Genomic DNA, 43,023 nt, shown 5'->3' with positions numbered 1-43,023 from the left:
GTCTCCGACTCAGTAGTTCTATGCCGAGTACCACGGACAAGCACGAATCGATCAAGCACGAATCGATCCGGCCGATTAATAATTGTGCGGATCGGATGGCGGTGTTGGCAGCGCTGGAGGCGGTTAGTCTGGTAGTGGAATTTGATGAAGATACGGCGCTGGAAGTGGTGCAAGAAGGCCGGCCCGGCGTGTATGTCAAAGGCGGGGACTACCAAATGGATGCGATTCCTGAGGGGCAGGCGGTATTGGCGTATGGCGGTAAAGTCGTGGCGATTGCTTTTGAACATGATCGGTCGACTAGCAAATTATTGTCTAAGGTCCGTCAGGGTTCTTGATTGGAGGGGCAGAAGTATTGCGGGTTTGCGGGCTGACTATTAAAAAATGGACTAACTGAGTTAGTCCATTTTTGCGTTTGGATGGTTGTTAGTGTTGATGCGGGGCTTCAGACTTGGCTGTTAAGTCATCAACACTAACAGAGACTTCGATTTTCCCCGCTTTTTGAAACGTCAGTGTCATGGGAAATTTGTCGCCCACTTTGAGGGGCTTGGTGAGCCCCATCAGCATGATGTGATAACCGCCGCCGGGTGCCATGACGAGTGTGCTCATCGGATGCAATTCTACTTCTCCGACTTCGCGCATTTTCATGACATTACCTTCCATCTTCATGTCGTGGATCTCGACCGATTTTGCGGCGGGTGAGGTGGCGCTGAGGAGTTTGTCGGTGTCGTTTCCCGTATTTTGTATGCTCAGATAAGCGCCGCCGGCAGGCTGACCGGGAACCGTGGCGCGCGCATATGGATGATCGACTTTAAGTGTACCGATTTTGTAATCGTGAGCATAAGCCGATACGCTAAACGCCAGTGCAAAAAGGGAAGCGGTGATGCGTGGAAACATAATGATCCTTTGATTAAATACGCTTTGAAATACAAAAAATAGAACGCTGAGGAAGCAATAAAGTTTCCGAATTGCAACGTCAACGCCCTAATAGTAGCTCCTCATGTTCCTGTTTGTGCTTATGTTTATCCTTAAGTGCCACCGGCGAAGCCATTTTGACGCCAGGCTTCATAGACCACGACGGCGACGGTGTTGGAGAGATTCAAACTCCGATTGTCGGGGCGCATCGGTAGCCGGATGCGTTGTGTGGTCGGAAATGATTCGCGCAGGACGGGATTGAGGCCGCGGGTTTCGGAGCCGAAAACGAATATGTCGCCGGGCTCAAACGCGATGCTGGCGAATGGCGTACTACCGTGGGTGGTCATTGCGAACATCCGGCTTGGGTTGTAACCGGCTTCATTTTCAATCGACGTTATGAAAGCGGGCCAACTCGGATGCACTTTCATACTGGCGTAGTCGTGATAGTCCAGTCCGGCGCGGCGCATTTTTGCGTCATCCAGCGGGAAGCCGAGCGGCTCAATCAAGTGCAGCTGTGCGCCGGTATTGGCGCACAGGCGAATAATATTACCGGTGTTCGGCGGGATTTCAGGCTCAACTAATACGACGTGAAACAACGTTGTTCTCCTTCTATTTAGGTAATGTCCGTGCAAAGACGAAATTGGTGACGCGCACCGCCCCGAAACGCTTAAGCGTGCGAGCGAGTTCATTGAGTGTTTCAGCGGTGGTCATGACATCGTCAACTACGCCGACATGACGGCCGCGAATATGGGCAATTGCTTGCGGGGGAACAATGAATGCTTTGCGTAAATTCTGGCGACGATCCTGAGGGGATAGTTTTGCTTGTGGCAAGGTGTCGTGCAGGCGCTTGATGAGTGTTGGTTGTAGCGGCACGTTGAGCAGACGCGAGAGCGGTTTGGCGATTTCCAGCGCTTGATTAAAGCCGCGTTCGGCTAGCCGCCGAGGGCCAAGTGGCACGGTCGTCAGTATGTCGGGCAGATTATTGGCCATGGCTGGGCGTTGTAGTACGGCGTCGCGTAGCTTTCGGGCGAATATCGGTGCCAGAGCAAGTTGAGCGCCGAATTTTAATGCCAGTACGAGTTGATCGGCTGGTGGTGCGTAGTCGATGGCGACAATTGAGGCGTCAAAAGCGCGCGCTTGCTTAAGGCAGTCTCCGCATAGGGGAGCGGCTTTGCTTTCAATTGCGGGTAAGGGATTGGCGCACTGCTGGCAACGGACTCTTGTATACGACAGATATTGTTGATCGCATGGAGTGCAAATGGCGTCTCGACCGATATGGCCGCACAGCGCGCAGCAGGATGGAATGCCTGTCAGTAAGCGTGCAGATAGTTGTTGCGACCAGCGCAGTAGGGGGATGCGCATGAATGATAAAGAGAATTGGTATATTGGTTAGGGAGCGCTATGTCAGCATCGCGCATGTGGCAACGGTGTAAACTAGCGGATTATCGCATTTCATTTTGATCGTTTGATTTTAATGCCTATCTTATCCTCATCTTCTCTATCTAATATGCCTTCGTCCGACGTTGCCAGCGACACCCATCTGAGTGCGCCCATAGATTTGCATCGGGTACGTGAATTGTTCGCCCAGCCTGAACGGGTACGTGAATCCGAGTTTTTACGCCGCGAGATTTCGACGCGAATGCATGAGCGTTTAGCACTAGTAAAGATAGCGCCGCAGCGTGTGCTGGATGCAGGGTGTGGGAATGGTCCTGATATATATACATTGCAACAACGTTTTGCGCAGGCACGAATAATGGGACTCGATGCGTCGCATGGGATGTTGTCGGCAGCGCAAGAGCAACAAAATGCGGCGCAGTCCTCGGTGAATCGCTTGCTCAAGAAGTGGATGCCTATTAAGAGTAAGGGACTCGACTCCGATCTGCTCTGCGGCGACTTCGCGGCGCTACCATTGGCGCGGGATGCCGTTGATTTGGTCTGGTCAAATCTGGCATTGCATTGGCATCCGCAACCGGATCGTGTTTTTGCTGAATGGCGGCGTGTATTGCGTGTTGACGGATTATTGATGTTTTCCTGTTTTGGACCGGATACCATCAAGGAGCTTCGCGGCGCTTTTGCTGCAGTCGATGATGCTCCGCATGTATTACCTTTCGTTGATATGCATGATTTTGGCGATATGCTGGTCAACGCAGGCTTTGCAACGCCGGTCATGGACATGGAAACGATTACCGTGACCTACGATACTGTTGAGAAACTACTTGCTGATGCGAAGGCCTGCGGCGGCAATCCTTTAGCTACGCGTAGCCGCGGGTTACTCGGAAGAGCAGCATGGCAACGCTTAGTGGATGCCCTGGAGGCGACACGAAGGACTGATGGAAAATTGCCGCTAACATTTGAAATTATCTATGGCCATGCGTTTCGTCCGCGCCTGAAAAAAGCGGTCAGCGGCGAGTCTGTTGTGCGATGGGATTTGGATAAAAAAAGATAATTCAATTTATATTAAAAACAGCTTGCTAGTGGTTGGATGTGTTGCTATAGTTCGGCCTCTGTTGAAAAGGACGCGAAATAAACGAAACGGCGCAAGCGGTTTTGGTGCGAAATTGGAGGCGGAACGAGATTGTAAAAGTGGGTGTTTTAAGTGGGAAAGTTAGGTTGATTTAGTTTTAGATTGTTAATCAGAAAGTTGATTAAAATGATTTAAAAAGAGGTTGACGCAAAGCTTGAAACGCCACATAATCTCATCTCTCTGCTGCTGACGAACAAAACGCTTTGTCAGTGCTGCGAACACTTCGGTGTAACGCAAAGTAGGGTCAGTTCTTTAACAATTAACAGCCGATAAGTGTGGGCGTTTAATGAAAGTGCAGCGCAGATGACTTCGGTCATGTGCGTATAGCTTAAAACATTAAATGTTCACAAAAGAAGAAAAATAGGATGTTGTTCAGCAATGGATAACAGACTGTCAGTATTTTGAGTGAGCGATAGCAGGACTGTTAAAAGTTCAGCTAGGCAGCAATGCCACAAAACAGAGATTAAACTGAAGAGTTTGATCCTGGCTCAGATTGAACGCTGGCGGCATGCCTTACACATGCAAGTCGAACGGTAACAGGGAGCTTGCTCCGCTGACGAGTGGCGAACGGGTGAGTAATATATCGGAACGTGCCTGGTAATGGGGGACAACTAGTCGAAAGATTAGCTAATACCGCATACGCCCTACGGGGGAAAGAGGGGGATTCGCAAGAACCTCTTGTTATCAGAGCGGCCGATATCTGATTAGCTAGTTGGTGGGGTAAAGGCTCACCAAGGCATCGATCAGTAGCTGGTCTGAGAGGACGACCAGCCACACTGGGACTGAGACACGGCCCAGACTCCTACGGGAGGCAGCAGTGGGGAATTTTGGACAATGGGCGCAAGCCTGATCCAGCAATGCCGCGTGAGTGAAGAAGGCCTTCGGGTTGTAAAGCTCTTTTGTCAGGGAAGAAACGGTTTGGGCTAATACCCTGGGCTAATGACGGTACCTGAAGAATAAGCACCGGCTAACTACGTGCCAGCAGCCGCGGTAATACGTAGGGTGCAAGCGTTAATCGGAATTACTGGGCGTAAAGCGTGCGCAGGCGGTTATGTAAGACAGGTGTGAAATCCCCGGGCTTAACCTGGGAATGGCATTTGTGACTGCATGGCTAGAGTGTGTCAGAGGGGGGTAGAATTCCACGTGTAGCAGTGAAATGCGTAGAGATGTGGAGGAATACCGATGGCGAAGGCAGCCCCCTGGGATAACACTGACGCTCATGCACGAAAGCGTGGGGAGCAAACAGGATTAGATACCCTGGTAGTCCACGCCCTAAACGATGTCTACTAGTTGTCGGGTCTTAATTGACTTGGTAACGCAGCTAACGCGTGAAGTAGACCGCCTGGGGAGTACGGTCGCAAGATTAAAACTCAAAGGAATTGACGGGGACCCGCACAAGCGGTGGATGATGTGGATTAATTCGATGCAACGCGAAAAACCTTACCTACCCTTGACATGGCTGGAATCCTTCAGAGATGAGGGAGTGCTCGAAAGAGAACCAGTACACAGGTGCTGCATGGCTGTCGTCAGCTCGTGTCGTGAGATGTTGGGTTAAGTCCCGCAACGAGCGCAACCCTTGTCATTAGTTGCTACGAAAGGGCACTCTAATGAGACTGCCGGTGACAAACCGGAGGAAGGTGGGGATGACGTCAAGTCCTCATGGCCCTTATGGGTAGGGCTTCACACGTCATACAATGGTACATACAGAGGGCCGCCAACCCGCGAGGGGGAGCTAATCCCAGAAAGTGTATCGTAGTCCGGATTGTAGTCTGCAACTCGACTACATGAAGTTGGAATCGCTAGTAATCGCGGATCAGCATGTCGCGGTGAATACGTTCCCGGGTCTTGTACACACCGCCCGTCACACCATGGGAGCGGGTTTCACCAGAAGTAGGTAGCCTAACCGTAAGGAGGGCGCTTACCACGGTGGGATTCGTGACTGGGGTGAAGTCGTAACAAGGTAGCCGTATCGGAAGGTGCGGCTGGATCACCTCCTTTCTAGAGTTAGTACGGACATTAAGCGTCCACACTTATCGGTATGTTAGTTATAAGAAGAACAGTCATCATTAGGTAGTTGCTAATCAGGACGGGTCTGTAGCTCAGTTGGTTAGAGCACCGTGTTGATAACGCGGGGGTCGTTGGTTCGAGCCCAACCAGACCCACCAGAATCCTACTTGATAACGATACGATTTATAGGGGGGCTTAGCTCAGCTGGGAGAGCACCTGCTTTGCAAGCAGGGGGTCATCGGTTCGATCCCGTTAGCCTCCACCATTTACTTTACTTGGCGCAACGCTGGGTAGATAGGTAAAAAATCAAACCTAAGTCAGTATTTCCGCGGAGTTGTAGCGTGAAATAGAGAAGCGATTTAGGTTTGATCTTTTTAAGATCATTGGCTGTTTGTTCTTTAACAATTTAGAAGAAGTAAAGATTCGTCCGCAATGCGACAGCATTGTGGATGGGTATGATTGTATCAAATCAAAAAGTATTAAAGAGTTCTCAAAAGAGTCTACGAAAGTAGGCAAATGCGAAAACGCTTTGGATACGGCAAACGCTAAAGTAATACTCATTAGTAATATTCTATAACCGGTTTTTAATCGTGAACGCGATTAGAGGCTAACGTTATAGGGACAAGTGAATAAGTGCACATGGTGGATGCCTTGGCGATTACAGGCGATGAAGGACGTAGTAGCTTGCGATAAGCTGCGGGGAGCCAGCAAACAGGCTTTGATCCGCAGATTTCCGAATGGGGAAACCCACCCTTTATGGGTATTGCACACTGAATACATAGGTGTGCAAGGCGAACGTGGCGAACTGAAACATCTAAGTAGCTACAGGAAAAGAAATCAACCGAGATTCCCAGAGTAGTGGCGAGCGAAATGGGAACAGCCTGCACGATTTAGCATCAGCGATAATGGAACACTCTGGAAAGTGTGGCCATAGAGGGTGATAGCCCCTTACATGAAATCGGTGGTGTGGAACTAAGTGTGCGACAAGTAGGGCGGGACACGTGTAATCCTGTCTGAACATGGGGGGACCATCCTCCAAGGCTAAATACTCGTAATCGACCGATAGTGAACCAGTACCGTGAGGGAAAGGCGAAAAGAACCCCGGAAGGGGAGTGAAATAGATCCTGAAACCGTGTGCATACAAACAGTAGGAGCGGACTTGTTCCGTGACTGCGTACCTTTTGTATAATGGGTCAGCGACTTACATTCAGTGGCAAGCTTAACCGTATAGGGAAGGCGTAGAGAAATCGAGTCCGAATAGGGCGTTCAGTCGCTGGGTGTAGACCCGAAACCAAGTGATCTACTCATGGCCAGGATGAAGGTGCGGTAACACGCACTGGAGGTCCGAACCCACTAATGTTGAAAAATTAGGGGATGAGCTGTGGGTAGGGGTGAAAGGCTAAACAAACTTGGAAATAGCTGGTTCTCTCCGAAAACTATTTAGGTAGTGCCTCAAGTATCACCATCGGGGGTAGAGCACTGTTATGGCTAGGGGGTCATTGCGACTTACCAACCCATTGCAAACTCCGAATACCGATGAGTGCGAGCTTGGGAGACAGACGCCGGGTGCTAACGTCCGACGTCAAGAGGGAAACAACCCAGACCGCCAGCTAAGGTCCCAAAGATTGGCTAAGTGGCAAACGAAGTGGGAAGGCTAAAACAGTCAGGAGGTTGGCTTAGAAGCAGCCATCCTTTAAAGAAAGCGTAATAGCTCACTGATCGAGTCGTCCTGCGCGGAAGATGTAACGGGGCTAAGCCAGTCACCGAAGCTGCGGATATCAATTTATTGATATGGTAGGAGAGCGTTCTGTAAGCCTGCGAAGGTGTCTTGTAAAGGATGCTGGAGGTATCAGAAGTGCGAATGCTGACATGAGTAGCGATAATGGGGGTGAAAAGCCTCCACGCCGTAAGCCCAAGGTTTCCTGTTCAACGTTCATCGGAGCAGGGTGAGTCGGCCCCTAAGGCGAGGCAGAGATGCGTAGCTGATGGGAAGCAGGTTAATATTCCTGCACCGTCGTGTGATGCGATGGGGGGACGGATCGCGGAAGGTTGTCCGACTGTTGGAATAGTCGGTTTTTGGCTCAGAGAAGGCTGTTAGGCAAATCCGGCAGCGTAATTCAAGGGGTTGAGACGAGTGAATTTATTCACGAAGCAATTGGAAGTGGTTCCAAGAAAAGCCTCTAAGCTTCAGTCACACGAGACCGTACCGCAAACCGACACAGGTGGGCGAGATGAGTATTCTAAGGCGCTTGAGAGAACTCGGGAGAAGGAACTCGGCAAATTTGTACCGTAACTTCGGGATAAGGTACGCCCCGGTAGCTTGACTGGCTTGCGCCAGAAGGGTGAAAGGGCTGCAATAAAAAGGTGGCTGCGACTGTTTAATAAAAACACAGCACTATGCAAACACGAAAGTGGACGTATATGGTGTGACTCCTGCCCGGTGCTGGAAGATTAAATGATGGGGTGCAAGCTCTTGATTGAAGTCCCAGTAAACGGCGGCCGTAACTATAACGGTCCTAAGGTAGCGAAATTCCTTGTCGGGTAAGTTCCGACCTGCACGAATGGAGTAACGATGGCCACACTGTCTCCTCCCGAGACTCAGCGAAGTTGAAATGTTTGTGATGATGCAATCTACCCGCGGCTAGACGGAAAGACCCCATGAACCTTTACTGTAGCTTTGCATTGAATTTTGAACCAATCTGTGTAGGATAGGTGGGAGGCTTTGAAGCGTGAACGCTAGTTTGCGTGGAGCCAACCTTGAAATACCACCCTGGTTTGTTTGAGATTCTAACCTTGGTCCGTTATCCGGATCGGGGACAGTGCATGGTAGGCAGTTTGACTGGGGCGGTCTCCTCCTAAAGTGTAACGGAGGAGTTCGAAGGTACGCTAGGTACGGTCGGACATCGTGCTAATAGTGCAATGGCATAAGCGTGCTTAACTGCGAGACTGACAAGTCGAGCAGGTACGAAAGTAGGACATAGTGATCCGGTGGTTCTGTATGGAAGGGCCATCGCTCAACGGATAAAAGGTACTCTGGGGATAACAGGCTGATTCCTCCCAAGAGTTCATATCGACGGGGGAGTTTGGCACCTCGATGTCGGCTCATCACATCCTGGGGCTGTAGCCGGTCCCAAGGGTATGGCTGTTCGCCATTTAAAGTGGTACGTGAGCTGGGTTTAAAACGTCGTGAGACAGTTTGGTCCCTATCTGCCGTGGGCGTTGGAAATTTGAAGGGGGCTGCTCCTAGTACGAGAGGACCGGAGTGGACGAACCTCTGGTGTACCGGTTGTCACGCCAGTGGCATTGCCGGGTAGCTAAGTTCGGAAGAGATAACCGCTGAAAGCATCTAAGCGGGAAACTTGCCTTGAGATGATATTTCCCGGGAACTAGATTCCCCTAAAGGGTCGTTCGAGACCAGGACGTTGATAGGCTGGGTGTGGAAGCGTAGTAATACGTTAAGCTAACCAGTACTAATTGCCCGTGCGGCTTGTCCCTATAACCTTAGCAGGTTATAGGTAAGCTAATGAGATATGTGTTTGCCTGAAAAGTGCAATCATACCCAGCAGTGCCTTCCACACCCTTGGGAGGCACTGCAGTAATACAAAACTTTACTTCTTCTAGATTGCGTTTGGTGTTGCCCCATTGGGAACACTCGACACGACAGTTTATGCCTGATGACCATAGCGAGTTGGTACCACCCCTTCCCATCCCGAACAGGACCGTGAAACGACTTTGCGCCGATGATAGTGCTGCAACCAGTGTGAAAGTAGGTCATCGTCAGGCTCTTATTAGAAAACCCTCCCAGAGATATCTGGGAGGGTTTTTGCTTGGCGACCAGCGCTTTGCACGTAGAGAGCGACCATCCTCTTGAATGACCTTGCAGCCATCGTAAGCGTGACTCCAGCGGTCGCGGTAGGGACGGCTGTTACCAGCCGCCCCCGCACAGATCCGTACTTGCAGCATTACCGCATACGGCTCCTACCAAAGGTGTTGACGTAAAATCGCTCTGACGGAAATGGATGTGTGTGGTGGTCAAGTAATTTCGGACACAACAATAGGTTTTTTTTCTGCCATTTTTCGCTCGTAGGCGACGGGCGACAGATTTCCCAATACTGAATTGAATCGCTCGGTGTTATAGAACCCGACAATGTAAGCAGTAATGTCTTTGCTAGCCTCCGCGTGGTTGGCATATTGGCGTTGCCAGACGCGTTCCATCTTGAGATTGAGGAAGAAGCGTTCAGCAACGGCATTGTCCCAGCAGTTTGCACGGCGGCTCATACTGCAAACAAAGCCATGTTCATCGAGAAGGCCCTGGTAGAGCTGGCTGGCATATTGGCTGCCGCGATCGGAATGGACAATTAGCCCGGAGGCTGGTTGTCGTTGCGCAATCGCCATGTTCAGAGCAGCACAAACCAGTTCTGCTGGCATGCTCGGAGCCATCGCCCAACCGACTATTTTGCGTGCGAACAAATCCAGGACGATGGCCAGATACAGCCACCCGGCACCAGTACGGATGTAGGTAATATCAGTGACATACGCCAAGTCTGGTGCAGCAGGATTGAACTGCCGGTTGAGGATATTAGCGGCTACTGGCAAGTTATGTTTGCTGTCTGTTGTGTGGATAAACTTACGTTTCCAAACGGGTTTTAAGCTGGCTCGGCGCATCAGGCTACGTATCTTGTAGCGACCGATCACAAAGCCTTGATTCCTCATTGCGGTGACCAACCGACGACTGCCATAGCTTTGATGGCTGGCCATAAAAGCAGCCTTCAGGTGAACGCTTGTTTTACACAAAACCGGTTTAGCAGCACGATGCTGTGCCTCGTAATAGCCAGAACGACTCACGCTCAGGACGCGGCAGCAGTGTTTTACCGGGAAGGCCTTCTCTTGCAGTTGACGAATGAGTTGATAGCTCATTTCATTTCCCGGGCAAAGAAGGCCGATGCTTTTTTTAAGATATCAACATCCTGGCGAAGTTGGCGATTATCGTTTTCTAATTGTCGTATCCGTTGCTGCTCGGAGGTCAGCGGTAATCCTATCCCCGGCTTGCCGTTCTGCTCAGCGCCGTACTGCGTTACCCAACGACGAATTGCTGTGGTGCCTATGTTCATACTGGCGCTGACATGTTGAATACTCAGGCCTTGTTCTTTGATCATCCGCACGACTTCCAGCTTCAGGCTGCTGTCGTAATTCTTATGTTGCTTTGACATTTATATTTCCTCAGTTGATGGATTATCCACCCATTGAGGTGTCCGGAAAAATTAGACCACAGCAGGTTTCAGTGGTGTGCTGCAGGCGGACGCATTTGCAGGCTACGATAAAATCTTTACCGATGGCCGCGTCAAAGAAGTCGCCTGCATGGCGCATGCCCGGCGAAAGATGCATGATCTGCACGTCCGTAAAGCGACACCGACAACGACCGAAGCGCTGCGCAGAATCGGTGAGCTTTATGCGATTGAAGCGCAGATCCGCGGTCAGCTTCCTGATGAACGACAACGCATACGACAACAACAAAGCCGTCCGCTACTCGATCACTTTGAGAAATGGTTACGCGAACGGCTGTTGACGCTCTCGACCCAGTCAGATACGACCAAGGCGATCAATTACATGCTCAACCAGTGGCAGGCCCTGGTGTATTACTGTGATGATGGCATCGCCGAAATCGACAACAATATCGCCGAGAATGCATTGCGAGGAGGTTGCCTGGGGCGTAAAAACTTCTTATTTCTGGGGGGCGACAGCGGCGGAGAGCGCGCGGCTGCCATGTACTCACTTATCGGATCGGCCCGCATGAACGGACTTGATCCGCAAGCCTATTTACGTCATGTCTTCACCTACATCGCTGATCATCCGATTAATCGGATTGACGAATTGCTGCCGTGGAACGTCGCCCATTTATTGCGCACGCGATCTGAATAAACACGATGTCAGTCAGATACGGCTGTCAAGAACGGTGCTGGAGTCACGCTTACGATGATCACGTTACACGGTAGCTTGGATATATCCATGGTTCTTAAATGTGTATTTCTTTGTAAAATCATTCGTGTTTTAAGTGAGTTACGATAAGCTTAAAGACTATTTAGACTATTTAGACTGTTGATGATTAAAGAGAAACCATATATGAAAAAAATAGTACTTCTATTTGCACTGAGTATGATTTTTCTTAATGCTCAAGCGGCTGACTGGGAGGTTGTTGGTCAGAACGATGCATCTAACTTGAAGTTAGATAAGGATTCAATTAAAGAAATAAATGGTATTAAACAAGTCTGGTCGATGTGGAACTTTCAAGAGCCGCGCAAAAATGCCGGAGATATTGGATTCCCAACGTTTAAATCTTATAAAGACTTGACTGAGTACAATTGTGCGGCGAAAACAATGCGTTTGACAAAAGAAATTTTGTATCAAGGAAATGATGGTGCTGGAGACATGCGCGATCATTCCGATGCACTTAAAAACAGTAAATTTGTGACGCCTATAAAGGATTCTTTGGCCGATGGAATTATGCGAAATTTCATTTGTACTGGTACTTAGCAATGGGGCGGTAAATCCATTGATATGCTAAGAACCAGCCTCGAATTCAAAGAAACAGGTCGGCTAGATTGCGTTGTTTACCCAAGGCCAGCTCGAAGCAGTCCATGCGTTAGAATATTTGATGGACAACATATCAAAGTGAGGCGGACTGTCTCAGGAACTTCCTGAACGCCTTAGCGTTATGACAGCCCGTGTCTGCACATCGTTAAAAGTGTGCTGGACTGTCCCAGTCAATTCGAATCATATTCACGCAGGCTATGGAGAGTCAGCTTGAGAAAACTCTTTTAAGAACGTTTAAAAGTGATAAGCGGCGCGTATCACGGCAAAATTGGCGCCACTATTTGGTTTTTTGATGCTGCCGTTCGAAAAGTGCTGCAATTTCAGTCCGATATCGATACCGTTACTAAACACATAACCAGCACCCAGATGATCGCCGAACTCGAACGCGGTTGAAAAACGTCGGCTATTGTTATTGTATAAATGAGACATTAAATGGATGCCTATCCCTGCCTCCGCGTAGAGTCCTTTTTTATCGTCGCTCTGAAAGCGAAATACGGGAGTGAAACCAATATCAGTCAAAGTCTGATGCCGGTTAACTATGTTTTCATATTGATTCTCTCGAAACTGCGCCAAACTCAAGTCCCAATAACCGCCGATGTGCGTGCCGTTTGATTGCCACCATTTACTTCCCCAATCCCACTGGGCAGCCACGCGTACTAGTTGGCTTTTATTGCCCGTCCCCAATTCTAAAGAAGCTGAGTCTGGTGCGTAATTGATCGCATGGGCTGTATGTGCGCTAGCTAATAAATATCCGATTGCCAGTACTTTAAAACCCATTTGTTTTTTGTGCATAAAGACTTTCGACGAAAAAAGACAAGAATAGTTAAGAAAGCTAAAGAAGTAATCAAGTCAGACTCCAGACATACTGTCATGGATAGCCATTGGTCCCTTCGGGCAATGCTGACAACCGAATCATTCCACCATAAGCCACAATAGCACTACGCATAGCGTGTAAAAACACTTTACTATTATGCATCGAACTTACCGGGTTTTAAATCCAAGTCACGATTAAAATTCTTTGAGCTCCACAATAACTATTCGGCCTATTTTAAATACGCTTCCGCCAAATTTACCCAATAACTGCCACCAATCGGCAGTAACGCATCATTAAAGTCATAGCTGGCATTGTGCAGGTTGCAAGGACCTATGCCATGACCACCATCACGATGGTCGCCAGTGCCGTTCCCCAAAAATACGTAGCAGCCGGGTTTATGTTGCAGCATAAAAGAGAAATCTTCTGCGCCCATTGTCGGCTCAACCGTCGCGTCCACATTGTCAGTACCTGACATCGCCAGCATCACCGAAACGGCAAAAGCAGTTTCTTTGGGATGATTGATCAGCGGTGGATAATTTCGATGAAAACGAAAATCAACTTCCGCCCCAAATGCTGCCACAGTGTGTTGCGCAATCTCGCGCATACGCTGCTCAATGAGATCGAGCACGGCGACAGAAAATGTACGGACAGTCCCGATTAATGTTGCCTCATCAGGAATAACGTTGGTGGCACTGCCTGAATGAATCTGGGTGATAGACAGGACCGCGGAGTCATTGGGATTGACATTACGGGCGACGATCGTTTGCCAGCTTTGGGCTAGTTGCACGGCGACCATGACTGGATCGATGCTTTTGTGGGGCTGGGCTGCATGTGAGCCTTTACCTTTGATAATGACTTCAAACTCATTGCTGGATGCCATCATCGGTCCCGGCGTGACACCGAATTTACCTGTGGGCATGCCTGGCCAGTTATGCATGCCGAATACAGCTTCCATCGGGCATTGTTCAAATAATCCGTCATCGATCATGCGTTGGGCACCCGCACCGCCTTCTTCAGCCGGTTGAAAAATCAGATAAACCGTGCCGTCAAAATCGCCGTGCAGAGATAAATGATGCGCAGCGCCAAGTAGCATGGCGGTGTGACCATCATGTCCGCAAGCGTGCATCTTGCCGGTATGCTGAGATGCATGGGTGAAGGTATTTATTTCTTGTACTGGCAGCGCGTCCATATCAGCACGCAGGCCAATGGCACGATCACTGTTACCTTTTTTGATGATGCCAACGACGCCTGTGACGCCTATTCCGCGGATCACCGGAATATGCCATTCGGCCAATTTCCCTGCGACGACGTCGGCGGTTCGTTGCTCTTGATAGCAAAGCTCGGGATGCGCGTGCAAGTCGTGGCGGATTGCCTGAATTTCAGTATGGAACTGAATAATCGGGTCGATCAATTTCATCATTTTCTCCTGAATCATTAGCTGTCATCGGGCGCAAAATCGGACATTAGTTACGCCTGTGAATTGTGTATCTTACCTTTACTCCGGCACGCAGTGTTCCAGTATCAGATCGGACATTCAATGCACTCCGAAATAACGCCAAAGCAGGGCGGTAATATAGGCTCAGGTTTGTTAAAGTAATGCTCTCCCGTTTTTACTACGCCAGCCTTAATCAGGATCATCATGACCACCACCATTATCCGCGCGGCTTGCCCGCACGACTGCCCCGATACCTGCGCGCTATTGGTTACCGTCAAAGACGGCGTTGCAACAGAAGTGCGCGGCGATCCTGATCATCCAAGTACCGCTGGCGTGCTTTGTACCAAAGTGTCGCGTTATACCGAGCGGACTTATCACAAAGACCGTCTGCTCCATCCGCAGAAACGCGTTGGGGCCAAAGGCGAAGGGAAATTCGTGCGCATTAGTTGGGATGAGGCGCTCGATACGATAGCGACCCGGCTGGGCGCGATTGCCGCGCGCGATCCACAGGCAATATTGCCCTACAGCTATGCTGGCACGATGGGGCTGGTGCAGAGCGAATCAATGTCGATGCGCTTCTTCAACCGGCTCGGTGCTTCGCTGCTGGACCGTACGATTTGCGCATCCGCTGGCGGTACCGGCTACAAATATACAGTCGGGGCAAGGGTGGGGACGGATCTCGAACAATTTCAGAACGCTAAACTGATCCTAATCTGGGGCGGCAATCCAATCGCGTCTAACCTGCATCTATGGATGCGCGTGCAAGAAGCTAAACGCAACGGTGCGAAATTGATTGCGATTGATCCGTATCGCTCCCTGACAGCGGAAAAATGCCATCAACATATTGCTCTGCTGCCCGGCACGGATGCTGCATTGGCACTGGGCATGATGCACGTTTTGATTGCCGAGAATCTGTTGGACCACGACTACATTGCCAAACATACGTTCGGCTTCGATCCGTTACAAAAACGCGTACTGGAATGGCCACCAGAGCGCGTCGCCGAAGTTTGTGGAATTAATGCGCAGCAAGTCATCCAGTTAGCCCGCGATTATGGTGCTGCTGCGCTTGCCGGAGATGGCGTCGCTATCCGCATTAATTATGGTTTGCAACGGGTCCGTGGCGGCGGCATGGCGGTGCGTAATATTGCCTGCTTGCCAGCGCTGGTGGGCGCATGGCGACATCCTGCAGGTGGGGTGCAATTATCGGTCTCAGACAGCTTTCCTAAAAATTTCCAGGCCCTACAGCGTCCCGATTTGCTGAGTCGTCACGATGTGCCACCGCGCACAATCAACATGAGCACAATTGGAGACGATTTACACCGCGAAACGTCCGCCGATTTCGGACCAAAAATTGACGCACTCATTGTCTATAATTCCAACCCCGTGGCCGTCGCGCCAGAATCGCGGACCGTCGCCCAAGGCTTCGCCCGAGAAGATTTATTTACCGTTGTGTTAGAGCATTTCCAGACCGATACTGCCGATTACGCCGATATCCTGCTGCCAGCGACGACGCAACTTGAGCATGTTGATGCCCATTCCGCCTATGGTCATCTCTATATGTTGGCGAATAATCCGGCGATTACGCCGTTAGGCGAGGCCAAGCCGAATACCGAAATATTTCGTTTGCTGGCCGCACGCATGGGGTTCGATGAAGACTGTTTTAAAGAAAGCGATGACGCGATTGCCGCGCAAGCTTTTGATCGCCGTAATGAGCGTGCGATTCATTTTGATTGGGATGTCTTAAAACAAAAGGGCTGGCAGAAGTTAAATGTGCCTGATGCACCATTTGCGCACGGCGGTTTTGCCACCCCGTCAGGTAAGTGTGAGTTCTTCAGCGCCACTATGCAAGCCGATGGCCTAGACCCATTGCCAACGTATATAGCGCCGTATGAATCGGTCGCCAGCAATCCGACATTGGCGGTCAAATATCCTTTGGCGATGATTTCTCCACCAGCGCGAAATTTTCTTAATTCGAGTTTTGTCAACGTCCAAAGTCTGCGCGATACCGAAGGTGAACCGCGACTCGATATGCATCCTACTGACGCTCTGGAACGCGGGATTGTTGCAGGCGAAATGGTACGTATTTTTAATGATCGCGGCACTTTTAACGCCAAAGTCAGGATCACCGATAAGGCCCGTCCCGGCTTGGTCGTGGGGCTGTCAATTTGGTGGAAAAAATTTGCGACAGACGGTAAAAACGTCAACGAACTCACTAGCCAACGGTTAACCGATATGGGCCGTGCGCCAACGTTTTATGACGTCTTGGTTGAGGTCGAGGCGATGCGGTAAAAAAACGGTAAATATTCATCGCGGTAATGAGCGGCTGCGCCCAATTGTATGACTATGCTTAAGCCGAATGTTTATGCGTAATGACAACGCCCACCCAAGTGTGCATGTTGGTTGCTCAAAAGTAAGTGACCTCTTATTAAGAAATTTCTGAAAAAATTACGTCAAAATGCTTGCTCGCGAGGGCTATGCCCGATAGCATCTCGGTAGAATAAAACAATCGTGCTTTTTTATCCGATTATCATCTCTTGTCAGGTCTTGACCGACTTCGAGAATCATTCCATCACAAGATGCATCAATAACAACTAGAGGCTAAAGGCAAAACATGGATAAATTTTGGCTTACATCGTATCCCGAGGGCGTTCCCGCCGAGATTGATTGCACCCAGTATCGTTCTTTGGTGCATTTGATGGAGGAGGCTTTTCAAAAGTATTCGACCCGCAACGCCTACGTCTGCATGGGCAAATATCTGACCTACGCAGAGGTTGACCAGTTGTCGAAGAAAGTTGGCGCATGGTTGCAAAATAAAGGCCTGCAAAAAGGTGCCCGGGTCGCCGTGATGATGCCTAACGTTTTGCAATACCCGATTGTGATCGCGGCCATTTTGCGCGCTGGGTATACCGTGGTTAACGTCAATCCTTTATATACGCCGCGTGAGTTGGAGCATCAGTTAAACGACTCCGGTGCAGAAGCGATTTTCATTCTCGAAAATTTCGCTACAACGCTGCAGCAAGTCGTGGCGCGGACCAAGATCAAACACATCGTCGTTGCCAGCATGGGTGACTTGATGGGAGCGAAAGGTTTGCTCGTCAATCTGGTGGTGCGGCATGTCAAAAAAATGGTGCCTGTCTTTTCGCTGCCAGGATCAACGCCGTTCAATACCATGCTGTCAGACGCGTCGTCGCTCTCTTTGAAGCCGGTTGACATGACGCAAAACGACGTTGCTTTTTTGCAATATACGGGTGGCACGACTGGTGTATCCAAGGGGGCGACGTTATCGCATCGGAATCTGATTGCGAATGTATTGCAAGCTGAAGCCTGGTTGTCTCCAGGCCTCAATCAAGGTCCTAAGATCGATCAACTGGTTTTTGTCTGCGCCTTACCGCTGTATCACATCTTTGCTTTGACGGTTTGTTGCATATTCGGTATGCGCGCTGGTGCGCTCAATTTGTTAATCCCTAATCCCCGCGATATTTCTGGTCTGATTAAGGAGTTATCCAAGTATCAAATTAATACATTCCCGGCGGTTAATACGCTCTATAACGCGCTACTGAATCATCCCGACTTTTCCAAGCTCGATTTCTCCGGTTATCGGAACTGTATGGGCGGCGGTATGGCCGTCCAAAAGGCGGTTGCCGAGAAGTGGATGAAGGTCACCGGTTCCCCGATTATCGAAGGTTACGGACTGTCCGAAACGTCGCCGATTGCCTGCGCCAATCCCGCTATTATCAAGGCCTACACCGGCACAATCGGTCTGCCCATACCATCGACCGATATCATGATATTGGATGATGCAGGCATGCCGGTGGCGTTAGGTCAGCCCGGTGAAATTGCCATTCGTGGGCCGCAGGTAATGGTGGGGTACTGGAATCGTCCAGATGACACGGCACTCGTGATGACGCCGGATGGCTTTTTCAAATCCGGCGATATTGGCGTCATGGACGAGCGTGGTTACATCAAGATTGTCGATCGTAAGAAAGACATGATTCTGGTTTCTGGCTTTAATGTTTACCCGAACGAAGTCGAAGGCGTGGTGGCAGAGCATGCTGGCGTGCTCGAAGTGGCTTGCATTGGTGTGCCGGACGAGCATGCTGGCGAAGCGGTGAAAATTTTCGTCGTGCGCAAAGATCCGGCGTTGACGGCGGATCAATTGATGACTTATTGCCGGGAACAATTGACCGGCTATAAGCGACCTAAATATATTGAGTTCCGCAATGAGCTACCGAAAACCAACGTCGGCAAGATTTTGCGTCGTGAGTTGCGCGATGAAAAAGTTGTGCAAAAACAGGTGGCGTAATCTCCTTGTTTTTGTCCTGAGGCTATCTCATAAAAAATCCCTGATCTGCGTGCAGCATGATCAGGGATTTTTTTATGGCCTGCGGCGTTACCTGGACGGCATCACCATTCGGCAAAACTGCCATCTTTGTGACGCCAGATCGGATTGCGCCAGCGGTGTCCAAGCGCGGCGCGCTCTTTCACATATTCCTCATTGATTTCGATTCCCAGCCCCGGTCCTTGCGGAATCGTAACAAAGCCCTCGTTGTACGCAAATACTGAAGGATCGACGACATAGTCGAGCAAGTCATTACTCTCGTTGTAATGGATGCCCAAACTTTGTTCCTGAATGAAAGCGTTGTAGGAAACCGCGTCCACTTGCAGGCAAGCCGCCAGTGCGATGGGGCCTAGTGGACAATGCAGAGCCACGGCAACGTCGTAGGCCTCGGCCATGGTAGCGATCTTGCGGGTTTCAGTAATACCACCAGCGTGCGAGACATCGGGCTGGATGATATCGACATAGCCTTCGCTGAGTATGCGTTTGAAATCCCAGCGAGAATACAAGCGTTCGCCCAGTGCAATCGGCGTGCTGGTCAGATGCGCTAATTCTTTGAGTGCCTCGTAGTTTTCACTCAGAACAGGCTCTTCAATGAACATCAGTTTGTACTGTTCAAGTTCCTTGATCAGAATTTTTGCCATCGGCTTATGGACCCGGCCGTGGAAGTCCACGCCGATGCCGATATGCGGACCGACCGCTGCCCGCACCGCGGCGACATTGGCGAGCATCAGTTCGACTTTTTCATACGAATCGACAAACTGTAATTCTTCCGTGCCATTCATTTTGACAGCGCTAAAACCGCGTACAACCGCATCCTTAGCCGCTGCTGCCGTGTCGGCTGGCCGGTCGCCGCCGATCCAGGAGTAGACCTTGATACTGTCGCGTACCGGGCCGCCCAGCAGTTGGCTCACCGACACGCCAAGCGCTTTACCTTTGATATCCCATAACGCCTGATCGATACCAGCCAACGCGCTCATGTGGATTGCACCGCCGCGATAAAAACCGCCGCGATACAACACGGTCCAGTGATCTTCAATATTGCGCGGATCTTTACCGATCAGATAATCGGATAATTCTTCCACGGCTGCGGCCACACTGTGAGCGCGGCCTTCCACCACCGGCTCGCCCCATCCGACGATGCCTTCGTCGGTTTCTATTTTCAGAAAGCACCAGCGTGGCGGGACAATATAGGTCGTCAGTTTTGTGATTTTCATGCGTGCATCTCCTTATTTTTTGGTATTTTGATTACGCTATGGCACGCCATGCGGCGATGAATTTTTCTGCGTTCTGGCCGACCTCTTCGGCCGACATACCTGGCTTATACAAGGCTGATCCGAGCCCGAATCCAGATGCGCCCGCCGCGATAAATGCGGCCATGCCTTCTGGCGTAATGCCGCCGACCGGAACTAGCGCAACACTGGCCGGAATCACGGCACGCCATGCTTTCACGACCGATGCGCCGAGCTGCTCTGCAGGGAACATTTTGAGGATGTCGGCACCAGCGGCCAATGCTGCGAAGGCTTCCGTCACAGTCGCCACGCCGGGCGCGCAAGCTAGTCCAGCCTGCTTCGCCGCGCCGATGACGGCAGCGTCGCTGTGCGGCATGACGATGATTTCACCGCCCACACTTTTGACTTCAGCCACCATCGCCGCAGTGAGGACGGTCCCCGCGCCAACGACGCAATCGACAGGCAGAGTGGCGCGCAATATGCGGATGCTCTCAAACGGTTCAGGCGAATTTAATGGCACTTCGATGATGCGGAATCCTGCGTTGTACAGCGCCAAGCCGATAGCGGCGACTTCACCCGGTAGCACGCCGCGCAAAATCGCGATCATGCCGCAGGATCTCATTGCATTTTTTAACATGGGAATTCTTTCTGAATAGGTTGATGTATCGGTTATTCGGTCGGCGAAGAGGTCGCAGTCATTAATCCGGCTTGCATCGCCAGCATCCACAAACCGCGTTCAGTCGCTTGCGTGACGACTTCGGCGTGCGCGATTTCATACACGTCCAACGCCTGCATGTAGCGCGCGCACAAGGTTGCCTCACCGACCAGGATGATTTGTCGGGGCGGATGCGCTTGCTCTTCAAGGGACGCACGTAAGACTGCGATTTCATGGCCGATTAATAGTCCGGACAGATATTCGCGCTGCCCTGCGCCATTGAGCACGCCAGTCAATCCCAGCGTACGCGTGCTAAAAATGGTGGAGAGCACGCCAGCCCGTCCTTCTACCGTTTGCGCGACTTCCAGACCGCGTAAAAACGCTGCATTGGTCGCATCAGCGCCGGACTCCGCGTCACCGCTCATCTGCATCGTGCGACCTAAAATAGTATGCGCACACAGCGCGGCATACACCTCGCCAGTCATGAAAGTGTCGAAATGCAGAATGCGTGGTTCGGTACTGTGTTGATGCACGCGCACCCATTTGGAGTGCGTGCCGGGCAAGCCGACCAAGACATCGTCGACTTGCTTTTGATGTTGTTCGGCGCTGATGGATAATGCCCCGATGACCTGCGTTTCTTCTCCGCGCATCACGTTGGGCAGGACTGAATGTTGTATCAAGCCCGGCACAATATGGAGCGTGAATCCATCGGCTGTTTGTACGGCTTGCAAGGTGTTGCCGATGTTGTTGATGGCGATGGGGGTGGGCAAGTAGGGTGCTTCGCACCAACCTTGCATGCTGCCGACCATGCCACAGGCGATGATCGGTGCTTGTGGCGTGGTAGCCAACCAGTCGCCGCACGCTAGCCTGAATGCCAGTTCGAAGCCAGCCTTGTCGCCAAGCGCAAGCTGATCATCGGCACTGACGAGCGGCAAATGCATGATGCCCCAAGGCAGTGAGCGCAGCTCCAATACCTCGCCATTGTTCCCGAGGCGATAGGCGCGCAAGGACGAGGTGCCCCAGTCGAGCGCAATTAATTGCGTAGGACTTACGCAAAACTGCTCCAGCGGCGTTATCCCACCTGGCCGTACTAAAGTGCTGTCTTCGTCGGTCTGCCTTGTTGGAACAATTTTGCGTAAGTCCTTTTGGATCATGGTTGTCTTCATTGTTATTCAGTTATCGCACTCTAGACCTTCATATTTGGATTGTCAATATATGGAATTGAATACCAATATATGGGATTAAATCTAATTTTGTGTAGAATACGTACTACTGATTTATCAATATGGATCTGAACAATGATTAAACCGCTAACCGCAGTTGACGGGATACAAAATGGACCAACCCCCACCGGCACGCAAACCTTAATGCGTGGATTGGCGGTAGTGCAGGCAGTTGCGGCCGGTGCGCGTGATTTGATGGCAATCGCCGAAGCAGTCGGCACCACGCGCAGCACGACGCATCGTCTTGCCAGCTGTCTGGTGCAAGAGTGCTATCTGCGTTTTACCGCCAACACAGGTTACGCGTTGGGTCCAAAATTGATTGAGCTGGGTTTTCAGGCGCGTGAAGAAGTATCGCTCTCGGTGGTGGCGCGGCCATATCTGGAGTCGTTGGCCGAGCAATCGAATGACACGATTCATTTAGCCATCCGCGATGCCGACGATGTGTTGTATCTGGACAAAATCTCCGGCAAGAAGGGCTTGGAAATGCGCTCCCGTATCGGACACAGAATGCCGATTGCGACCACTGGTGTCGGTAAAGCGATGATGTTGGAGTTGCGTGAGGAGGACTGGAAAGATCTCTATCAAAAGCGCACGTTGGCCCATGCTGTCGATAGCACAAAATTATTGAAAAATACGACTTGGAGTGAATTCTTGGCGCAGATGCAACAATATGCGAGAGGCGATTTTTCTTTCGATCTGGAAGATAACGAGCCGTCGATCCGCTGTGTCGCAGCCCCGATCCGCGATGCCAGCCATGTCATCGTCGCTGCGATCAGCGTCTCCAGCACCGTGCCTTACATGCCGCATAAACGCATGCAGGCGCTCATCCCCATCGTTAAGCAGGCTGCAGCGGCGATTTCGGCCGAGTTAGGCGCTGCCAGCAGTTTCTAGCGCAACGCTGGAATCTGCCGGGGTTTGCGGCTGGAATCCGTCGCCACGTAGGTCAGCGTGGCCTCGGTTACTTTGACGGTCTCGGCCTGCAAGCGATTGCGTTCGGCGTAGACTTCTACATAGACGGTGAGAGAGGTGTTGCCGACTTTGACGATGTCGGCATAAAACGACAATAAATCGCCGACAAAGACCGGGTTTTTGAAAATGAATGAATTCACCGCAATGGTTGCCACACGGCCATTGGCGCGCCGGGTGGCCGGTAACGAACCGGCAATGTCCACTTGCGCCATGATCCAGCCGCCAAAAACGTCGCCGTACACATTGGCGTCGCTGGGCATCGGCATCACCCGCAATTGCGGCATTTTCCCCAGCGGCAACGTATGCGGATTTGTTGTGTTGTTTTGATCAGTCATTTTTGATAATTCTTTCATCCGTAAGGGCTACAATAGTCGGTTGGTCTCTAGCAGACTCTCAGCATAAACTATTCCTAAGATACTAACCATGCGTCACTATTCCACTTCAAAAGATACTGCTAATCCAGCAGCGCAGGCTGCGGCCCGATCAGTTCCCAAGCGCAGCGACTGGGTCACCTTAAAGACGCTGGTTCCCTATTTGTGGACATACAAATGGCGGGTTTGTCTGGCGCTGCTATTTTTGGTTGGCGCAAAAATGGCCAACGTTGGGATACCGCTAGTCCTCAAGCGTCTCATCGATAGCATGACCATTACACCAACGCATCCGCAGGCGATGCTGGTGCTGCCGATTGGTATTTTGGTGGCCTACGGTTTGTTACGGCTGAGTACGACGCTGTTTACCGAGTTGCGCGAATTTGTCTTCGCGCGCGTGACGCAACGCGCGGTGCGGACCATTGCTTTGCAGGTATTTCGTCATTTGCACGCGCTCTCGTTACGTTTTCATCTCAACCGCCAAACCGGCGGCATGACGCGTGATATCGAACGCGGAACGCGGGGTATTTCGTCACTGGTGTCGTACGCCTTGTTTAGCATTTTGCCGACTTTGGTTGAGATTTCCATGGTGCTGGGTTATCTCGCCATTCATTACGACATCTGGTTTTCGATCATCACCTTGGTGGCGCTGGTGACTTACATTGGGTTTACGGTCGTCGTCACTGAATGGCGCACACATTTTCGGCGCACCATGAATGCGCTCGACTCCAAAGCCAATACCAAAGCCATCGATTCACTGATTAATTATGAGACCGTGAAATATTTTGGCAATGAAGCCTACGAAGCCAAGCGCTATGACGACGGCCTGAAAGACTTTGAGACCGCAGCGGTGAAATCGCAAACCTCATTGTCGTTGCTCAACACCGGACAGTCTTTGATTATCGCCATCGCGGTGACCTTGATTTTATGGCGCGCAACGCAAGGTGTGATCGTCGGCAAGATGACGCTGGGCGACTTGGTGCTGGTGAATGCGTTCATGATCCAACTGTATATTCCGCTTAACTTTTTGGGCGTGATTTATCGCGAAATCAAACAAAGTCTGGCCGACATGGAGCGACTGTTTTCTCTGCTCGATGAGAACCGTGAAATTGCCGACAGGCCTGACGCAACACCGTTATTGACGAGCGGTGCGCAAGTCCGTTTTTCGCACGTTGATTTTAGTTACGAAAGCAACCGTCAGATTCTGTTTGACGTCGACTTTACGATCGCCGCTGGCACCACGACTGCGGTGGTCGGGCATAGCGGTTCCGGCAAATCGACGCTGGCGCGATTGCTGTTCCGTTTCTACGATATCGATCACGGAAAAATCATGATTGATGGACAGGAATTGCGCGATATTACCCAGACTTCATTACGTCAGGCGATCGGGATCGTACCGCAAGATACAGTGCTGTTTAATGACAGCATCGGCTACAACATTGCCTACGGCATGCCGGGTGCCAGCAGAGAGCAGATTGTTGCCGCGGCAAAAGCGGCGCACATCCATGACTTCATTACATCGCTACCGGACGGTTATGCATCGATGGTGGGCGAACGCGGTTTAAAACTCTCCGGCGGCGAAAAGCAGCGGGTAGCGATTGCGCGCACGCTGCTAAAAAATCCGGCTTTGCTGATTTTTGATGAGGCGACCTCTGCACTGGACTCTAAATCAGAGCAAGCAATCCAGGCCCAGCTAAAAGAAATTGCCAAAAACCGTACCACGCTGGTGATCGCGCATCGCTTGTCCACGATTGCTGATGCAGAACAGATTCTGGTGCTCGATCACGGTCGGATTATCGAACGCGGCACGCATGGGCAATTACTCGCAACGAAAGGCGCGTATGCACAAATGTGGGATCGTCAGCAGGCGCATCCGGAGGAGATTGACCCGCCTTCGGAGATTGCGCAGATGCCGTTTGCTGAGGCTTGATGGCGGCTCTTGCATGCATTCGTTCATTTGATTCTTATTCCCTATTGATATCCATGTGCCCCTATTTTTTGTGTTTGTGCCACCCCCTCTCACGGCGACTCACGTCACGATAGCGCCATGGAAAGCAAATGGTTAGAAGACTTTATTTCGTTGGCCGAGACGCATAGTTTTAGCCGTTCCGCCGAGCTGCGGCACGTCACCCAGCCAGCTTTTTCGCGCCGGATTCAATCGCTGGAGGCCTGGCTTGGTGCCGATCTGATTGATCGGACTTCGTACCCGACGCGGTTGACGCCTTCGGGTGAGGTATTTTACGAGCAGGCGTTGGAAATGCTCGGGCAGATTAATAATGCCCGTGCGCTCATGCGCGGCAAGCGCCCCACCGGATTGAGCACGGTCGATTTTGCCGTGCCGCATACGCTGTCGTTGACGTATATGCCGCGCTGGATACGTTTGCTCGAAAGCGACTTCGGCCCACTCAGCACGCGCTTGATTGCGCTCAATGTCCACGATGCCGTGATGGCGATGGTGGATGGCGGCTGCGATCTGCTGCTGTGTTATCACCATCCGCGCCAGCCGGTACAACTTGATTCCGGTCGTTACGACATGCTGACGTTGGGCAGCGAAGTGCTGCGTGCGTATGCGCATTGCAATAAAACCGGCGTGCCGGATTATCTTTTTCCGGGCAGTAGCGCAGCTCCCTTGCCATTTTTGTCTTACACCAGTAACGCCTACCTTGGGCGTATGGTGGAGTTGATTCTGGCTGACTCAAAAAAACCGTTGTATCTGGAGAAACGCTACGAAACCGATATGGCGGAGGGCTTGAAAATGATGGCGCTGGAAGGTCATGGCATCGCTTTTTTACCCGAGTCCGCTGTCACGCGAGAGGTTAAGTTAAAGCAATTGGCGCGTGTGGACGACAACGGGCAAGAGTGGGAGGCGGTCATGGAAATCCGGCTTTATCGCGAGCGCCCGACGGCGCAAAGACCGGGCAAGCCGGTGGTGGCGCGGTTGTGGGCTTACTTGTTGCAGCAGCAGGCGCTAGAGGAAAAACGGGGAGTTGGCGGTAAACGCAAAAAGCAGAAGTAGGGGCGCATAGAAATATATAGCGTGCGCGGCAAAATATGTCTCATGCAAAATTCGCATAGATACATGCGAACAAAGCATTGGAATTGCTGCGCGACGATGTTCTACGATTCGTGCCGAGATTGGTGAGGCGATCACGCCTTACCTGCATTAGTTAATTAACTTATTGCAACCTGCGGAGCGCGTTTTAACATGCCTATTGAACATCAAGTCCCTTCTTATTTATCGACCCACGGTATTGGCCCTTGGGGCGATTATCTTGAACAAATCGATCGCGTTACTCCCTATCTTGGTTCACTAGCGCGCTGGGTCGAAACCATGAAACGGCCCAAGCGAATTCTGATCGTCGATGTCCCGATCGAACGCGACAACGGTACCATCGCTCATTTTGAAGGTTACCGCGTACAGCACAATACGTCGCGCGGACCCGGCAAAGGCGGTGTGCGTTTTCATCAAGACGTGACACTGTCGGAAGTCATGGCGTTATCGGCCTGGATGACGGTTAAAAATGCAGCAGTCAACGTGCCGTACGGCGGTGCTAAAGGCGGCATTCGGGTGGATCCAAAAACGCTGTCACAGGGCGAGCTGCAACGGATGACGCGGCGCTACACCAGCGAAATCAACATCATCATCGGCCCCAATAAAGATATCCCTGCACCGGACGTGAACACCAACGAACAAATCATGGCGTGGATGATGGATACCTATTCCATGAACCAAGGCAGCACCGCCTCTGGCGTCGTCACTGGCAAGCCAATTTCATTGGGCGGTAGTTTGGGACGTCGTGAAGCGACTGGCCGCGGCGTATTTGTGGTCGGTTGTGAAGCGGCGGTGAAACGCGGCCTGGAGATGAAAGGCGCGCGCGTTGCCGTGCAGGGTTTCGGTAACGTCGGCGGTATTGCCGCCCGTTTGTTTTCGGAAGCCGGGGCCAAGGTTGTCGCGGTGCAGGATCATATGAGTACCGTGGTGCGTGAAAGCGGTCTGGATGTTGCCGCGTTGCAGGAGTATGTGTTGCAAACAGGCAGCGTTGCCGGTTTCAAAGGCGGCGAAGAAATCGCCGACCGTGCACTATTCTGGGCAACCGATTGCGACATTCTGATCCCGGCGGCATTGGAGCAGCAAATCAACGCAGAGACTGCGCTGACGATCCGCGCCAAGATCATTCTGGAAGGGGCAAATGGCCCGACCACACCGGCAGCTGACGATATTTTGCACGACAAGGGCGTATTAATTGTGCCCGACGTGATCGCCAATGCCGGTGGTGTCACCGTGAGTTATTTCGAATGGGTGCAGGATTTCTCCAGCTTTTTCTGGACCGAAGATGAAATCAACCTGCGCCTCACTCGCATCATGCGCGAAGCCTTCAGCTCAGTATGGCAACTGGCGGAAGAGAAAAAAGTATCCTTGCGCACCGCCGCCTTCATTATGGCGTGCACCCGCGTCTTGCAAGCGCGTGAAATGCGCGGTTTGTATCCTTGATGGAAGATACGCTATAGTCGTCGGTTTACTATGCGCGGCTTGCGTCGTCCTCTGTTTGGACGACGCAGGCCGCGCATACCGCTGAAGTGAATCGGCGTTTGCCGTTTTCTTCGGTCTTACTTGAAACCTGGCAGGATATCGTGATGGATGGTACGGCTGGCTTGAATATTGCTTTGTAGACATTAATGGCGATATCGGCGCATCTTTTAAGGGAGTGTTTGGTGATGGTGGAGAGCACGGCTGGCATTGGGGTTGTATTTACACATCGATTTGCAGATCGCACTATAGGAGCTGTGCGTTTAAAAAACATGGCTTTGCTGTGCGGCCTGCTATTGGCAAGCTTTGCCACTGTGAGTGCGCATGCTGACGTATTGAGCAAAATTCGCGATACCAAAACGATCACAATTGCCTATCGTGATGCTTCATTACCGTTTTCTTTTCTTGACCGCAATATGCAGCCGGTCGGCTATTCGATTGACCTTTGTTTAAAAATTGCAGAGGGTATCAAACAACAATTGAAGCTGCCGCAACTGACGATCGCCTATGTGCCGGTGACTTCATCGACGCGCATCCCGACCATCGAGGCAGGCAAAGCCGATCTTGAGTGTGGTTCCACCACCAATACTGCAGAACGACGCAAACACGTAGCGTTCACGATTGCGCACTTTATCGCTGGGGTGCGGATGATAGTCAGAGCCGATTCCGGTATTCAAAACTGGCCAGATCTGCGAAATAAAAAAGTAGTATCGACCAAGGGCACGACCAGCGTGCAAACGCTGACCGATCGTGGTCAGGTGCGCTCATTGAATATTGTCGTATTAGAGGGCCGTGAGCACGATGATTCTTTCCGGATGGTTGAGGATAAAAGCGTTGACGCTTTTGTGATGGATGATGTGCTGTTGTTTGGTTTGCGTGCAGGATTAAAAAATCCCGCTGCCTATGATGTAGTTGGCGATCCGTTAAGTACCGAGCCCTACGCAATCATGTTGCCCAAGGATGATCCTGCGTTTAAAACGTTAGTTGATCACGAGATGGCATCGATCATCCAAGATGGTGAGTTAACCAAGCTGTATCAAAAATGGTTTTTAAGCCCGATACCAGCAAAAAATAATATCAATTTGAAAATGCCTATGGGGTACTTGTTTAGAGAATCGTTGCGTTTTCCTTCCGATAAAGTTGGAAATTGATCGCGGCGACCAAAATACAGGCAATAAAATGCGCACAGGGCCAACTATAAGAACGGTAAAACGGATAAACCGCCTATAGTTATATGAAGTTAGTTATATCCTGGGGAAGTTGTGCTGCTGTAGTATTGATTTTGTTAAACTATAAACTTATTTTTTTCAGGAGTCGCTATGAAGGTATCAAAGTTAATCGTCGCTCTCATCAGTGTTGGCGTCATTGCCAGCGCTGCACAAGCGCAAGAGCTGACCGGTACGCTAAAAAAGATTAAGGATACTGGCACGATCACGTTAGGTGTACGCGATTCGTCCATTCCATTCTCTTACCTTGACGATAAGCAATCCTATCAGGGTTACTCCATTGATCTGTGCATGAAAGCGGCAACGGCCATTCAGAAGCAACTGGGTCTGACAGCGCTGACTGTCAAAATGGTACCGGTCACATCTGCAACCCGTATCCCTTTGATTTCCAACGGTGCGATTGATTTGTCATGCGACTCCGCAACCAACAATTTTGAGCGTGAAAAGGTTGTCTCTTTTGCGCCCACGATGTTCGTGACAGCCAATCGCATACTGGCTAAAAAATCATCGAATATCGCTAAGCTAGATGATCTGAAGGGAAAGACCGTTGTATCGACTTCCGGTACTTCTAACCTGAAACAACTCACAGAGTTAAATGCAGAGCGCAATCTGGGCATCAATATTTTGGCCGCCAAAGATCACGCCGATGCTTTCCTGATGGTTGAAACCGGTCGTGCTGCAGCGTTTGTCATGGATGACATCTTGCTTTACTCACTGGCTGCCAGCTCGAAGAAGCCTGATGATTACGCCGTGACCAAAGAAGCGTTGTCCGTTGAGCCGTACGGCATCATTGAGCGGAAAGGCGATTTGCCTTTCAAGACCGCCGTCGATACAGCATTGACCAATCTCTACAAGTCAGGTGACATCAATAAAATCTACGCGAAATGGTTCCTGTCGGCGATCCCGCCAAAAGGTATCAACCTCAACGTACCTATGAGCCCGGAGTTGAAAGCAGCATTTGCCAATCCAACGGACTCCGGTGATCCGGCTACTTATGCAGCTGTGCCTCAAGCCCAAAAGGAACTCATTAAGAAAAAATAAGTCGGGTGAAATTAAACAAAACTGGGGGGCGAAAGCCTCCCAGTTTTGTTTTTTGGGGAAAAATTATTGCTGTGCACAAAGTGGGGATTGTTACAACCCGGGTTGACATCGGCAAGATGAATTATGTAATAAGGGGGACTTAATATGCATTACAACTGGAACTGGAACATCTTCTGGCAAATGTCGCCAGATGGCGTCAACACTTATATGCAGACGTTGTTGATGGGGCTGAAATGGACGCTTGCGTTGTCCGCCATGTCCTGGATTATGGCGCTGGTGATTGGTACTGTCGTGGGGACGATTCGCACGATGCCAAATAAATGGGCGGTACGCATTGCCAATGGCTACGTTGAGTTATTCCGTAACATTCCACTCTTGGTTCAAATGTTCTTGTGGTATTACGTGATGCCGGAGTTGGTGCCGACAGGTCTTGGCGACTGGCTCAAAGCGCTGCCGAATGCCGCGTTCATTACCGCTTTTCTCGCATTGGGATTTTTCACCTCATCGCGTGTTGCTGTACAAGTTTCCGCCGGAATCAATGCGTTGCCACGCGGCCAAAAGCTCGCCGGCACCGCGCTTGGCCTGACACTGCCGCAAACCTACCGTTTTGTGCTGCTGCCAATGGCGTTCCGCATCATTGTTCCCGCATTAACGAATGAATTTGCCGCGATCATCAAGAATAGTTCGGTCGCATTGACGATTGGTTTGGTTGAACTGACGGCGGCGACCTATTCGATGCGTGAATTTACCTTCCAGACTTTTGAGTCATTGACGGGCGCAACCGTCATTTACATCATCATCTCCAGCCTGGCCTTGCTGTTAGCGCGTTGGTTAGAGAAAAAAACAGCCGTCCCGGGTTTCATTACGTCCGGTAGCGCCAGCACGGGAGGTCATTAATCATGTTTGCAAATTTCGATTTTGACGTTATCCAACGCTCCTGGTTTTACTTGTTTACGACAGGGATGAAGTTCACGCTGATGCTGACGGTAGCGGCGATGATAGGCGGTATTTTCTTTGGCACGATATTGGCGATGATGCGTTTGTCGCACAACAAAGCGATTTCGTTCATTGCCACTAGCTACGTTAACCTGATTCGCTCAGTGCCATTGGTATTGGTGATTTTCTGGTTCTATTTCCTCGTGCCGTTTATCGGCGCCTGGATTACCGGCGCTTCGCAACCGATACAGGTGGATGCATTTTCCTCGGCGTTGATTACCTTCATCTTGTTTGAGGCCGCGTATTACTGCGAAATTATGCGCTCGGGAATCCAGTCGATTCCACGCGGGCAGGTGTCGGCAGGCTATGCGCTCGGCATGAACTACTGGCAAATGATGGGCAATGTTGTCTTGCCGCAGGCGTTCCGCAATATGATTCCGATCCTGTTTACGCAAACCATCGTCTTGTTTCAGGATGTCTCTTTGGTCTATGTGCTGGGATCGGTACCGGAGTTCGTCACTGTGGCGTCGAAGATTGCGCAGCGCGATGGCCGGTTGGTGGAAATGTATATGTTCGTTGCAGTGGTGTATTTTGTGATGAGTTACGGCCTATCAACACTGGTTAAAAAACTGCAAGAAAAGGTGGCGATTATTCGCTAAAACCGCGCGCCGCAGCTCCCGGAGCGAATGGCGCGTACTTGTAAAACCGCATTTAAGAATCAAGAAATTACGTCAGGAGAATTACCCATGATTGAACTTAATAATGTCAGCAAATGGTACGGTCAGTTTCAGGTCTTGACCGATTGTACAACCCGGGTTGCCAAGGGCGATGTAGTAGTGGTGTGCGGTCCTTCCGGCTCCGGTAAGTCGACCCTGATTAAAACGGTCAATGGCCTTGAGCCGTTTCAAAAGGGCGATATCACGGTCGATGGTATTTCGGTCGGCGATCCTAAAACCAATCTCTCTAAATTGCGTGCGCGCATCGGCATGGTGTTTCAGAATTTTGAACTGTTTCCGCATTTGTCGATTCGTGAAAATCTGACCATCGGTCAAATCAAGGTACTGGGCCGCAGCGTTGATGAGGCCACTGAAAAGGGTTTGAAGTATCTGGATCGCGTAGGTCTGATTGCGCAAAAGGATAAATTCCCCGGTCAGTTGTCCGGTGGTCAACAACAGCGCGTCGCCATTGCGCGCGCGCTGTCAATGGACCCGATTGCGATGTTGTTCGATGAGCCAACCTCAGCGCTTGATCCGGAAATGATTAACGAAGTATTGGACGTCATGGTTGGTCTGGCGCAAGAAGGCATGACCATGATGGTCGTCACGCATGAAATGGGTTTTGCTAAAAAAGTGGCTAATCGCGTCATCTTTATGGATCAGGGTTTGATCGTTGAAGACTGCAAAAAAGAGGAGTTTTTCGGTGCGCCGCGCTCGGATCGTGCGCGGGACTTCCTGGCGAAAATCATTCATTAATTGATAGTCTGATAAATGGTTGGCGTAGAGCCGCTTCGGTGCGAAACCGAAGCGGCTCTTTTATTATGCTGCTGTAAAATGTCCGCTTTACACCATCAACTTTGCCATGCTTGCCGCCAAACCCTATCTCCGCGCATTGAAAATCAATCCCGACAAAGAGATCGATTTTGATGCCTATCCGTTTTCCATTCCTGCGGTGCGCGAACTAGAACAGCTCGATTTTCATCCTGACGTGACTTTTCTGGTCGGTGAAAACGGCGCTGGCAAATCGACGTTGTTGGAAGCGATGGCGATTGCCTGGGGTTTTAATGCTGAGGGCGGTAATCAAAACACCTTGTTTTCGACCATCGATGCGCACTCTGATTTACATACGTATCTGCGCACCGTAAAAAGCTTTAAGCGTCCTAAAACCGGGTATTTTTTGCGCGCAGAAAGTTTTTTTAACGTCGCCACCAAGATCCAGGAACTTGATAACGGTGGCGGGCTGATTAGCCGCTCTTACGGCGAAAAAGCGTTACACAAACAATCACACGGCGAGTCTTTTTTAGCTGTGCTGCAAAACAAATTTCGGCCAGACGGTTTTTATATGTTGGATGAGCCAGAGTCTGCGCTTTCACCGAATCGGCAATTGGCGGCCTTGGCAATTATTCATCGCTTAGTCCAGCGTAACTGCCAATTCATCATCGCCACACACTCCCCGATTTTGCTCGCGTATCCGCACGCTAAAATTTATTTGTTGGACCAAAGTGGCCTCACAGAAACTTGCTACGAAGATACCGAGCACTACACGATTACCCGCCATTTCCTCAATAATCCAGCCCGCATGCTGGAACAACTTTTTGCAGAAGAGACTGAAGATGATTAATACCCTGACCATCACCCGGCCCGACGATTGGCATTTGCATCTGCGCGATGGCGATGTCATGGCCAGCGTGTTGCCCGACAGTGCGCGCCAGTTTGGACGGGCGATAGTCATGCCGAATCTGAAGCCGCCCGTGACCACGGTTGCCCAAGCTGCGGCCTACCGCGAGCGGATTCTGGCAGCGGTCCCTGAGGGGGTGTCGTTCGAGCCATTGATGACGCTGTACCTGACCAATAACACGCCGCCGGACGAAATCCGACGAGCGCAAGAGTCGGGCTTTGTGCATGCCGTGAAGTTGTATCCGGCCGGAGCGACCACTAATTCGGATGCTGGTGTGACCGATCTGACCAAATGCTATAAGACCCTGGAAGTGATGCAAGAACTCGGGATGCCATTTTTGGTACACGGCGAAGTCACCGATCCGGCGATTGATATTTTTGACCGCGAAGCCGTCTTTATCGAGCGCGTGATGCAACCCCTGCGCCACGATATGCCAGCGTTGAAAGTAGTGTTTGAACACATCACCACCAAAGATGCGGCGCAGTATGTCGCCGCTGGCGAAGGTCCGATTGCCGCCACCGTCACGGCGCATCATTTGCTCTATAACCGTAATGAAATTTTTAAGGGCGGAATTCGTCCGCATTATTATTGCCTGCCGATTCTCAAGCGCGAAGAGCACCGTCTGGCGTTGGTGGCGGCTGTGACTTCGGGCAGCGACCGGTTTTTCCTTGGCACCGATTCCGCGCCGCATCCTAAGGGTTTGAAAGAGCATGCCTGCGGTTGCGCCGGTTGTTATACCGCGTTGCACGCTCTGGAGTTGTATGCGCAAGCCTTCGATCAGGTTGGGGCGTTGGATCAATTGGAAGCGTTTGCGAGTTTCAATGGTCCGGCGTTTTATAACCTGCCGCGGAATCAGGATTCGGTGACCTTGCGGCGTCAAGCCTGGACTATCCCGGCAGAATTGCCGATGGGCAATACCACGATGGTGCCGTTAAATGGTGGTGAGGTTATCAATTGGCAATTGGTATAAAAGTTACCAGGAAAAACAACCACACCTCAAAAATCGCACTCTATGGTGCGATTTTTGCATGTGAGGGGATAATTGTTTTGTTTTTGTAGTATTGTCCGCCCCCTGTGCTAGCGTCTTAGGTTGACGTTGCGCAACATAACCGATGTTTTACTGGCCTTGTAGATGCATAACCTGCGTATTGTGGTTGTCAATCCGGTTGCCATTGATGATGGTGATCATGATCCTGCGTTCACCGCACAGGCGGCGCGCAGCAGCGCATTGCACATCGGATTACTGCAGGCTGGCTATCACATTATCGCCTCGTTGCCAGCCGACCTTTACCTGCCGGACCGGATCGCGCAATTGCAGCCGGACATGATTATTATCGATGCAGAGTCAGACGCCCGCGATGTGCTAGAGCACGTTGTCATCGCCACACGCGACGCACGCCGGGCTATCGTTCTGTTTACCGAGGACGAAAAAAAATCCAGTATGGAGGCGGCCATGGCTGCCGGTGTCTCGGCCTATGTCGTTGCCGGCTTGCAAACTGCGCGTATTAAGCCGGTGCTGGAAGTCGCCATGCTGCGTTTCAATCAAGAGCAGAAGCTGCTCAACGAATTGTCGGATACCAAACTCAAGCTGGCCGATCGCAAAGTGATCGATCGCGCCAAGGGTTTGTTGATGGAGCGGGGGCAACTCAGCGAGCAAGACGCGTTTAAAAAATTGCGAGGTCTGGCGATGGACAAGAATTTAAAGTTATCCGAAGTTGCCCAGCGGATTATTGATGCTAATGATTTGTTGGGTTGATCGCTGATCAATATCGTCTTCTCTGCGTTCTCTTTTCCCTTTCCTCCTTTTTCTTCGGCCTGATATTTGCACCAACAAGATTAACAACTCTGGTGCACTGCACAAACTAAGTGCGCATTCCTACACAGAATTCCCGACGCTATTCCATAAAGCCGCTGGCACGCCATTTGCGTAAGTAAGTCTATGCGCCAATGCTGGTGCAGCTGGACATGGCCAACGGCGGTCAGTCCACAAAGACAAAGGTGTCTTCCCGAATTGATCAGGTGATGGTCATCGCGGGACGACGCCTTTTTTATTGTCGGAACCAAGTGGAGCTCACGCTATGGACTCAAAAGTTACTGTGCCAATCATCGTTCCCGTTGCTGTAGAAAATCCTAAGCGGCGTCAACTCATTCACACCGCGAGCATTGCGGCAGGAGCCAGTATGTTGGGACTAGTTAGCGGCGGCGTGTGGGCCGCTGGTTCGGATAAACCGGAAAAAACCGAAGTCAGAATCGGCTTTATTCCGCTGACCGATTGCGCCTCGGTCGTGATGGCGTCGGTATTGGGTTTGGACCAAAAATACGGCATCAAAATTGTCCTCAGCAAAGAGGCGTCCTGGGCGGGCGTGCGCGATAAGTTGACCAATGGTGAATTGGACGCAGCGCATGTGCTGTCGGGCCTGATTTATGGCGTCCAGATGGGGGTCGGCGGGCAGAAAAAAGACATGGCGATTCTGATGGGCCTCAACAATAACGGGCAGGCTATTACGCTGTCTAAAAAGCTGGCCGACAAAGGCGCGGTAGATGGCGCATCGCTGGCAAAACTGATGGCGACCGACAAGCGCGAATATACCTTTGCCCAGACGTTTCCGACCGGTACCCACGCGATGTGGCTGTACTACTGGATGGCGGCTAATGGTATTAATCCGATGAAAGATGCGAAGGTCATTACCGTACCACCGCCACAAATGGTGGCCAATATGCGGGTCGGCAATATGGATGGTTTTTGCGTTGGTGAACCGTGGGGGCATCGGGCGATTGTCGATGGTGTCGGCATCACAGCGATCACCACGCAAGAGATTTGGAAAGACCATCCTGAGAAAGTATTGGGTACTACGGCTGAGTTCGTTAAGCAAAATCCCAATACTTGCCGCGCCTTGATTGCGGCCGTGCTCGATGCCAGCAAATGGATCGACGCCTCGCTGGCGAACAAAAACAAAATGGCCGAAGTCATCGCCGATAAATCCTATGTCAATACCAGCAAGGATGTGATCGATCAACGCATCATGGGCCGCTATCAGAATGGCCTTGGCAAGACGTGGGACGATCCGAATTACATGAAGTTTTATAACGACGGTCTGGTCAATTTTCCGTATCTGTCAGACGGTATGTGGTTCATGACGCAGCACCGTCGCTGGGGCTTGCTCAAGAGCGATCCTGACTACTTGGCCGTGGCGACATCGGTGAGTCAGATTGCACTTTATAAAGAGGCTGCAACGCTGACTAAAACCAGCGTGCCGAAGGACGTGATGCGGACTTCCAAGTTGATCGATGGCGTGGTCTGGGATGGTAAAAATCCTGCGGCTTATGCGGCGTCGTTCAAGATTCGCGCTTAAGTTTGATGGCGCTATAACCGTTCATTTTTGATCCAGTACATCGTAAAACTCGGGAGTTTGTATGAACGCAATTGTCAAGTCCACGACCGTTACCAGCGGCGATGGTACAACCCTGTCAACGGTCGCCAGATCGCCTCAAAAAATCGTCCGGCGGCGCAGTACGATGAGTCCGAAAGTGATGGTGGTGGTGGCACCATTGTTGGGTCTGGCTTTTCTGGTTTTGGTCTGGCAATTGATTGCGATGAACAATAGTCAGTTTCCGACGCCGCTTGTGACGCTGAAGGAGGCGATTGTATTATTTTCCCATCCGTTTTATCGCACCGGGCCGAACGATCAGGGTATCGGCTGGAATATTTTGGCTTCGCTGCAACGGGTGGCAATTGGCTTTGGTCTGGCTGCCGTGGTCGGGATTCCGCTGGGTTTCATCATTGGGCGCTTTCAATTTGTATCGCGCATGTTCGGGCCGATTATCAGTCTGTTGAAACCGGTCTCGCCATTGGCTTGGTTGCCGATTGGTTTGTTGGTATTAAAGTCAGCCAATCCGGCAGCGATCTGGTCGATTTTCATTTGCTCGATATGGCCCATGGTGATCAATACCGCCGTCGGTGTGCAACGTGTGCCGCAGGATTATATGAACGTGGCGCGGGTGTTGAATTTGTCGGAATGGAAGATCGTCACCAAGATACTTTTCCCCTCCGTTTTGCCCTACATGCTAACTGGGGTACGTCTGGCGATCGGGACCGCATGGCTGGTCATTGTGGCTGCTGAAATGTTGACGGGCGGCGTCGGTATCGGTTTTTGGGTGTGGGATGAATGGAACAATTTGAATGTGCCGCACATCATCATCGCCATTGTGGTTATTGGCGTGGTGGGCTTGTTGCTGGAGCAGCTTTTGGTGGCGTTGGCGAAGGCGTTCACTTACGAGCAGGTGAGTAACTAATTCCGTCTCAGTTACAGCAGAATTACAGGGGAAAAATATGGCACTGCGCGACGATAAATTTATCGATATTCATCAGGCTGAAATGGTGTTCCACACACGCAAGGGTGATTTTCATGCGCTGCGTGACATCAATCTGACCGTGCGTAAGGGCGAGTTTGTGACCTTGATCGGTCACTCCGGCTGCGGCAAGTCGACTTTGTTGAATCTGATTGCGGGTTTGTTAAAGCCGAGCGATGGCGTTTTGCTGTGCGCCAATCGGGAAATAGCGGGGCCGTCGCCGCAACGCGCTGTGGTATTTCAGAATCATTCTTTGTTGCCTTGGCTGAGTTGTTTTGAGAATGTTTTTCTGGGCGTTGAGCGGGTATTTTCTGCGACCGAAAATAAGACGCAATTAAAAGAGCGCACCAATGCCGCATTGGCGTTGGTGGGTTTGACGACCTCTGCACAGAAGCGCCCGAACGAGATTTCCGGCGGCATGAAGCAGCGCGTCGGTATCGCCCGGGCATTGGCGATGGAGCCGAAAGTATTGCTGCTCGACGAGCCTTTCGGCGCACTCGATGCGCTCACCCGCGCCCATTTGCAAGACGAGCTGCTCAAGATCGTGGCCAAGACTGAATCAACGGTGGTGATGGTGACCCACGATGTGGATGAGGCGGTGTTGCTGTCGGATCGCATCGTCATGATGACCAATGGGCCAGCGGCGACGATCGGTGACATCGTTGAAGTACGTTTGCCGCGACCGCGTGAGAGGGTGGCGCTGGCGCAGGATGCGTTGTATGCCGAATATCGGACTTCTGTGCTTGAATTTTTGTATCGCAAGCACCGCAGCCCGGCGGAGCAAGCCGCCTGACAGGCGAAACTAGTGGAGGCCGGGTGGAGTGCGCTGTAAAATGTGTGCGAAATGTCTACCTCGTCCCTTTCCTCATCTACCCATTTTCTTTATGCGATCAATTGGCAGCAGCCTTGGCTGTCGCCTTTTCGTGAATTAGGTGCGCAATTTTCTGCTACGCAAGATTGGCGCGCAGTGCTCAATACCGCCGCGACTGAGCGCGATATTCGCAATCATCTTGGCCTGCCGATCGCCTTTGTTGCGCAAACGGCGTTGCCTGCCGGTACCGCCTATGAAGCCTTCATCAGCGACACCGGCTGCGTGCCGACGCGGGATAATCTCCACGACTTTTTAAACGCGCTGATCTGGCTCTCATTTCCGGCAGGCAAGGCGCGCCTCAATGCGTTGCAGGCGGCTGAACTGGCCAAAGTATCTGGCAGCGGTAAGCCACGTGGTGCTGCGCGCGATGCGGCGACGATTTTTGATGAAAATGCAGCGTTGCTGTTGTTGCGTGATACTACAGCCGGAGCATCATTGATTGCGGCGTTGCGGGAACATCGATGGCGCGAGGCGTTTATTGTGCAGCGCTCGGCATTTGGAACGGATGCAGAGGTGTGGCTTTTCGGCCATGCGCTGGTAGAAAAACTGGTGCGGCCGTACAAGGCGATTACCGCGCATACATTGATCGTGCTGACACCCGATGATTTTTTTGCGCAAGACGTAGCGGCAAAAATGCGCTGGATTGATAGGTATATTGCCGGGCATTTGATGCAGCAGGGGATAACTATCGGGCAATTAACGCCCTTACCAGTGCTGGGTGTGCCGGGCTGGTCGGGCAATCAGGATGAGGCGTTTTATGCGGATGCGACGGTATTTCGGCCGAAAAAACGCTTTGCTGGCTAAAGCTCTAAGATGACGGATGCCTGATTCCTTTAATAAATATTTGTATTGGTCATATACATGCCATTTTTAGACAAAATGATTATCGATTTTGATCGCGCATTGCGCGTCATGGGTGGTGTCGCTTCCGCATCCCGTCTCAATCCTGCGTCGCATATCATCGAGACCATGCTGGACGCCGATCAGCAACGCCATAGCGCAGGCTTGATGCGGGTCAATCATGTTGGTGAGGTCTGCGCGCAGGCGCTGTACGACGCGCAGGGGCGCTTTGCGAAAAGCCAGCCGGTCAAGCAGCAATGTGCGGAAGCCGGGCGAGAAGAGGCCGACCATTTGGCGTGGACGGCAGAACGTTTGCGTGAACTGGGTTCGCGCATAAGTTTGCTTAATCCCTTGTGGTATGCCGGGGCCTATGCGCTGGGAACTGTGGCGGCGCATTTGGGTGATGCGCGTAGTCTGGGGTTTGTGACGGAAACCGAGCGCCAGGTTGAGGCGCATCTGACCAGTCATCTGACGGAGTTACCTGAGCAGGATATAAAATCCCGTGCGATTGTGGTGCAAATGCGTGAGGATGAAATTGCCCATGGTGCGGCGGCTAAAGCCTTGGGCGGGACGGACTTGCCGCTACCGGCGCAAAAGGTGATGCAAGGGATGTCAAAAGTGATGACCAGTATTGCGTATTATATTTAAGCCCGGTCTGGTCTTTCCCCAAAAAAATAGCCCGACTTCAAGTCGGGCTATTTTAATTATGGGAACCGATCAGGAAGTTGGTGGCAATTCCGCCAAATCATCGATAATTTCATAGCTATGCGTCATTTCCGCAGTCTTCTCCAGCATGATCGAGGCCGAGCAGTATTTTTCATGCGATAGCTTGATCGCGCGTTCGACGACGTTTGTCTTGAGGTTGCGGCCACGTACGGTGAAATGAAAATTAATCTTGGTAAACACCTTCGGGTCTTTTTCTGCCCGCTCGGAGGTCAGCTTGACCTCGCAGCCGCGGATGTCCTGGCCGCTTTTTCGCAGAATCAAGACAACGTCGTAAGCGGTGCAGCCGCCGGTCCCGGCTAGTACCAGTTCCATCGGTCGCGGTGCCAGGTTGCGACCGCCGCCATCCGGGGCACCGTCCATCGTGACGGCATGGCCGGAGCCGGTTTCGGCCAAAAATGTCATCCCGGACAAGCCTGTCCAACGTACTGTGCATTCCATATATTCTCGCTGACTGATTAAATGATCGGAATATTTTAACTGCTCTTCTTGTTTGCTGTTTCGGATGGATTTATTTGCAAGTATTTGTTGGTGTGGGAAGTGGTTTTAAAAAATGTTGCAATGCAACATTTTTTGTATAAAAAACATATATCCATATGAAAAAAACAGATATTTCATTGGGTTTAATATGATTTCTATAGGGAAATCCTGAAAATCACTTTGCGATTCATATTCAGGTATTTTTCTTGCGCTGCACAATTCCGTCTGCTAAGATGATTACACTGAGTGCCGCAAAGATTTTTCGGCAATCGCCAATGTCTCCTCCACTCTCCTCGTAGTGTGGATTGAGCCCGAAACCACGTTGTTCGGGCTTTTTTTTGTCTTTTAAAAAGACCACATTCGCATTTACAACAGTTTTCCTCCGGATGCTCTTTCAGATTCCCCTATTCCCCTTTAATGAATTTGACGCCGGGTTATTGAAAACGTTATAATCCACGGCTTTTCCGTTTGCTCAGGAAAAGATTACAAGGCAGAGTCTGGCGTCAAAGCAGGGCAAAAACAGATGTTTTCATGTGTTTTTGATAGCGCCGGAACCACCATTTGAGCGAATTAAACTAGTTAGGAAGTCAACATGAAAACTTTTTCCGCTAAAGGACATGAAGTCCAGCGTAATTGGTACGTGGTTGACGCGACGGACAAAGTCCTCGGACGTGTTGCCAGCGAAGTGGCACTCCGATTGCGCGGCAAACACAAACCAGAATTTACTCCCCACGTCGACACTGGCGATTTCATCGTCGTTATCAATGCTGGAAAATTGCGTGTTACTGGCGCAAAAGCAACCGACAAGACGTATTTCCGTCACTCCGGTTACCCAGGTGGTATCTACGAGACCAATTTCCAGAAAATGCAACAGCGTTTTCCAGGTCGTGCGTTAGAAAAAGCAGTCAAAGGCATGTTGCCTAAAGGCCCGCTTGGCTACGCCATGATCAAGAAGCTGAAAGTGTACGCAGATGGTTCCCATCCGCATGCCGCGCAGCAACCATTAGTTCTTGAACTCTAAGGAATCGACATGATCGGTAACTACAATTACGGAACCGGCCGTCGCAAGAGTGCAGTGGCCCGTGTTTTCATCAAGTCCGGCACAGGCCAGATTATTGTCAACGGTAAGCCAGCGGAAGAGTATTTTTCGCGCAAAACCGGTTTGATGGTGATCAGCCAGCCATTGGTACTGACTAACAATGTCGAAACTTTCGACATCAAAGTCAATGTCAACGGCGGCGGCGAGTCTGGCCAAGCTGGTGCGGTTCGTCACGGTATTACACGTGCACTGATCGACTACGATGCTTCTTTGAAACCAGAACTGTCAAAAGCTGGTTTTGTTACACGTGATGCACGTGAAGTTGAGCGTAAAAAAGTCGGTCTGCGCAAAGCGCGTCGCGCAAAGCAATTCTCGAAGCGTTAATATTCGCTTTTGGATCAAGAAAAACCGCCCGGTTTGCGCCTGGCGGTTTTTTTTTGCCATGTTTATTTCGACGTTGCTGTTTAGTGTGCTGCTTAGTATTTTTTATCTACAGGAAGTAATCGTAAGGGCTGCTAAAATATACGGCTACCTTTTTGGTAGCTATGTCGAAGCAGGCTGGCTCACAAGGCATCTATAGTTTTCATGCAAGGATACAAAATGATTAAGGTCGGAATCGTTGGGGGCACCGGATATACCGGCGTCGAGTTGCTGCGTTTGCTGGCAACCCATCCACAAGTACAACTGATGGCGGTTACCTCGCGCAAAGAGGATGGAACGCCGATTGCCGACATGTATCCATCATTACGCGGTCGTGTTGCGCTGGCTTTTTCCAGCCCGGAAAACGCACATTTGCAAGATTGTGATGTGGTGTTTTTTGCAACGCCGCACGGCGTCGCGATGGCGCAAGCCCCAGAATTATTAGCCGCTGGTGTCAAAGTAATCGATCTGGCGGCAGATTTTCGGTTGCAGGACACCGCCGTGTTTGAAAAATGGTACAAGCAGCCACACAGTTGCCCGGAACTCCTGAAAGAAGCGGTCTACGGCTTGCCTGAGTTAAACCGTGCATCGATCAAAGAGGCGCGTCTGGTCGGTAACCCGGGCTGCTATCCAACGACCATGCAATTGGGCTTGGCACCGTTACTCAGGGCGGGGGTGATTGATGCGGGGAACCTGATTGCCGATTGTAAATCTGGTGTTTCCGGCGCTGGCCGTAAAGCGGAAGTAGCGATGTTGTTCTCCGAGGCAAGTGATAATTTCAAGGCCTACGGCGTATCGGGCCATCGCCATTTGCCTGAAACATTGGAGCAATTGGCGAAGCTGACGGAAGATAAAGTCGGTTTGTTGTTTACGCCGCATTTGGTGCCGATGATCCGTGGGATGCATTCAACCTTGTATGCGCGTCTGAACAAGAAATTCGACAACGTTGCGCTGCAAGCATTGTTTGAGGACGCCTACAAAAATGAACCGTTCGTTGATGTGATGCCGTTCGGCTCGCACCCCGAAACCCGTTCAACGCGCAGTTCGAACATGCTGCGTATTGCGCTTCAATCGATTCGTGCTCGATGAACCGGGCGCTTAGAGAAGCT

36 protein-coding genes, 2 tRNA genes, 3 rRNA genes and 2 pseudogenes are annotated in these 43,023 nt (G+C 51.1%); 31 read left to right on the top strand and 12 right to left on the bottom strand.

Features of this window, described 5'->3' with window-relative positions:
* The coding region (locus ACVBEF_RS05605) for a D-glycero-beta-D-manno-heptose 1-phosphate adenylyltransferase (protein WP_447122949.1) at window positions 1–335 on the top strand (335 nt) is incomplete at its 5' end.
* An 88-nt stretch (window positions 336–423) separates the two neighbouring features.
* On the opposite strand, the gene ACVBEF_RS05600 is transcribed toward ACVBEF_RS05605, so the two are convergent.
* The 3 genes from ACVBEF_RS05600 to ACVBEF_RS05590 form a co-directional block, all read right to left on the bottom strand.
* Window positions 424–894 (bottom strand): copper chaperone PCu(A)C, encoded by a 471-nt coding sequence (locus tag ACVBEF_RS05600; RefSeq protein WP_447122948.1) that lies wholly within the window; start codon window positions 892–894, stop codon window positions 424–426.
* A 131-nt stretch (window positions 895–1,025) separates the two neighbouring features.
* On the bottom strand, window positions 1,026–1,508 hold the full coding sequence (trmL, locus tag ACVBEF_RS05595; RefSeq protein ID WP_447122947.1) for a tRNA (uridine(34)/cytosine(34)/5-carboxymethylaminomethyluridine(34)-2'-O)-methyltransferase TrmL: 483 nt from the start codon (window positions 1,506–1,508) through the stop codon (window positions 1,026–1,028).
* A gap of 13 nt (window positions 1,509–1,521) precedes the next feature.
* Window positions 1,522–2,274 carry a phosphoribosyltransferase family protein gene (locus ACVBEF_RS05590; RefSeq protein ID WP_447122946.1) on the bottom strand — a complete coding sequence of 251 codons (753 nt, stop codon included), beginning with the start codon at window positions 2,272–2,274 and terminating at the stop codon, window positions 1,522–1,524.
* Window positions 2,275–2,419: 145 nt separating this feature from the next.
* On the opposite strand from ACVBEF_RS05590, the gene ACVBEF_RS05585 reads away from it, so the two are divergent.
* The 6 genes from ACVBEF_RS05585 (at window position 2,420) to rrf (ending at window position 9,226) form a co-directional block, all read left to right on the top strand.
* Window positions 2,420–3,358, top strand: a complete 939-nt coding sequence (locus ACVBEF_RS05585; RefSeq protein WP_447122945.1) for a methyltransferase domain-containing protein — start codon at window positions 2,420–2,422, stop codon at window positions 3,356–3,358.
* A gap of 543 nt (window positions 3,359–3,901) precedes the next feature.
* Window positions 3,902–5,434, top strand: a 16S ribosomal RNA gene (locus tag ACVBEF_RS05580).
* A 90-nt stretch (window positions 5,435–5,524) separates the two neighbouring features.
* Window positions 5,525–5,601: transfer RNA gene (locus tag ACVBEF_RS05575), tRNA-Ile, on the top strand.
* Between the two features lie 31 nt (window positions 5,602–5,632).
* Window positions 5,633–5,708, top strand: a tRNA-Ala gene (locus ACVBEF_RS05570).
* Window positions 5,709–6,062: 354 nt separating this feature from the next.
* Window positions 6,063–8,938 (top strand): 23S ribosomal RNA (locus ACVBEF_RS05565).
* A 175-nt stretch (window positions 8,939–9,113) separates the two neighbouring features.
* Window positions 9,114–9,226 (top strand): 5S ribosomal RNA (gene rrf, locus ACVBEF_RS05560).
* The 16S, 23S and 5S rRNA genes sit together here with 2 tRNA genes alongside, the layout of an rRNA operon.
* A 249-nt stretch (window positions 9,227–9,475) precedes the next feature.
* Here the strand turns inward: rrf and ACVBEF_RS05555 are convergent.
* Window positions 9,476–10,653, bottom strand: a protein-coding gene (locus ACVBEF_RS05555) for an IS3 family transposase (RefSeq protein ID WP_447122149.1) whose coding sequence is annotated in 2 segments (ribosomal slippage) — window positions 9,476–10,386 and window positions 10,386–10,653 — 1,179 coding nt in all. Because the reading frame shifts where the segments join, the coding sequence is not laid out codon by codon here.
* 61 nt (window positions 10,654–10,714) lie between these two features.
* On the opposite strand from ACVBEF_RS05555, the pseudogene tnpC reads away from it, so the two are divergent.
* Together tnpC and ACVBEF_RS05545 are read left to right on the top strand one after the other, a co-directional pair.
* Window positions 10,715–11,362 (top strand): annotated as a pseudogene (tnpC, locus tag ACVBEF_RS05550) (IS66 family transposase); the annotation flags it as partial.
* Window positions 11,363–11,563: 201 nt separating this feature from the next.
* Entirely contained in the window at window positions 11,564–11,974 is a 411-nt protein-coding gene (locus tag ACVBEF_RS05545) for a surface-adhesin E family protein (RefSeq protein ID WP_447122944.1), read from the top strand.
* A 294-nt stretch (window positions 11,975–12,268) separates the two neighbouring features.
* On the opposite strand, the gene ACVBEF_RS05540 is transcribed toward ACVBEF_RS05545, so the two are convergent.
* Both ACVBEF_RS05540 and ACVBEF_RS05535 read right to left on the bottom strand, forming a co-directional pair.
* Window positions 12,269–12,826 carry an acyloxyacyl hydrolase gene (locus ACVBEF_RS05540; RefSeq protein ID WP_447122943.1) on the bottom strand — a complete coding sequence of 186 codons (558 nt, stop codon included), beginning with the start codon at window positions 12,824–12,826 and terminating at the stop codon, window positions 12,269–12,271.
* A 251-nt stretch (window positions 12,827–13,077) separates the two neighbouring features.
* Window positions 13,078–14,265, bottom strand: a complete 1,188-nt coding sequence (locus ACVBEF_RS05535) for a M20 aminoacylase family protein (RefSeq protein ID WP_447122942.1) — start codon at window positions 14,263–14,265, stop codon at window positions 13,078–13,080.
* A gap of 222 nt (window positions 14,266–14,487) precedes the next feature.
* On the opposite strand from ACVBEF_RS05535, the gene ACVBEF_RS05530 reads away from it, so the two are divergent.
* On the top strand, window positions 14,488–16,572 hold the full coding sequence (locus ACVBEF_RS05530; protein WP_447122941.1) for a molybdopterin-containing oxidoreductase family protein: 2,085 nt from the start codon (window positions 14,488–14,490) through the stop codon (window positions 16,570–16,572).
* Between the two features lie 322 nt (window positions 16,573–16,894).
* Window positions 16,895–18,586: a long-chain-fatty-acid--CoA ligase gene (locus tag ACVBEF_RS05525; RefSeq protein WP_447122940.1), complete on the top strand. Its 1,692-nt coding sequence runs from the start codon at window positions 16,895–16,897 to the stop codon at window positions 18,584–18,586.
* Between the two features lie 101 nt (window positions 18,587–18,687).
* Here ACVBEF_RS05525 and dgoD read toward each other — a convergent pair whose 3' ends face one another.
* The 3 genes from dgoD to ACVBEF_RS05510 are packed head-to-tail and all read right to left on the bottom strand — an operon-like array spanning window position 18,688 to window position 21,660.
* Window positions 18,688–19,836: a galactonate dehydratase gene (gene dgoD, locus ACVBEF_RS05520; protein WP_447122939.1), complete on the bottom strand. Its 1,149-nt coding sequence runs from the start codon at window positions 19,834–19,836 to the stop codon at window positions 18,688–18,690.
* A gap of 31 nt (window positions 19,837–19,867) precedes the next feature.
* Window positions 19,868–20,488, bottom strand: coding sequence for a 2-dehydro-3-deoxy-6-phosphogalactonate aldolase (locus ACVBEF_RS05515; RefSeq protein WP_447122938.1), 621 nt, complete (start codon window positions 20,486–20,488; stop codon window positions 19,868–19,870).
* A gap of 32 nt (window positions 20,489–20,520) precedes the next feature.
* On the bottom strand, window positions 20,521–21,660 hold the full coding sequence (locus ACVBEF_RS05510; protein WP_447122937.1) for a 2-dehydro-3-deoxygalactonokinase: 1,140 nt from the start codon (window positions 21,658–21,660) through the stop codon (window positions 20,521–20,523).
* A 144-nt stretch (window positions 21,661–21,804) separates the two neighbouring features.
* Between ACVBEF_RS05510 and ACVBEF_RS05505 the strand changes: the two genes are divergently transcribed.
* Window positions 21,805–22,620 (top strand): IclR family transcriptional regulator, encoded by an 816-nt coding sequence (locus ACVBEF_RS05505; protein ID WP_447122936.1) that lies wholly within the window; start codon window positions 21,805–21,807, stop codon window positions 22,618–22,620.
* On the opposite strand, the gene ACVBEF_RS05500 is transcribed toward ACVBEF_RS05505, so the two are convergent.
* The gene (locus ACVBEF_RS05500) at window positions 22,617–23,033 is read right to left on the bottom strand and encodes an acyl-CoA thioesterase (protein ID WP_447122935.1); all 417 of its coding nucleotides are present in this window, start codon (window positions 23,031–23,033) and stop codon (window positions 22,617–22,619) included. The two genes, ACVBEF_RS05505 and ACVBEF_RS05500, sit on opposite strands and share 4 nt — an antisense overlap.
* Window positions 23,034–23,121: 88 nt before the next feature.
* On the opposite strand from ACVBEF_RS05500, the gene ACVBEF_RS05495 reads away from it, so the two are divergent.
* The 3 genes from ACVBEF_RS05495 to ACVBEF_RS05485 all read left to right on the top strand — a co-directional run bounded on the left by ACVBEF_RS05495 (window position 23,122) and on the right by ACVBEF_RS05485 (window position 27,558).
* The gene (locus ACVBEF_RS05495) at window positions 23,122–24,996 is read left to right on the top strand and encodes an ABCB family ABC transporter ATP-binding protein/permease (RefSeq protein ID WP_447122934.1); all 1,875 of its coding nucleotides are present in this window, start codon (window positions 23,122–23,124) and stop codon (window positions 24,994–24,996) included.
* Window positions 24,997–25,113: 117 nt separating this feature from the next.
* The gene (locus ACVBEF_RS05490) at window positions 25,114–26,082 is read left to right on the top strand and encodes a LysR family transcriptional regulator (RefSeq protein ID WP_447122933.1); all 969 of its coding nucleotides are present in this window, start codon (window positions 25,114–25,116) and stop codon (window positions 26,080–26,082) included.
* A 189-nt stretch (window positions 26,083–26,271) separates the two neighbouring features.
* Window positions 26,272–27,558 carry a Glu/Leu/Phe/Val family dehydrogenase gene (locus tag ACVBEF_RS05485; RefSeq protein ID WP_447122932.1) on the top strand — a complete coding sequence of 429 codons (1,287 nt, stop codon included), beginning with the start codon at window positions 26,272–26,274 and terminating at the stop codon, window positions 27,556–27,558.
* 28 nt (window positions 27,559–27,586) lie between these two features.
* Here ACVBEF_RS05485 and ACVBEF_RS05480 read toward each other — a convergent pair whose 3' ends face one another.
* A complete protein-coding gene (locus tag ACVBEF_RS05480) occupies window positions 27,587–27,796 on the bottom strand; it encodes a hypothetical protein (RefSeq protein ID WP_447122931.1) in 210 nt (69 codons plus the stop codon).
* 70 nt (window positions 27,797–27,866) lie between these two features.
* Here ACVBEF_RS05480 and ACVBEF_RS05475 point away from each other — a divergent pair, with 70 nt between their 5' ends.
* The 13 genes from ACVBEF_RS05475 (at window position 27,867) to coq7 (ending at window position 39,900) form a co-directional block, all read left to right on the top strand.
* A complete protein-coding gene (locus ACVBEF_RS05475; protein WP_447122951.1) occupies window positions 27,867–28,745 on the top strand; it encodes an amino acid ABC transporter substrate-binding protein in 879 nt (292 codons plus the stop codon).
* Between the two features lie 168 nt (window positions 28,746–28,913).
* On the top strand, window positions 28,914–29,861 hold the full coding sequence (locus tag ACVBEF_RS05470; RefSeq protein ID WP_447122930.1) for an amino acid ABC transporter substrate-binding protein: 948 nt from the start codon (window positions 28,914–28,916) through the stop codon (window positions 29,859–29,861).
* Window positions 29,862–30,005: 144 nt separating this feature from the next.
* Window positions 30,006–30,758 carry an amino acid ABC transporter permease gene (locus ACVBEF_RS05465; RefSeq protein ID WP_447122929.1) on the top strand — a complete coding sequence of 251 codons (753 nt, stop codon included), beginning with the start codon at window positions 30,006–30,008 and terminating at the stop codon, window positions 30,756–30,758.
* A gap of 2 nt (window positions 30,759–30,760) precedes the next feature.
* On the top strand, window positions 30,761–31,456 hold the full coding sequence (locus ACVBEF_RS05460) for an amino acid ABC transporter permease (protein ID WP_447122928.1): 696 nt from the start codon (window positions 30,761–30,763) through the stop codon (window positions 31,454–31,456).
* Window positions 31,457–31,543: 87 nt separating this feature from the next.
* A complete protein-coding gene (locus ACVBEF_RS05455) occupies window positions 31,544–32,269 on the top strand; it encodes an amino acid ABC transporter ATP-binding protein (RefSeq protein ID WP_447122927.1) in 726 nt (241 codons plus the stop codon).
* Window positions 32,270–32,375: 106 nt separating this feature from the next.
* Window positions 32,376–33,134, top strand: a complete 759-nt coding sequence (locus ACVBEF_RS05450; protein ID WP_447122926.1) for an AAA family ATPase — start codon at window positions 32,376–32,378, stop codon at window positions 33,132–33,134.
* Complete coding sequence (pyrC, locus tag ACVBEF_RS05445) at window positions 33,127–34,161, top strand: dihydroorotase (RefSeq protein ID WP_447122925.1); 1,035 nt, start codon at window positions 33,127–33,129, stop codon at window positions 34,159–34,161. Before ACVBEF_RS05450 ends, pyrC begins: the two co-directional genes overlap by 8 nt.
* Window positions 34,162–34,323: 162 nt before the next feature.
* Window positions 34,324–34,947 carry an ANTAR domain-containing response regulator gene (locus tag ACVBEF_RS05440; RefSeq protein ID WP_447122924.1) on the top strand — a complete coding sequence of 208 codons (624 nt, stop codon included), beginning with the start codon at window positions 34,324–34,326 and terminating at the stop codon, window positions 34,945–34,947.
* Between the two features lie 322 nt (window positions 34,948–35,269).
* Window positions 35,270–36,544 carry a CmpA/NrtA family ABC transporter substrate-binding protein gene (locus tag ACVBEF_RS05435; RefSeq protein WP_447122923.1) on the top strand — a complete coding sequence of 425 codons (1,275 nt, stop codon included), beginning with the start codon at window positions 35,270–35,272 and terminating at the stop codon, window positions 36,542–36,544.
* Between the two features lie 163 nt (window positions 36,545–36,707).
* Window positions 36,708–37,484 (top strand): nitrate ABC transporter permease, encoded by a 777-nt coding sequence (gene ntrB / locus ACVBEF_RS05430; RefSeq protein ID WP_447122950.1) that lies wholly within the window; start codon window positions 36,708–36,710, stop codon window positions 37,482–37,484.
* A gap of 37 nt (window positions 37,485–37,521) precedes the next feature.
* Window positions 37,522–38,334: an ABC transporter ATP-binding protein gene (locus ACVBEF_RS05425; protein ID WP_447122922.1), complete on the top strand. Its 813-nt coding sequence runs from the start codon at window positions 37,522–37,524 to the stop codon at window positions 38,332–38,334.
* A 51-nt stretch (window positions 38,335–38,385) separates the two neighbouring features.
* On the top strand, window positions 38,386–39,216 hold the full coding sequence (locus ACVBEF_RS05420) for a DUF3025 domain-containing protein (RefSeq protein ID WP_447122921.1): 831 nt from the start codon (window positions 38,386–38,388) through the stop codon (window positions 39,214–39,216).
* A 57-nt stretch (window positions 39,217–39,273) separates the two neighbouring features.
* Entirely contained in the window at window positions 39,274–39,900 is a 627-nt protein-coding gene (coq7, locus tag ACVBEF_RS05415; RefSeq protein WP_447122920.1) for a 2-polyprenyl-3-methyl-6-methoxy-1,4-benzoquinone monooxygenase, read from the top strand.
* A gap of 69 nt (window positions 39,901–39,969) precedes the next feature.
* On the opposite strand, the gene ACVBEF_RS05410 is transcribed toward coq7, so the two are convergent.
* Entirely contained in the window at window positions 39,970–40,416 is a 447-nt protein-coding gene (locus ACVBEF_RS05410; RefSeq protein ID WP_447122919.1) for an OsmC family protein, read from the bottom strand.
* A 631-nt stretch (window positions 40,417–41,047) separates the two neighbouring features.
* On the opposite strand from ACVBEF_RS05410, the gene rplM reads away from it, so the two are divergent.
* From rplM to argC, 3 genes and pseudogenes are all read left to right on the top strand, one after another.
* Window positions 41,048–41,476, top strand: a complete 429-nt coding sequence (rplM, locus tag ACVBEF_RS05405; RefSeq protein WP_108442890.1) for a 50S ribosomal protein L13 — start codon at window positions 41,048–41,050, stop codon at window positions 41,474–41,476.
* Window positions 41,477–41,485: 9 nt separating this feature from the next.
* Complete coding sequence (gene rpsI / locus ACVBEF_RS05400) at window positions 41,486–41,878, top strand: 30S ribosomal protein S9 (RefSeq protein WP_447122918.1); 393 nt, start codon at window positions 41,486–41,488, stop codon at window positions 41,876–41,878.
* 216 nt (window positions 41,879–42,094) lie between these two features.
* Window positions 42,095–42,982 (top strand): annotated as a pseudogene (gene argC, locus ACVBEF_RS05395) (N-acetyl-gamma-glutamyl-phosphate reductase); the annotation flags it as partial.
* Window positions 42,983–43,023 lie beyond the last annotated feature (41 nt).

This window comes from Glaciimonas sp. GG7, assembly GCF_052976905.1.
The sequence above is the reverse complement of the archived record's forward strand: the minus strand, read 5'-3'. Positions and strand labels throughout refer to the sequence as shown.

What these genes read in the sequence shown, in the direction of transcription:
- ACVBEF_RS05425 (WP_447122922.1), top strand. Translation starts at nt 37,522, where the DNA reads ATGGCACTGCGCGACGATAAATTTATCGATATTCATCAGGCTGAAATG.
- ACVBEF_RS05450 (WP_447122926.1), top strand. Translation starts at nt 32,376, where the DNA reads ATGCTTGCCGCCAAACCCTATCTCCGCGCATTGAAAATCAATCCCGAC.
- ACVBEF_RS05420 (WP_447122921.1), top strand. Translation starts at nt 38,386, where the DNA reads ATGTCTACCTCGTCCCTTTCCTCATCTACCCATTTTCTTTATGCGATC.
- ACVBEF_RS05495 (WP_447122934.1), top strand. Translation starts at nt 23,122, where the DNA reads ATGCGTCACTATTCCACTTCAAAAGATACTGCTAATCCAGCAGCGCAG.
- coq7 (WP_447122920.1), top strand. Translation starts at nt 39,274, where the DNA reads ATGCCATTTTTAGACAAAATGATTATCGATTTTGATCGCGCATTGCGC.
- dgoD (WP_447122939.1), bottom strand. Translation starts at nt 19,836, where the DNA reads ATGAAAATCACAAAACTGACGACCTATATTGTCCCGCCACGCTGGTGC.
- ACVBEF_RS05470 (WP_447122930.1), top strand. Translation starts at nt 28,914, where the DNA reads ATGAAGGTATCAAAGTTAATCGTCGCTCTCATCAGTGTTGGCGTCATT.
- ACVBEF_RS05435 (WP_447122923.1), top strand. Translation starts at nt 35,270, where the DNA reads ATGGACTCAAAAGTTACTGTGCCAATCATCGTTCCCGTTGCTGTAGAA.
- ACVBEF_RS05460 (WP_447122928.1), top strand. Translation starts at nt 30,761, where the DNA reads ATGTTTGCAAATTTCGATTTTGACGTTATCCAACGCTCCTGGTTTTAC.
- ACVBEF_RS05530 (WP_447122941.1), top strand. Translation starts at nt 14,488, where the DNA reads ATGACCACCACCATTATCCGCGCGGCTTGCCCGCACGACTGCCCCGAT.
- ACVBEF_RS05525 (WP_447122940.1), top strand. Translation starts at nt 16,895, where the DNA reads ATGGATAAATTTTGGCTTACATCGTATCCCGAGGGCGTTCCCGCCGAG.
- ACVBEF_RS05515 (WP_447122938.1), bottom strand. Translation starts at nt 20,488, where the DNA reads ATGTTAAAAAATGCAATGAGATCCTGCGGCATGATCGCGATTTTGCGC.
- pyrC (WP_447122925.1), top strand. Translation starts at nt 33,127, where the DNA reads ATGATTAATACCCTGACCATCACCCGGCCCGACGATTGGCATTTGCAT.
- ACVBEF_RS05490 (WP_447122933.1), top strand. Translation starts at nt 25,114, where the DNA reads ATGGAAAGCAAATGGTTAGAAGACTTTATTTCGTTGGCCGAGACGCAT.
- ACVBEF_RS05535 (WP_447122942.1), bottom strand. Translation starts at nt 14,265, where the DNA reads ATGAAATTGATCGACCCGATTATTCAGTTCCATACTGAAATTCAGGCA.
- ACVBEF_RS05410 (WP_447122919.1), bottom strand. Translation starts at nt 40,416, where the DNA reads ATGGAATGCACAGTACGTTGGACAGGCTTGTCCGGGATGACATTTTTG.
- ACVBEF_RS05540 (WP_447122943.1), bottom strand. Translation starts at nt 12,826, where the DNA reads ATGCACAAAAAACAAATGGGTTTTAAAGTACTGGCAATCGGATATTTA.
- ACVBEF_RS05475 (WP_447122951.1), top strand. Translation starts at nt 27,867, where the DNA reads ATGGCTTTGCTGTGCGGCCTGCTATTGGCAAGCTTTGCCACTGTGAGT.
- ACVBEF_RS05455 (WP_447122927.1), top strand. Translation starts at nt 31,544, where the DNA reads ATGATTGAACTTAATAATGTCAGCAAATGGTACGGTCAGTTTCAGGTC.
- ACVBEF_RS05600 (WP_447122948.1), bottom strand. Translation starts at nt 894, where the DNA reads ATGTTTCCACGCATCACCGCTTCCCTTTTTGCACTGGCGTTTAGCGTA.
- ACVBEF_RS05500 (WP_447122935.1), bottom strand. Translation starts at nt 23,033, where the DNA reads ATGACTGATCAAAACAACACAACAAATCCGCATACGTTGCCGCTGGGG.
- ACVBEF_RS05485 (WP_447122932.1), top strand. Translation starts at nt 26,272, where the DNA reads ATGCCTATTGAACATCAAGTCCCTTCTTATTTATCGACCCACGGTATT.
- rpsI (WP_447122918.1), top strand. Translation starts at nt 41,486, where the DNA reads ATGATCGGTAACTACAATTACGGAACCGGCCGTCGCAAGAGTGCAGTG.
- ACVBEF_RS05545 (WP_447122944.1), top strand. Translation starts at nt 11,564, where the DNA reads ATGAAAAAAATAGTACTTCTATTTGCACTGAGTATGATTTTTCTTAAT.
- ACVBEF_RS05590 (WP_447122946.1), bottom strand. Translation starts at nt 2,274, where the DNA reads ATGCGCATCCCCCTACTGCGCTGGTCGCAACAACTATCTGCACGCTTA.
- ACVBEF_RS05465 (WP_447122929.1), top strand. Translation starts at nt 30,006, where the DNA reads ATGCATTACAACTGGAACTGGAACATCTTCTGGCAAATGTCGCCAGAT.
- ACVBEF_RS05510 (WP_447122937.1), bottom strand. Translation starts at nt 21,660, where the DNA reads ATGATCCAAAAGGACTTACGCAAAATTGTTCCAACAAGGCAGACCGAC.
- ntrB (WP_447122950.1), top strand. Translation starts at nt 36,708, where the DNA reads ATGAGTCCGAAAGTGATGGTGGTGGTGGCACCATTGTTGGGTCTGGCT.
- rplM (WP_108442890.1), top strand. Translation starts at nt 41,048, where the DNA reads ATGAAAACTTTTTCCGCTAAAGGACATGAAGTCCAGCGTAATTGGTAC.
- ACVBEF_RS05585 (WP_447122945.1), top strand. Translation starts at nt 2,420, where the DNA reads ATGCCTTCGTCCGACGTTGCCAGCGACACCCATCTGAGTGCGCCCATA.
- ACVBEF_RS05440 (WP_447122924.1), top strand. Translation starts at nt 34,324, where the DNA reads ATGCATAACCTGCGTATTGTGGTTGTCAATCCGGTTGCCATTGATGAT.
- ACVBEF_RS05505 (WP_447122936.1), top strand. Translation starts at nt 21,805, where the DNA reads ATGATTAAACCGCTAACCGCAGTTGACGGGATACAAAATGGACCAACC.